The following is a 55545-nucleotide window of genomic DNA, read 5'->3' as shown; positions in this document are numbered from 1 at the left end:
ACTTCGGCGGCGAGGTCGCCGAGGAGGAGCCCGCCCCCGTACCGCAGCAGCCGCAGGGCGACGGCGCGCCCGGCTTCGCCCCGCCCGCGTTCGGCGCGCCTGCCGCCCCGGTGCCCGCACCGGCTCCGGCGCCCTCGCCCGCCGTGCATGCCGCGCCGACCATCGTCGCGCCGCTGAACACCCCGCCCGGCGGCGCCTTCCCGCCCCCGGCCCCGCCCGCACCCGCACCTGGGCCGCAGGGCGGCCCCTTCACCCCGCCCGGCGCCCCGCCGCAGGGTGGGCCTTTCACGCCTCCCGGTGCTGCGCCCCAGGGCGGCCCGTTCACGCCACCGGGTGCCCCCGCGGCCTTCCCGGGACAGGCTCAGCCCTTCGCAGGCGCCACGGCGCTCGCGCCCGTGCCCCCGGAGGCGGGGCTGCGCGTCGTCCTGACGAAGTACTCCGAGGCACCCGTCGGTGACCGTTGGACCGAGCAGAACCCGCAGCTCGTGCGGACGACGCTCACCAAGGGCGCCAACATCCTGGCCAAGCAGGGCAGCATGGTCGCCTACCAGGGCGACATCGACTTCGCCCACAAGGGTTCCGGCCTGCTCGGCAAGTTGACGGGGCAGCTCACCGGCCAGGGCATGGCCCTGATGCGCTGTTCCGGAGACGGCGAGGTGTTCCTGGCCGACGAGGGCAGCCACCTGTTCGTCATCCGCCTGGAGAACGAGCAGCTCTACACCAGCGCGCGCGGTGTCCTCGCCTTCGACGAGGCGCTCGACACCGAGATCCGCCGTATCGAGGGCGCCGGTCTGCCCGGCGGCGGACTGTTCAGCATGCTCTTCTCCGGCACGGGAGCAGTCGTCGTCAAGACGCGCGGCATTCCCGTCGTCCTGCCCGTCGGCCCGGCCACCTACGTCGACGGCAACGCCGTCATCGCCTGGTCCGCCGGCGCGCAGGCCGTCACCACGACCTCGCTGAGGTTGCGCCGCTCGGGGTACGCCCGGCAGACCCAGGAGGCCGTCAACCTCCAGTTCCGCGGTGCCCCCGGCAACTTCGTCGTCGTCCAGCCCTTCGAGGTGTGAGGCAGAGCATGGACCTCCAGACACTCAACGCCCACCGCTCCGCGTCCACCGGCATCCGTATGGGAGTGCACAGCTCTAAGACGCTCAAGGTCACCATGGCCACCGGCCAGGACCTCCTGGCCAAGGCCGGCTCGATGATCGCGTACGACGGCTACGTACAGTTCGACGGGCCGCCCGCCACCCTGCGCCGGAGCGCGGAGGAGATGGTCAGCGGCGAGGGCGGCAAGCTGATGCTCTGCCGGGGCGACGGGGACCTGTACCTCGCCGACTACGGCGGTGACGTCCTGATCCTGCACCTGAACAACGAGGCGCTGTCCGTCAACGGCCCCACCCTGCTGGCCTGCGACGCCTCCCTCCAGCTCACCATCGAGCCGGTCAAGGGCCTCGCCAAGCTCTCCGGCTCCGGCCTGACCAACCTCGTGATCCGCGGCACCGGATGGGTCGCCCTGGTCAGCCGGGGCGTGCCGATCTCCCTCGACTGCGGCGAACGGGAGACCTACGTCGACCCGGACGCGCTGATCGCCTGGACCGACGGCCTCGACATGAAGGCCCGCCGCACCATCAAGGCCGGCGCGCTCATCGGCCGGGGCAGCGGGGAGGCCTTCCAGATCGGGTTCAAGGGGCAGGGCTTCGTGGTCGTCCAGCCGAGCGAGGACACCGGCGACCGTTTCAAGATCCGTGGCTGACCGGGGCTGAGAGGAGAACAGCACACCATGCACAGCACACTCTTCGCGCACATCCCGGTGAATCACACCGAGCGCTACACACTGCAGAATCCGCAGCTGCTCAAGACCGACGTGACCATCGGCAGCAGTCCCGTCCTGGCCCGCCAGGGCGCCATGGTCGCCTTCGAGGGACAGGTCGACTTCGACAGTCAGTACCGCAATCGCAGCTGGCGCAACGCCGAGCGGATGACCGGTGAGCGGCTCGAACTCATGCGCTGCAAGGGCAACGGGATCGTGTATCTCGCCAACTTCGCGCAGTACCTGCACATCATGGAGGTCGGCCGCGGCATCACCGTCGACTCCTCCGCCGTCCTCGCCTTCGACGGCTCGCTGAACGTCGGCATCGTCGCCGTGGACAGCGCCGTCGAGGTGGCCTCGGCAGGGGCGTACAACCTGGAGCTGTCCGGTGGCGGCAAGATCGTCCTGATGACCTCCGGCGAGCCGCTGGCCCTCGAAGTGACCCCCGAGAAGAACATCTGCGTCGACTCGGACGCCGTCATCGCCTGGTCCACCTCGCTGCGTACCCAGCTCCAGGCGCCGACCTCCACCTCCGCCGTGTGGCGCCGCAGGGGCTCCACCGGTGAGGGCTGGGAGATGCACTTCGGGGGCACCGGGCACGTCCTGGTCCAGCCCAGCGAGCTGCTGCCGCCGCAACATCTGCGCACGTCGGGGGTGCTCGGACAGTTCGGCGTGGGCTCCGGCGGGCTGAGCGGCAACTCGCTCGGGGGCAGCCGCAACTGATCACCCGCGTGGGATCAGTTCCGAGCAGGTGTTCCGAGCAGGTGTAAGGGGCGACCGCCATTGCGGTCGCCCCTTACCGCGTCCGTCCCCCCGGCGGGGGCCTCCCCACAGCCCCTCGGCTCCACGCCGATCGAGGGCCGACGCCACACGGAAGAGCGGCTCAGAGCTGTGCCCGTGTGGCCTCCAGCAGCCGTACGACCGACTCGTCGGCCACGGTCGCCACCTCGTCGTACGGGAACCAGCGCAGGTCGAGCGACTCGTCGCTGATGGCCTCCACGGCTCCGGCCGGGGCGAGGGCCGCGTACTGGACGTCCAGATGCCAGGCGCACGGGGTGTGGTGGCGGTCGAGGCGGACCGGACCGCCCCGCAGGAGCGTCAGGCCCGCGATGCCGGACTCCTCCGTCGCCTCGCGCAGGGCCGAGCCCGCGAGGGTCGTGTCCTCGGGCTCGCAGTGACCACCCATCTGGAGCCACATGCGCAACTTTTTATGCAGGGTGAGCAGCACCCGGCCGTGCTCGGGATCGATCACCAGGCCGCTGGCCGTGATGTGCCCGTCGCCGCAGGCCTTCCACATGCCGTCCGGGTGGGCCGCCAGGTGGTCGAGGTACGCCTGGCGCAGCTCGGCCTGGTCCTCGTAGCTCTTCAGTACGAGGACCGCGTCGTCGTGCAGGCTCACTCGGTGTCGTCGTCCTTCTTCTTCAGGTCGGGCTTCTTCGGGTCGGGCTTCTCGGTGGAACCGGACGCGGCCTCGCCGAGCATCTTGTCCAGCTCGGAGAAGTCCAGCTGCTCGCGGTGCACGAAGCCGTCCGGGTCGTCCAGGTCGGAGGCGGTGGGCAGCATGTCCGGGTGGGCCCACAGGGCGTCGCGGCCGTCGACGCCGCGCGCGTCCGTGAGGGACGCCCACAGACGGGAGGCGTCACGCAGGCGGCGCGGGCGCAGCTCCAGGCCGATCAGTGTGGCGAAGGTCTGCTCGGCCGGGCCGCCGGTGGCGCGGCGGCGGCGCAGCGTCTCGCGGAGGGCGTCGGCGGACGACAGCCGCGGCTTCGCGGCGGCGTGCACCACCGCGTCCACCCAGCCCTCGACCAGCGCCAGAGCCGTCTCCAGACGGGCCAGGGCGGCCTTCTGCTCCGGGGTGTCCTCCGGCTGGAACATGCCCTGCTGGAGGGCCTGCTGCAGTTCCTCGGGATTCTGCGGGTCGAACTGGCCGACCACGTCCTCCAGCTTGGCCGTGTCGACCTTGATCCCGCGCGCGTAGCCCTCGACCGCGCCGAACAGGTGCGAGCGCAGCCACGGCACATGGGCGAAGAGCCGCTGGTGGGCGGCCTCGCGCAGCGCCAGGTAGAGCCGCACCTCGTCCTTGCCCACGCCCAGGTCCTTGCCGAACGCCTCCACGTTCAGCGGCAGCAGCGCGGCCTTGCCGGCCGGGCCGAGCGGCAGGCCGACGTCGGTGGAGCCGACGACCTCGCCCGCGAGCACGCCCACGGCCTGCCCGATCTGCTGCCCGAACATGGCGCCGCCCATCGACTTCATCATGCCGATCAGCGGGCCGGCCATGGCCTGCATCTCCTCCGGCAGGATGTCGCCCATGGCGCCGCCGACGCGCTCGGCCACCGGGTCGACGAGCTCCTTCCAGGCGGGCAGGGTCGCCTCCACCCACTCCGCGCGGCTCCACGCCACGGCGCTGCCGGCGCCGGACGGCAGGGACGTCGCGTCGTCCAGCCAGAGGTCGGCCAGGCGGACGGCCTCCTCGACCGCGGTGCGCTCGGCGGGGCCGACACTCGCGTCCTTAGTGCCGTCGGCGGTCCCCTGGGAGACCGTCTGGCGGGCGATCTGCTTGGCCATGTCCCAGTTCACCGGGCCGCCCTCGTACGAGAGCATCTGGCCCAGCTGCTGGAAGGCGGCGCCCAGGTCGGTGGGGTTCATGGAACCGAACATCGCGGCGAACGGATTGTCGGCGCCGGGTCCGCCGGCCCCGGGAAACCCGAAGCCGAACGGGTTGGCCGGTCCCTGACCACCACCGCTCTCCTGGTCCTTCTTCTTGCCCTCGTCGCCGTCGTCCGGCTCCTCCGGCGGAAGGCCGAATCCGAATGGGGTGTCACTCACGGGATTCCTCGGCTGATAGGGCCATCGGTTCTTCCGACGGCACGGCTGCCCGAACACCACCCAGGGTAGACACCGCGGCGCGTTCGGGCCTCGGTGCTCCGCCGACCGATGGCCTGCGGCAGGATGGATGCCACCTGGTACGTACGCGTCACCCGCGTTCGTACTGAAGACAACCGCTGGAGACGCCCGGTGAGTTCCCCAGATCCGCAGGTTCGCGCAGCGCGAAACCAATCAACCAGTCCCGTTGTGCGCGGGCCCGTCGTCGCGGTCACCGGCGCCGCGTCCGGCGTCGGTGCGCTGCTCACCGAGCGACTGGCCGAGTCCGACGAGATCCGGCAGGTCATCGCCATCGACGAGCGGCGTGGCGAGTGCGCGGCCGCCCAGTGGCACATCCTGGACGTACGGGATCCGGCCATCGCGGAGAAGCTCCGCGGGGCGGACGTCGTGGTGCACCTCGCGGTCGACCTCGACCTGGGCACGGACTCGGCGGCCCGCAGCGCGTTCAACGTGCGCGGCACGCAGACCGTGCTCACGGCGGCCGCCGCGGCCGGGGTGCACCGGGTCGTGCTGTGCACCTCGGCGATGGTCTACGGGGCGCTGCCCGACAACGAGCTGCCGCTCTCGGAGGACGCGGAGTTGCGGGCGACCGCCGAGGCGACCGGGGTCGGTGACCTGCTGGAGATCGAGCGGCTCGCGCGCCGGGCGCCGCGCGCCCATCCGGGCCTCAATGTCACCGTCGTCCGACCGGCCACCCTCATCGGGGGTACGGACACGGCGCTGACCAGGTACTTCGAGTCGCCTCGGCTGCTGGTGGTGGCCGGGTCGCGGCCCGCCTGGCAGTTCTGTCACGTCGAGGATCTGTGCAGTGCGCTGGAGTACGCCGTACTGGAGAAGGTCGACGGGGAGCTGGCCGTCGGCTGCGAGGGGTGGCTGGAGCAGGAGGAGGTCGAGGAGCTCAGCGGGATCCGGCGCATGGAGCTGCCGTCCGCGGTAGCCCTGGGCGCCGCCGCCCGGCTGCACCGGATCGGGCTGACGCCGTCGCCGGCCGGGGACCTGGCCTACACGATGTACCCGTGGGTCGTGAGCGGGAGCCGACTGCACGAGGCCGGGTGGCGGCCCCAGTGGACGAACGAGGAGGTCCTCGCGGAGCTCCTGGAGGAGGTCGCCGGGCGGCACACCCTGGCCGGTCGACGGCTTGGCCGCAAGGACGCGACGGCCGCGGGTGCAGCCGGTGCGACGGTCGCGCTGCTGGGTACGGCGGCCTTGGTGCGGCGGGCTCGGAAGGCCCGGCGGCGGCTCTGAGAGCGTCCAGAGGACCGGGTGGGGCACGATGGAGGTATGGCAGTGACTGACGATCACCCCGGGGAGCTGGGGGCCGATGAGCCCATCAAGCTGATCGGTGTCCGGGAGAGCGCGCTCTCCGTCGACGAGGTGTTCCGGGCGGTCGGGGACGACGCGGCCGGGGGGACCGCGCTGTTCGTGGGGACCGTGCGGAATCACGACGGAGGAGCCGATGTCGACGAACTCGGCTATTCGTGTCATCCGACCGCCGAGGCGGAGATGCGGCGGATCGCGGAGAAGGTGGTCGCGGAGTATCCGGTGCGGGCGCTCGCGGCCGTGCACCGGGTGGGGAAGCTGAAGGTCGGAGACCTCGCCGTGGTCGTCGCTGTGTCGTGTCCGCACCGGGGCGAGGCCTTCGAGGCGTGCCGCAGGCTCATCGACGATCTCAAGCACGAAGTGCCCATCTGGAAGCACCAGAAGTTCTCCGACGGTACGGAGGAATGGGTCGGAGCCTGTTGAGACCGTGACCGGAATGCGTCCATACGCGTTCCGGTTGCGTAACCCGCCCCCCGGCGCGAGCGTTGACGGTGCGGGCGGATAATCTGCTGATCAGTCAGTTGCGGTCGCTTCATCGGGGTTGGGAGGTCGGCATGGCGGCTCTCGCCTGGTTGCTGGTTCCGCTTGTGGCTGCGATCGGCGCCGGACTGTGGGGCGGGTGGGCAGGCCGGAACCGCAAGAGCATCGAGGACGGCACCGAACTCGCGGGGTACACGCGTTTCCGTGAGGCCATGGAGAGGTCCCACACCGGCGGCTAGCGGCGGCTCCGCACGGTGGCCCCCACCCCCGCCCCGGACGGACGGCCCCGACAGTGCACTGACAGACCTGTCCCGTACTGTCGTTCCATGCCACGCCGCACTGCGACGATGCTCGCCTCCACCCTGATGCTGATCGCGCTCCTGTGCGCGGGGGTGTTCATTCCCGTGCCTTATGCGGAGATGTCGCCGGGGCCGACGGTAAACACACTGGGGGAGCACGAGGGCGAGCCGGTGCTGCAGATCTCCGGACGCAAGACGTACGCCACGACCGGGCACCTCAACATGACCACGGTCCGCGTCACCAGCGCCGACTACAAGATGAACCTCGTCGAGGCCGTCTATGGCTGGCTGGCACACGACAACAAGGTCGTCCCGCACGACACGCTGTACCCGGACGGCAAGACCGAGGAGCAGTCGACGCAGGAGAACGCCGAGGAGTTCAGCCAGTCCCAGGAGAGCGCCAAGGTCGCGGCCCTGGAGGAGCTGGACATCCCGGTGAAGTCCTGGGTGATCGTCTCCACCGTCCTCAAGGGCACCCCGGCCGAGGGCAAGCTGCACGCCGGTGACGTCATCAAGTCGGTCGACGGTACGACGGTCAAGGCACCCGAGGACGTCGCGAAGCTGGTCACCAAGCACAAGCCGGGCGAGGACGTCGACTTCGTCATCGTGCCCGTCAAGGCGCAGGCGGCCGCCGAGAAGAAGAACAGGACGGCGACCGAGACCGAGAAGGTCACGATCACCACGGCCAAGTCCGACGACTCGGGCGAGGCGCGGGCGATCGTCGGGATCTCCGCCGGCACCGACCACACCTTCCCGTTCACCATCGACATCAAGCTCGCCGACGTCGGCGGCCCGAGCGCCGGGCTGATGTTCTCCCTCGGCATCTACGACAAGCTGACACCGGGCAATCTGACGGGCGGCAAGTTCGTGGCCGGCACCGGCACCATCGACGACGAGGGCAAGGTCGGCCCCATCGGCGGCATCGAGATGAAGACGGTCGGCGCGCGCAGCAAGGGCGCCGAGTACTTCCTGACGCCCAAGGACAACTGTGCGGCGGCCGCCGACGACACCCCCGACGGACTCACCCTCGTCAAGGTCGACACCATCGACGACGCGCTCGGTGCCCTGGCGGACATCCGCTCCGGCGACACCGCCGACCTGCCGAAGTGCACCACCAAGGGCTGACCCGCACAGCCGCGATCGACGTGCACGCGCGCGTGGGCGCGCCCCCGAAGCCCGGGGACGCCCCCACCGCCGTACCGAAGTCCCTGTCGAAGGCCGCTGTCGGAAGGCTCTGCCGATCAGCCCACGAACGTCGCGGACAGGGCATCCGCCAGGCCCGGCACCAGTTCGGGGCCGGTGAGGACCTCGGTCGGGGTGTCCTTCTCGCGCAGGCGCAGGGCCGAGTCCCGTGAACCGTCGCGGAGGACGGCGACGGTCATGCGGACCTCCTGACGGTCAGGGTGGGAGGCGACCCACTTGGTGAGGCGGGCCCCGTCGAGGTTCTCCGGGACGGAGGCCTCGGCGGACGGCGGCAGCATCAGCCGCTCCACGGTCAGCGCGCAGCCGACCACCGAGTCGGGCCAGGCGATGGTGCCGAGGAACTCGTCCAGCGCCTTGCCGGCGGGGATCTCGTCCTGCTCGATGGGGGTGAGACCGGTGGTCTGGGACCCGTCCTGAAGGCCGAGCTGGGCCGCGAGGGCCGGTTCCTGGGTCCGCAGACGCGCGGTATCCACGAGGGCGAAGAGGCGAGCGGGCTGGTCCCAGCCGAGGCCCGAGGCGTACTCGTCGATCTCGAGCACAGCCTGAGTGAGGGGGTTCGCTGCCATGGGAGTGTTGGACATGGTCACAATCCTGCCTCGTTCGTTCCCGGAAGCGGGAACCGAGTAAAGCGTGAGTAAGTTGCATAGGTGAGGCCCCTGCGATCACGGGGCCCGGTGGAGGGTCCGTAGACGCGGGCCTGACGTATCGACAGCGAACTTCGAGGTGCGCACCTTGGCTTTCCAGATGCCGGACCGCGGCGGAGGCCCGACAGGGCCGCGGATCAGAGTGGGCCGACCGTCCCGACGTGTCCGGACGCTGCTCATGACCCTGGGCGTCCTTGCCGTCCTCGGCATGGCGTTCGTCATGTTCGCCGGGTTCTGGACGGACTGGCTCTGGTACCGCTCGGTGAAGTACTCGTCCGTCTTTACCACCACGCTGTGGACGAAGATCGGGCTCTTCTTCGTCTTCGGTCTGCTGATGTCGGCCTCGGTCGGATTCAACATCTGGCTGGCGCACCGGCTGCGCCCGCCGCTGAGCGCCATGTCGATGGAGCAGCAGAGCCTCGACCGGTACCGCATGGGCATCGCGCCCTACAAGAAGTGGCTGCTCCTCGGGATCACCTCCCTGGTGGGCCTCATCGCCGGCGCTTCCGCCTCCGGGCAGTGGCGCACCTGGCTGATGTGGGTCAACGGAGTGTCGTTCGGCCAGAAGGACCCCCAGTTCGACCTGGACGTCGCCTTCTACGCCTTCGACCTGCCCTGGTACCGCTTCCTGCTCGGCTTCGGCTTCGCCGCCGCCGTGCTCTCGGTGCTCGCCGCCGCGCTCACGCACTACCTGTACGGCGGCCTGCGGGTCACCTCCCCGGGTGCCCGTGCCACCGCCGCGGCCACCGGCCACCTGTCGGTGCTCATCGGCATCTTCGTCGCCCTGAAGGCGGTCGCGTACTGGCTCGACCGGTACGGCCTCGCGGTGAAGTCCAGCGACTTCAAGGCGACGGGCAACTGGACGGGCCTGAGGTACGTCGACGCGAACGCGTATCTGCCGGCCAAGACGATCCTGTTCTGCATCGCCGTCATCTGCGCCCTGCTCTTCTTCGCCACCATCTGGCGGCGTACCTGGCAGCTGCCCCTCATCGGCTTCGGCCTGATGGTGCTCTCCGCGATCCTCATCGGCGGGCTGTACCCGGCGATCGTCCAGAAGTTCCAGGTCCAGCCGAACGAGCAGGCCAAGGAAGCGCCGTACGTCGAGAAGAACCTGGAGGCGACCCGTCAGGCCTACGGCATCGACGGGACCGAGGTCGAGGAGTACTCGGGCGTCAGCGACACCACTGACAAGGCCAAGCTCCGTGCGGACGCCGACACCACGGCGAGCATCCGCATGCTCGACCCGAACATCGTCTCGCCGACGTTCCAACAGCTCCAGCAGATGAGGAACTACTACGCGTTCCCCACCAACCTGGACGTCGACCGGTACAGCGGCGAGGACGGCTCGGAGCAGGACACCGTCATCGGTCTGCGCGAGCTGAACCTCGCCGGCATCCCGAAGAACAACTGGATCAACGACCACTTCCGCTACACCCACGGCTACGGTGTGGTCGCCGCCAAGGGCACCGAGGCCACCTCCGGCGGCCGCCCGGTGTTCACGGAGTCCGACCTGCCGTCCAAGGGCGACCTGGGCCAGTACCAGCAGCGGGTCTATTACGGCGAGAAGACCACCCAGTACTCGATCGTCGGCGGTCCCCAGAAGGAGATCGACTACTCCGACGACAGCGGTGAGAAGACCACCAGCTACAAGGGCAAGAGCGGTATCAACCTCGCCAACCCGGTCAACCGGGCCGCGTACGCGGTAGCGTTCAACGAGCCGCAGATCCTCTACTCCGGCGCCATCGGAGAGGGCTCGCGGATCCTGTACAACCGCACGCCCAAGGAGCGCGTCGAGGCGGTCGCCCCCTGGCTGACGATCGACGGCGACGCCTACCCGGCCGTCGTCGACGGAAAGATCCAGTGGATCGTCGACGCGTACACCACCACCAACGGCTACCCGTACGCCTCCCGCACCACCCTGGGCGACACGACGGCCGACTCGCTGACCGCGGACAACAGCCAGCGCGCGGTGGTGGCCCAGCAGAACCAGGTCAACTACATCCGCAACTCGGTGAAGGCAACCGTCGACGCGTACACCGGTCAGGTCAAGCTCTATCAGTGGGACACCCAGGACCCGGTGCTGAAGACCTGGATGAAGGCGTTCCCGGGCACGGTGGAGTCGAAGAACGCCATCTCGGACTCGCTGCTGGCCCATCTGCGGTACCCGCAGGACCTCTTCAAGGTCCAGCGCGAACTGCTGACGCGCTACCACGTGAAGGACGCCGAGACGTTCCTCAGCGGCAGCGAGGTGTGGCAGGTCCCGGACGACCCGACCAACACCTCGGGCAACGCGGTCCCGCCGTACTACCTGAGCATGAAGCTGCCGGGCCAGTCGGGACAGGCGTTCTCGCTGACCACGACGCTCACCCCGAACGGCCGGGACAACCTCAGTGCCTTCGTGTCGGTCAACGCCGAGGCGGGCACCAAGGACTACGGCAAGATCAGAGTCCTCAAACTGCCGACCAGCGAACCCATCGACGGACCCAAACAGGTCCAGAGCCAGTTCAACTCCGAACAGGACATCGCCGAGACCATCAGTCTCCTCAAGAGAGGTGACTCACAGGTCGAGTACGGCAACCTCCTGACGGTCCCGCTCGACGGCGGACTGCTCTACGTCGAACCGGTCTATGTGCGAGGCGGCGGCCTCAAGTACCCGCTGCTGCGCAAGGTCCTGGTCACCTACGGCGGCAACACCGCCTTCGAGGACACCCTCGACGAGGCGCTCAACAAGGTGTTCGAGACCGAGGGTTCGCCCACCGAGCCACCGGTGGACGACGGGGACGAGGACACCGACGAGCCGCCGGCATCCGGCGACCCGACGGTCCAACAGGCCCTGGAGGAGGCCCAGAAGGCGTTCGAGGAGGGCCAGCAGGCCCTCAAGGACGGCGACTGGGAGGCGTACGGCCGGGCCCAACAGGACCTGGAGGACGCGCTGAAGCGGGCCGAGGAGGCACAGTCCAAGGCCGACGGGACCAGCGGCAGTGGCAGTGAGGACAGCGACCAGAGCGCCGACGAAGGCTCCGGAAGCGGCTGATTCAGAGCTCCACCCCGCGCCGTGGTACGGTTGCAACACAACGGCGCGGGGTGGAGCAGCTCGGTAGCTCGCTGGGCTCATAACCCAGAGGTCGCAGGTTCAAATCCTGTCCCCGCTACTGAAGTTGAAGGCCCGGATCCTCTAAAGGATCCGGGCCTTCGACGTGTTGCGGGTGACGGTTGGGAAATCTGTGTTTGACTTATCGCTCTGTGGGCATGTCGACAAAACGCTGTAGTGACCTCAATGGCTGCGGTATACCAGGTGTACCCAGGTTGCGGGTGGTGCGACGATGGACGTTATGGGGGACAAGGCAACTCTGTTGGAGACAGGGCGGTTTGCGCAGCCTGCCGACTTTGCGCTGCCTGTCGATTTTGTGCTGCCCGCCGAGGCCGAGCCGTCGGTCGAGTCCGCGCAGTCGGCGGACCAGGACGAGACGGGCGACGCCGTCGAGGAGGCCCGCCGGCGGCTCGCCGCCGAGGCTGGTGACGCCGAGGCGATGAGCGTCCTCGGCGCCATGCTGCTGCGCCGCGGCGACCTCGACGGAGCCGAGCCCCATCTGCGTGCCGCCACCGCCGCCGGGGACCGTGCGGCGGCCAACAACCTGGGTGTCCTGCTGCACCAGCGCGGCTACGCCGACGATGCCGCCGGATGGTGGCGGATCGCCGCCGTCGCAGGCTCCGCCGCCGCCGCGCACGCCCTCGGCCGCCACCACCGCGAGCGCGGCGACGAACCGGCCGCCGAGTACTGGCTGCGCCAGTCCGCCGAACAGGGCCACGCGCTGGGCGCGTACGCCCTCGCCGACCTGCTGGAGCACCGCAGCGACCCCGCCGCCGAGCGATGGATGAGGGCCGCCGCCGAGCGCGGCCATCGCGAGGCCGCGTACCGGCTTGCGCGGGCGCTGGGCCGGCTCGCCGAGCAGGAGGAACGTGCGGCCGCGCGTGAGGGCCGCAGAATCGCACGCGCGGCGTTCGAGATCGGGGGCGCGAGCCGCGAAGCGGTCCGGGAGGCCGCTAGGGAGGGCCGTCCCGCCGTGCGCGCAGGGGAGCCCGGCGTTGACCACGGTGTCGGGGCGACCCTCGCCGAGGAGGCCGAGCAGTGGTACCGCCAGGCCGCCGCGCGCGGGCACCGGCGGGCCGCGCTGCATCTTGGGTCGATCCTGGAGCGGCGCGGGGAGCTCAAGGAGGCCGGGCGCTGGTACCTGACGTCCGCCAAGGACGGTGAGCCGCGCGCCGCGTGCGCCCTCGGGTTCCTGCTGCGGGACGCCGGTGACACGGAGAGCGCAGCCGTGTGGTGGCTGCGGGCCGCCCAGGACGGCGACGGCAACGCGGCGAACGCGCTGGGCGCGCTGCACGCCGAGCGCGGCGAGACACAGACCGCCGAGCGGTGGTACCGGGCCGCGATGGACGCCGGTGACGTCAACGGCGCGTACAACCTCGGGCTGCTCTGCGCCGAGCAGGGGCGCACCGCGCAGGCCGAGCAGTGGTACCGGCGGGCCGCGTACGCCGGGCACCGGGAGGCCGCGAACGCGCTGGCCATTCTGCTGCTCCAGGTCGGCGACGCCTCCGGGGCCGAGCCGTGGTTCTCCAAGGCCGCCGAGGCGGGCAGCGTGGACGCCGCCTTCAACCTGGGCATCCTCTTCGCCGGGCGGGGCGATGACGCGAAGGCGCTCGTCTGGTACGAGCGGGCGGCCGCCGCCGGGCATACCGAGGCGGCGCTCCAGGTCGCCATCGCGCGGCTGCGGGACGGCGACGAGCGGGCCGCCGAGCGGCATCTGCGGTGCGCCGCCGGCGGGGGCAGCGCGGAGGCCGCGTATCGGCTGGCCGCCGTGCTCGACGCGCGCCGGCCGCCCGCGCCCGCGCACGAGCTGGGGGAGCCCGTGCGGGAGAAGAACGAGTGCGAGGAGTGGTACGAGCGGGCCGCGTCCCAGGGGCACCGGCGGGCGCAGGTGCGGGTCGGGATGCTGGCCGCCGGGCGGGGTGATGTGGTGGAGGCCGCGCGGTGGTACCGGGTCGCGGCCGAGGCCGGGTCTCGGAACGGGGCCTTCAACCTGGGGCTCCTGCTGGCCCGGGAGGGCAGCGAGCCGGAGGCCGCGCTGTGGTGGGCCCGGGCCGCCGACGCGGGGCATGGACGGGCGGCGCTGCGATTGGCCCTCGTCTACGCGCGTCGTGGCGAGCTGGTGGAGGGGAAGCGCTGGGCGGACCGGGCGGTGTCGCTCGGGCCCGCGGAGGTGGCCGAGCGGGCGGCGCGGCTGCGGGACGCGCTGCGGGACGAGCTGTCCGCGTAGCCGGGCCGGCGGGGCCGACGTAAGCGATTTGCGCTGGTCGGCAGCGGTGACGTACTGTTCAGTTCATCGACGCGGGGTGGAGCAGCTCGGTAGCTCGCTGGGCTCATAACCCAGAGGTCGCAGGTTCAAATCCTGTCCCCGCTACTGAAGGCCGGAGGCCCGGAACCGACAAGGTTCCGGGCCTCCGGTGTTTTGCCATGCGGGAAAAGAGAAGTGCCCGGTGCCGCCAGGGCGCCGGGCACTTCTCAAGTGAGGGTCAGGCCGCCGCGCAGTTCGGGCAGACGCCTCGGTAGGTCACCTCTACGTTCGAGACGGTGAAGCCGAAGCGCTCCGAGGAGGGGAGGTCGGCGAGAGGGTTGCCCGTGGGGTGAACGTCGCGGATGGTGCCGCACTGGGCGCAGACCAGGTGGTGATGGGGGCGGTGCGCGTTGGGGTCGTACCGCTTGGCCCGCTTGTCCGTGGCGACCTCCAGCACCTCGCCGAGGGAGACCAGCTCGCCCAGGGTGTTGTAGACGGTCGCCCGGGAGATCTCGGGCAGTTTGGCGACAGCCCGCGTGTGCACCTCGTCGGCCGTCAGATGGACGTGTTCGCCGTCGAGGACCTCGGCCACGACACGCCGCTGCGCGGTCATACGCCATCCGCGTCCGCGCAGCCGCTCCAGAAGGTCACTCATACCGGTCAGACTAACAGCAACGTGAAACAGATCCCGAATAGGTGTGACTTTAGATCTCACCTTGACTTGGATTTTGTCCAATGTAAGATCGGGCAGGCTTCGGCGAGCGCCTGGAGGCCGCCGTCCAGGCCCTGTGCGGCCGACCGGGGTTGGACCGCTTGCCGTTGAGGACGGGCCGGGACCTCGGGAGAGGTGCCGGCCCGTCCGCGCGCGGGTCCGTCTACGCGTGGCCGGGCCGGTCTACGCCGTCACGTGCTGTCGGGCCGGGGACCAGCAGCGGATGATGTCGCGGACCGAGACGATGCCGATGGCGGCGCCCTGGTCGAGGACGATCAGATGGCGGAAGCCGCCGTGGGTCATGGCGCGGGCCGCCTCTTCCAGGGTCCAGGACGGCGCGGCGAAGACGACGTCGGTGGTGGTGTGGTCATGGGCCCGTTCGGTGTCCGGGCTCTCGCCCAGGCCGACGGAGTTGAGGACGTCGCGTTCGGTCAGTATGCCGAGTCCGCCGGCGTCGGGGTCGAGGACCACGGCCGCGCCGATCCGGCGTGCCGACATCAGCGCGGCGGCCTGGCGGAGGGTGTGATCGGGGCCGATGGTGAGGACCACTGTGCTCATGGCGTCGCGGACGAGCATGGAGTTCAGCCACCTCCTAGGGAATCCCGGAGACAGATTGGGCAGGCCCGGCGCCGGCGGCACCCCGTAGGCACTGCACAAGTTCACAAGTGGGGAACTCTCAATGTGGCAGGTAAAGCGGAGGTCAACAAGGGGGCGTGCGTGGTCAGTTCGGGGGCGCCCCGGGATCACTCCGGGGCCCGTGCGCATCGGTCCGTATCTGGAGGCCGGTTCAGTAGCGCTCGTTCAGGTATCCCAGCAGTTCGTCGTGGAGCAGGCCGTTCGAGGCCGCCGCGTTGCCGCTGTGCGGGCCGGGGCGGCCGTCGAGGCCGGTGAAGCTGCCGCCCGCCTCGGTGACGATGATCGCGTTGGCGGCCATGTCCCAGAGGGACAGCTCGGGCTCGGCGCAGATGTCCACCGAGCCTTCGGCGACCATCATGTACGGCCAGAAGTCGCCGTACGCGCGCGTGCGCCACACTTCGCGGGTCAGGTCCAGGAAGCCGTTCAGGTGGCCGCGGTCCTCCCAGCCGCTGAGGGAGGAGTACGCGAAGGAGGCGTCCGACAGCCTGGAGACGCTGGAGACGCTCAGGCGGGAGGCCGAGGTGAGACTGCGGCCGGTGAAGGCGCCGTGGTCCTTCGCCGCCCACCAGCGGCGGCCCAGGGCGGGGGCGGAGACCACGCCGACGACGGGCTGGTAGCCGCCCTCCGACGCCTCCGTCAGGGAGATCAGGGTGGCCCAGACAGGGACGCCCCGGACGTAGTTCTTGGTGCCGTCGATCGGGTCGATGACCCAGCGGCGGGGGCCCGTGCCCTCGACGCCGTACTCCTCGCCGAGGATCGCGTCGCGGGGGCGGGAGCGTTGGAGATGGCCGCGGACCAGTTCCTCGGCGGCCTTGTCGGCCTCGCTCACCGGCGTCATGTCCGGCTTCGTCTCGACCTTCAGGTCGAGGGCCTTGAAGCGGGCCATGGTGGTCGCGTCGGCGGCGTCCGCGAGGACGTGGGCGAAGCGGAGGTCGTCGAGGTGGTCGGCCATGCTGCGAACGCTATCTGCCGAGGTCGGTGCGGGGCTACAGGGGGCCGGGGGTCGGTTGGGCGCGGGGGCGGCCGGTGCCGGGCCGGCCGGTCGGGGCGGTGCGCGGCCCGGCGCTCACCAAGTGCCGCCGGGGCCCATGCGTGCGGCGCACGCCCACTCGCGCCGCCTGCCCACTCCCGCCGCGCACGCCCACTCGCGCCGCACGCCCACTCGTGCCGCCCCCGCTGACCGTGCCGCGCCCCGCCGACCGTGCCGTCCGAGCGGTACGACGGCCCGCGGTACGAGCGGGGCGGGTCGTGAAAGGGGCGGCGGGAGCGTCGCGCAGGTTGGCTGATGCGCGCCCCTTGGCGCTGCCGCGAACCCTTGACAGTGCGTTGCCGCGCGTCAAATGTGAGGGCCAGAATCGCCCGCTCGCCCTCAGGGAGGCGATGATGCCTGCAGCGCGGGAATCCTTGTTGGACGCCGCCTATACGGCGCTGGTGCGCCGGCCGTGGTCCGCCGTGCGCATGGTGGACGTGGCGGCGGTGGCCGGAGTGTCACGGCAGACGCTGTACAACGAGTTCGGCAGCAAGGAGGGGCTCGCCAGGGCTCTGGTGCGGAGGGAGGCGGACGGCTATCTGGCGGGCGTCGAACGGGCGCTGGCCACACCCGCGGATCCCCGGGACCGGCTGGCCGCAACCGCGGAGTGGACCGTGGCGGCCTCCCGGAACAACGCACTCGTACGGGCCATGCTGACCGGCTGCTGGAGCGAGCGCCTGCCCGCGCCGACGCTCTCGGCGGTGCTCTCGGCCTCCGCGGTGCCCGCGCAGCGCCGCGCGGACGGGCCGCTGCCCGCGCCCGCCGACTTCGTGGCGCTCGTCCGGGAGCGGGCCGTCGCCGTGCTGTCCGCGCCCGGCACCCCCAAGTCGGACACGGTGGAGCTGGCCCGCTCCTGCGAATACGCCGTCCGCCTCGCCCTCTCCTGCGTCGCCGCGCCCCCGGGCGAGGGCGGAGTCACGGATCTCGTACGGACCGCGCTGCACCGTCGGCCCCTCGGCTGACCAAGGGCCCGCCGTCGGCCCTGCGCATCGCGGGCAACTACTGTGCCGAACCCGACAGTTGCAGTCCCACGACCCCCACGATCACCAGACTGATCGAGACGATCTTCAGGGTGGACACGATGTCGCCGAGGAAGATCATTCCGTAGATCGCGGTCCCGGCCGCGCCGATGCCCGTCCAGACGGCGTAGGCGGGGCCGACGTCGAGCTTCTTCAGTGACAGGGTCAGCAGGCCGAAGCTGCCGAGCGCGAAGACGCAGAAGGCGACCGTCGGCCAGAGTCTGGTGAATCCGTGCGAGAGCTTGAGACAGACGGCGAAGCCGGTCTCCAGAAGTCCGGCCACGACAACAAGCAGCCACGCCATGTCTCGTCCTCCCGTGTCCCCACGTTCCGTGACCGCTTCGTGTGATCTTCTCTGGCCTGGATCCGACTTGGTGCGATTATGCACTTACCGGGTGGAGAGGGGTGCAAACAACGCGGAGGTCAGTCGCCTTCCCGCCGTTCGCGCGTCGAGAGGAGCCGACGCAGAGAGTAAAGGCGGGCCGGGTCCGCGTGACCGTCGGTCACCCACTGGTCCAGCGCGCAGTCCGGTTCGTCGTGACTGCACGCACGCGGACAACCCTCGGTGCCCGGAATCAGGTCCGGGAAGGCGTTGATGACCCGGGACGGGTCGATGTGGGCGAGACCGAACGAGCGTACGCCCGGCGTGTCCACCACCCAGCCGCCGCCGGAGTCCGCCAGGGGGAGGGCGAGCGCCGAGGTCGTGGTGTGCCGGCCGCGGCCCGTCACCGCGTTCACATGGCCCGTCGAACGGCGTCGGTCCGCCGGGACCAGCGCGTTGACGAGGGTCGTCTTGCCCACGCCCGAGTGGCCGACGAACGCGGTGACCTTGCCGGAGAGATGCTCACGTACGCGGTCGGCGGCGCCGCCCGTCTCCAGCTCCTCGCGGCTCGTCACGACGTACGGGATGTCCAGGTCGCCGTAGAGCTCCAGGAGCTTGTCGGCTGAGGCCAGGTCCGACTTGGTCAGGACGAGGAGGGGCGTGAGGCCGCCGTCGTAGGCCGCGACCAGACAGCGGTCGATGAGGCGGGGGCGGGGCTCGGGGTCGGCGAGGGCGGTGACGACCGCGAGCTGGTCGGCGTTGGCGACGACGACGCGCTCGTACGGGTCGTCGTCATCGGCCGTGCGGCGCAGCACCGACGTACGGCCGGCGATGCGGACGATCCGGGCGAGGGTGTCCTTCGTGCCGGAGAGGTCGCCGACGAGGGCGACGGTGTCGCCGACGACGGCGGCCTTGCGGCCCAGTTCACGGGCCTTCATCGCCATGACCACGCGGTCCTCGACGAGGCAGGTCAGCCGGCCCCGGTCGACGGTGAGGACCATGCCGTCGGCGGCGTCCTCGTGTTTCGGTCGGATGTGTGTACGGGGACGGTTGCCCTTGCGGTTCGGGCGGCTGGGGATGTCGTCCTCGTCGGTGTGTTTGCCGTAACGGCGCATGATCCCGGTCCGCCCGTCAGTTCTTCCCGAGCATCCCGGTCCACAGGTCGGGGAAGTCCGGGAGGGTCTTGGCCGTCGTCGCCACGTTCTCGATCCGCACGCCTTCCACGGCCAGGCCGATGATCGCACCGGCGGTGGCCATGCGGTGGTCGTCGTACGTGTGGAAGACACCGTCGTGCAGGGGCCGCGGGCGGATGTGGAGGCCGTCGGCGGTCTCGGTGACGTCGCCGCCGAGTTCGTTGATCTCCTTGGTGAGCGCGGCCAGCCGGTCCGTCTCGTGCAGCCGCAGATGGGCGACGCCGCGCAGGGTCGAGGGGGAGTCGGCGAGGGCGGCGACCGCCGCGATGCCGGGGGTGAGCTCGCCGACCTCGCCGAGGTCCACGTCGATGCCGTGGATCCCGCCCGAACCGGTGAAGACCAGCCCGTACTCGGTCAGCTCGCAGCTGCCGCCCATCTCCGTGAAGATCTCGCGGAGCTGGTCACCCGGCTGGGTGGTGCGCGCGGGCCAGTCCGGGATGACGACCTTGCCGCCGGTGACCAGGGCGGCCGCCAGGAACGGCTGGGCGTTCGACAGGTCCGGCTCGATCGTCAGGTCGCGGCCGAGCAGCGCGCCCGGCGTGACCCGCCAGACGTTCGGCTCGCCGCCCGACTCCGGGGTGTCCACCTGCGCGCCGACCGACCGCAGCATGTCGACGGTCATCCGGATGTGCGGCATGGACGGGAGCGTCGAACCGGTGTGCCGGACCTCGACGCCCTGGTTGAAGCGCGGGGCGGAGAGCAGGAGCGCCGACACGAACTGCGAGGACGAGGACGCGTCGATCGCCACCGGGCCGCCGTCCAGGCCGCCGCTGCCGTGCACCGTCAGCGGGAGGGCGCCACGGCCGTCGTCGTCGATCCGCGCGCCGAGGACGCGCAGGGCGTCGATCACACCGTGCAGGGGGCGCTCGTACGACCGCGGGTCGCCGTCGAAGCGGATGGGGCCGTCGGCCAGGGCGGCCACCGGGGGGAGGAAGCGCATGACCGTGCCGGCGTTGCCGACGTCGACCGTGGCGGGGCCTTGCAGGCCGGTGGGGAGGACGCGCCAGGCCTCGCCGGAACCACCCGGGGTGCCCGCGCCGGAGGAGCTGGACGACACGGTCTCCTCGATGCCGACGCCCATCGCGCGCAGCGCGCCCGCCATCAGGAGGGTGTCGCGGGAGCGGAGGGGGCGGCGCAGCCAGCCGGGCTCGCTCGCGAGGGCGGCGAGCACGAGGGCGCGGTTGGTGACGGACTTCGACCCCGGCACGTGGACCGTCGCGTCGACGGATCCGCTCGCGAGGGGGGCGGGCCAGAGGGCGGGCTGTGCGTTCAGGGCCATGGGCCCACTTTAGTGGGGTTGGCTCCGCCAGGTTCAGCCGGTTGACGTGGGTCGCTTGTCGGCTGGGGGTCCGTTGTGGCTGGTCGCGCAGTTCCCGCGCCCCTGAACACAGGTCGGCTCTACATACCCAGTAGCCATCGGCCGCCCCCTAGCAATGCGCACACCGACACCACGTGGAACATCAGCAGCCACACCGTCGCCGGTAGGTGGGTCAGGCGGGAGAGTTGGTCCGCGTCGGAGTCGCCGGCTCCGCCTCGGCGGCGCTTGGCCTGGAGCTCGAAGGCCGGGCGTACGCCGCCCAGGAGGAGGAACCAGACGACCGCGTACGCGAAGGCCGCCTGGACCTGGGGGCCGGCGAGCCAGGAGACGATCACGAAGGTGCCGCCGGTGAGGACGACCGTGAGGGCGCCGTAGGCGTTGCGGATCATCACCAGCATGGCGACCAGCAGGATCGTGGCGAGCCAGAGGAGGAGGGTGATGCGCCCGGAGCCGAGGAGGGCGGCGCCGCCCAGGCCGAGGAGCGGGGGAGCGGTGTAGCCCGAGGCGGCGGTGAGGATCATGCCGAGGCCGGTGGGCTTGCCGCGGCTGACCGTGAGGCCGCTCGTGTCGGAGTGCAGGCGGATGCCGGTCAGGGTGCGGCCGGTGAGCAGTGCGAGCAGGCCGTGGCCGCCCTCGTGCGCGATGGTGATGGCGTTGCGCGAGAGCCGCCAGACGCCGTGCGGGACGATCGCCGCGAGCGCCGCGACGGCGGTGGCTATGACGACCCAGATGTCGGGGTCGGGCTGGGTGCCGAAGACCTCGTCCCACAGACTGGCCAGCGAGGTGACTGCGGTGCTTTCCATGGTGAGTGGGGGCTCCTCCGGGTCGTGATCGACAGGGGCTGGCGCGTAGCGCCATCGTTGGGGGGCGGTGGTCGGGTGACGGGTGGGCCTGGCAGTGTGGCACCCATGTGCGGACGGTATGCGTCGAGTCGTAGGCCCGAGGATCTCGCAGGAATCTTTGAGATCGAGAAGTGGGAGCCGGAAGAGACTCTGGAGCCCGACTACAACGTGGCTCCCACCAAGGAGGTCTACGCGGTTCTCGACCGCCCTCTCAAGGACGCCGACGGCAAGAGGCCGGTTCGCCAGCTGCGCAAACTGAAGTGGGGTCTGGTCCCTTCCTGGTCCAAGACCCCCGAGGGCGCCGCCCGGATGATCAACGCGCGGGCGGAGACCGTCCACGAGAAGCCGTCGTACCGCCGTGCCTTCGCCACCCGGCGCTGCATCCTGCCCGCCGACGGCTACTTCGAGTGGGTCACCGGCAAGGGGGAGCGCGACCTGGAGGCCGAGGGAAAGAAGAAACGGCCGCGCAAGCAGCCGTACTTCGTGCTCCCCGCCGACGGGTCTGTCTTCGCGATGGCCGGGCTGTACGAGTTCTGGCGGGACCGCACGCTGCCGGACGACCATCCGCAGGCCTGGTGGGTCACCTGCTCGGTGATCACGACGGAGGCCGAGGCGACCCCGCTGGCCGTGGCCCCGGAGGACGGGCCGCACACATTGGCCGAGATTCACCCCCGGATGCCGCTGATGCTCACGCCCGACCGCTGGGAAAGCTGGCTCGATCCGGCCCGCACGGACCTCGCCGAGCTGCGCGGGCTGCTCGAACCGCCGCCCGCCGGGCTGATGCGCGCCTACCCCGTCTCCACGGCCGTCAGCAACGTCCGCAACAACAGCCCGGAGCTGCTGACGGAGCTGGAGGGGCCCGAGGAGGGCACACTCTTCTGATGTGACCGAGATCGAGGCAGTCAGCGAAGAGGTCGACACCGACGCCGGTACGGCCCGCATCACCTGGTGCGAGGCCCGGAAGGCGGCCGAGTGGGTCCTCGCCGTCAGCCATGGCGCCGGCGGTGGTGTCGAGGCCCGGGACCTGCGGGCCCTCGCCGCCGTCCTGCCGGCGCACGGGGTGACCGTCGCCCTGGTCGAGCAGCCGTGGCGGGTGGCGGGGAAGAAGCTCGCGCCCGCGCCGAGGACGCTGGACACCGGCTGGCGGGGGCTGTGGCCCGCGCTGGCGAAGCCGGGGCTGCCAGTGATCGCGGGCGGGCGGAGCGCCGGGGCCCGGGTCGCCTGTCGTACGGCGACGGAGCTGGGCGCGGCGGCCGTACTCGCGTTGAGCTTTCCGCTGCATCCGCCGGGCAGGCCGGAGAAGTCGCGGGCCGACGAGCTGCTCGCGGCCGGGGTGCCCACGCTCGTCGTGCAGGGCGGGAACGACCCGTTCGGGCGGCCCGAGGAGTTCCCGGCTGGGGCTGACGGGGCGGCGGGCTCGTACCGGCTTGTCGAGGTGCCGTACGGGGATCACGGGTTCGTCGTGCCGAAGCGGGCGCCCCTCGGGCAGGAGGAGGCGCTGAAGGTGATCACCGACGGTGTCGTGGAGTGGATCGCGTCACTCGGATGACGGCTTCGGCACCGGCCGGGGAATGTTGTGCGGCGGGGCTCTGTTGTGCGGATCAGACAGCGCGAGACCGTGCTGACCGCCGTACGAGAGGAAGTCCGCCGCATGGGTTCGACCATCTGCCCGAGCCGCAGCAGCCGTGCTGACCTGGACTGGACGGTGCTGCACGCGGCGAAGAGCGGCCCTGTTCGGGCGGCGGCGGGCACGGATCGTCGTCTATCCTCCGATTCTGGTGGCACCGGTTTCGATGCCGCCCAGACGCTGGAGGAGGTGGGTCCGGTCACTGGGACCGACGCAGGGACCGAGCGCGGCCAGGCGGAGCAGCCCGAGGGCACGGAGACCGCCGCGGACCGCAGCGCCCGTTTCGAGCGGGACGCTCTGGAATTCCTCGACCAGATGTACTCGGCCGCGCTGCGCATGACGCGCAACCCGGCCGATGCCGAGGATCTGGTGCAGGAGACGTACGCGAAGGCGTACGCGTCCTTCCACCAGTTCCGCGAGGGCACCAACCTGAAGGCCTGGCTGTACCGCATCCTCACGAACACCTTCATCAACTCGTACCGCAAGAAGCAGCGCGAACCCCAGCGCAGTGCGGCCGAGGAGATCGAGGACTGGCAGCTGGCGCGCGCCGAGTCGCACATGTCGACCGGGCTGCGCTCCGCCGAGTCGCAGGCGCTCGATCACCTGCCCGACTCGGACGTGAAGGAAGCGCTGCAGGCGATTCCCGAGGAGTTCCGCATCGCCGTCTATCTCGCCGATGTCGAGGGCTTTGCGTACAAGGAGATCGCCGACATCATGGGGACACCCATCGGTACGGTGATGTCCCGGCTGCACCGCGGTCGCCGTCAACTGCGCGGCATGCTTGAGGACTACGCCCGTGACCGTGGACTGGTCCCGGCCGGCGCCGGAGAGTCGAACGAAGTGAAAGGTTCGGGCTCATGAGCTGCGGAGAGCCGCATGAGACGGATTGCAGCGAGATCCTCGATCATCTCTACGAGTTCCTCGACCGGGAGATGCCCGACACCGACTGCACCAAGTTCGAGCACCACTTCGAGGAGTGCTCGCCGTGCCTGGAGAAGTACGGGCTCGAACAGGCCGTCAAGAAGCTGGTCAAGCGGTGCTGTGGGCAGGACGACGTGCCCACCGATCTGCGGGCCAAGGTGATGGGGCGGATCGATCTGATCCGTTCGGGGCAGGCCGTGCCCGAGCACGATGTGACGGCCTCGCCGGTGGCACCGCAGGAGAGCTGAAACTCTGACTGAGCCCGTTTCGGGAATGGCCGTTCGGCCGTTCGGGGAACGGGCTCAGTTCGTGAGTCGGTGGGAACGGGATCGGACCTCAGCCCTCAGCCCTCAGTCGTCAGCCCTCAGCCCTCAGTCCTCAGCCCTCAGTCCTCGGGCCGCAGCCCTCAGTCTTCAGACCTCAAGGCCGTTCTCGATGCGCTTCAGCGCGTGGCGGGCCAGCGCGAGGTTGCTGCGGGAGCGGTCCAGCGCCAGGTAGAGGAAGAGCGATCCCTTGCTGCTGCCCAGCGGGCGGATCAGGTGGTACTGCCGGCCGAGCGTGATCAGGATGTCCTCGATCACGTCGTTCATGTCCAGCGACGACAGCGTGCGCATCTTGGAGCGCACGACCTCGGTGTTCCCGGCCGCCGCGAGTTCCAGATCGAGTTGCTGCCCGCCGCCGAGGGTGCCGAGCGACATACCGCTCTCGTAGTCGACCAGCGCGACACCGATCGCACCGTCCACGGTCATGGCTTCCTTGAGTGCGGTCTCGATGTTCATATTGCTGCCCCAATTCCTCAGTGCTGCTGACCGGTCACTGTCCGGCCAACTACGATCGACACGAGTGACCCACCGGTCACAAACATCAACTTTGTTGCGTGTTACGGAAGTTGGCGTTCAAAGTACTGCGCGGCGCGTGAACGTGGAGGGTGAATGGGGGGACTAGGGGAAAAGCGGCCGGCGCTCCAGGCCTCCCTGGACCGGCTTCTCGACTCTCCGGGCGTCACCGGCGTCGCGCTGATCGACGCCGTCACCGGTCTCACCTACGGCGCGGCGGGAGACGTCGCCCAGGCCGGCACCGGCACGGAGGGCGCCGACCTCGCCACCCTCATCTCCGAGCGGCTCGGCGATGCGGGGGCCGAGGGGGAGTTGGAGAGCGTGGTCATGACCAGCAGGCGACGCCTTCAGGTGCTGCTCTCCGTGCACCGGTCGGCCGGTGACCCGCTGCTGCTGGCCGCCGGTCTCGACCGGGACCGGGCCAACATGGCCCTGGCGCTGCGCACCCTCGGCGACCGGGCCCGCGAGGTGCTGGCGTGAAGACACCCTCGGCGCGCAACGTCCCCGCGCTCCTGCAAGCACTGCACCAAGAGGGCTATACCGGCACAGTCCGGGTCTCCGGCGTTCCAGGTGGCACGATTCACCTGCGCGACGGCCTGATCGGCGCGATCGAGACACCGGGCGCGCCGACCGCGACGTCCGCGCTGCTCGCCTCGGGCCGGATCGAGGACGACGCCTGGCTGGCGGCCCGTGCGGCGGAACCCGACGCGGACCGGCTGGACCTGCATCTGGTGGCCGCCGGGCTGATCGGCGCCGCCGAACTGGAGGTCGTCTGTACGGCGGCGGTGTTCGACGGGGCCTTCGCGATGGCGCTCAGCCCGCCCGGCGGCTGGGAGCTGACCGAACGGGAACCGACCCTCCTCGCCCGTCCCGGTGTCGAGCCGCGGCCGCTGGCCGAGGAGACCACCCGGCGGATGGCGCTGCTGACCCGGCTGTGGGGTCCCGCGGGCGAACTGGCTCGGGTCCGGCCCGAACCGGTCATCGGTGACTCACTCCGGCCCGAGCCGGTTGCCGGCGGCCGGGTTCGGTCCGAACCGGGCATGGGTGATCCGGTCAGGTCGGGTGCGATCGCTGTCGACCGCGTCCGATCTGAACCGGTCATCATCGGCGAAGCGATCGTCGGTACACCGGCTACCGGCCAACCGGCCATCGCCCAACCGGCGACCGGCCGCGGTGCCCCCGAAGCCGACAGCGATACGCCGGCGGCCGACGGCGGCCACCCGAAGCCCGGCCGCCGCGGACTGACCCGACGTCACCAGGACCTCATCGAGAGCGTCAACGGGCGCCGTACCCCCCGCGACCTCGCCTTCGCCCGGGGGCGCGGACTCTACGCGGTGATGCTGGACCTGATCCGGCTGGAGACGCTCCAGGCCGTCCGGTGGGAGACCGGAACCACATTCGACGGTCGGCCCAGCACCGCACCCCGGGTCCTTCAGGGACAGCAGGGGCAACAGGGACAGCAGGCATCCGACGAACCGTCACCGAGAGCCGGTCCCCTGCCCAGACGCAGGCCCGGCGAGGGGTCTCCCTTCGGAGACCTCGGAGCGAAGGGCGGGTAGTGAGCCCCGACAAAGACCCGGCCCGGAAGCGGCGCCGCCGTAGCAAGGCGGCCCGCCTCCGGCGGCGTTCGACCCCGCGAGCAGCGGTGGACGAGCGCCCGGCACCACCTGCAAAAGCCCCACCGTCCACCGAGCCCCAGCGCGAGCCCGAGCCTGAGCCTGAGTCCGATCCCGAGTACGATCCCGGCCCCGCTGCCGTGGCACGGACGACGTTACCCGTGCGGGGCGCGGCCTCCCTTCCCGCGTTACCCGTGCGGGGCGCGGCACCCGTTCCCCCGAACACCTGTGACGACGCGTCGGACACCCCGGCGTCGCCGCCTCCCTTCCCGCCCATCTCCCTGCTGTCGGCCGAGGAACTGATCGCCGACCAACCCTCAGTCGAAATGCTGCGGCGCGTCCGTCGCGGGCTGCGGGAGCTCCCCGAGTCCGACCGGAACCTGTCCGACTGAGCCGCTCGGACCGCACACCCACCGCAGATGTCTGGACCAAGGAGCACGTTCCCATGACCGCACACGCACCGACCGAATCGCTCACCGGCATCCTGGCCTCGCTGCGTGAACGGGTGATGGGCGTCGCCGAGAGCGTCCTGTCCACCGTGGACGGGCTCCTTGTCGTGGCCGACGTCGACACGGTCCACGCCGAGTCCGTCGCCGCGCTCGCGGCCGCCACCCTCGGCGTCGGCCGCCGCATGGCCGACCAGTCCGGCACCGGCGCCCTCCGCGAGGTCGTCATCCGGTGCGCCGCCGGACACGTCATCGTCGTCGCCGTCGGCGAGCGCACCCTCTTGACCGTCATGGGCGACGACGGCCTCGACATCGCCGCCTTCCAGCGCGAGTCCCCGGCGACGGTGGAGCAACTCAACAAGGTGCTCGCGGCCGACGTGGCGCACTGAACGACGGGCCTGGCGGCCGCGCTGACTGCTTCCGTCAGGCTGGCTGCATCGTGGCCCCCTGGATTCAGCCCGTACCCGCCCCTGCCCGGCAGGGCCCGCCCTGGGCTCCGGAGCCCGAGCGCGGGAGGGGTGCGATGGGGGCGGTACCGGCATGGACACGTGTGTACGTCGCCTGTGTGGTCGCCGGTGCCGTGGCCTGTCCCGTACAGCTGCGAGCAGCGGCCGCGAGGGCTGCGCCAGGTCTGGCGGGCGGGCCCAGCTGACCCTCGCGGTGCGGGCCGCCGCCGGGCCGCAGCCGCGGTGCTGGTGTTCTGCGTGGTGCTCACCATGCTCGACGGCGGCATCCTGGCGCTCGGCTGAGCGGGTTGCCCGTACCGGGCGCATCGCACGGCCTCTTCCCGTGCCCGCTCGGGCCCGACACCGTGCACGGGCTCGCCGGGCCGATCACAGCTGTGCTGTGGCACAGCCCGTACGGGCCCCTCGCCGCGCTCCTCGTCCTGCTGCCGATGTATGTCTCCTGCTGGGTGTTCGCGCAGTACCACCGGGAACGGCCCGCGCACCAGGCGACCATCCGCGCGCTCGTCCAGGCCGTCGACATTTCAGCCGGGAGGTGGGGTGGGAGCTGGGGCTCGGCGAACCGGAACCGGCCGTGCTGGAGTACGCGGCGCTGATGCACGACATCGGCCGGCTGAGCCCGGCGGTGGCCCCGTGCCGGTCGGGGCCACCGCCGGGCTCCCGGCCGCTCAGCAGCGCCGGGGTGGATGCCGAGGTCGCCGTGGTGGAGTGGCAGGCGGAATCCGTACCGTGAGCAGCCGGTCGGCGCGGGGATCGTGCGGGGCGTGAACGCATATGAGGAGAAAGCATGGGAAGCAGGGCCCGGAGGGGCGCTGGAGGAACTAGGGCTGGGGACGGCACGGGACTATCAGCCGGAGGTCGTGGAATCGCTCGCCAGGGTGCTGTCGAAGCATCGGGACGGCGCATGGGCGCTCGCCCTCGGCCAGGGTTGTGGCGGGCGACGGGTGGGCGGTCTGACCTTGCCCGTGGTGGGGTAACCCATGGGTAATGAGCGGCCCTCCAGCCGTCCGTGGTTGGATGCGAGGGAGAGGGGTGTACCGGGGGCGACGGCCAGCCCACTCCAATAGAACTGACAGGCGGGAACCGTAACTGGCAGGCGGGAATCGTGAGGATCTTCGGCAAGGGACGGCATCGGCCCTCCGCCTCTTGGCGGCAGGCCACCGATCGTGCGTTCACGCTGATCGGCGACGGTCGGTACGAGGACGCGGGCGCGCTGCTGACACGTGCCGCGGACCTGGAACCGTGGCTGTCCGAGTCCTGGTTCAACCTCGCCCTGCTGCACAAGTTCCGGCACGACTGGGAGCAGGCACGGGCGGCCGGTCTGCGGGCGGTCGCGCTGCTCGACCGGGAGACCGGGGCGCCCGACTGGTGGAACGTGGGCATCGCCGCGACCGCCCTGCAGGACTGGCCGCTGGCCCGCCGGGCCTGGCAGGCGTACGGGCTGCGGGTGCCCGGGGGCGCGGCCCGGCCGAGGTCCGGGGGCGCCGGGGAATCCGGTGAGCCGGTGGGCATGAACCTGGGCAGCGCGGCCGTACGGCTCTCGCCGGAGGGCGAGGCCGAGGTCGTGTGGGGGCGGCGGCTCGACCCCGCCCGCATCGAGGTGCTCTCCATCCCGCTGCCGTCCTCCGGGCGGCGCTGGGGCGAGGTCGTCCTGCACGACGGGGTGCCGCACGGGGAGCGGACCACGGCCGCCGGTCACGCGTACCCCGTGTTCGACGAGATCGAGCTGTGGGCGCCGTCGCCGGTGCCCACCTGGGTGGTGCTGCTGGAGGCCGCGACGGAGGCCGACCGCAACGCGCTGGAGCGGCTCGCGGCCGACGCCGGGTTCGCCGCGGAGGACTGGTCGTCCTCGGTGCGGTTGCTGTGCCGGCTGTGTTCGGAGTCCCGGATGCCCTCGGACGAGGGCGACGGGGACCATCTCGATCCCCACGACCACAGCGAGCCGGGGCATCCCGGGCCGCTCGGGCACGTCACGGACGGGCAGTTGTGGGCGCCCGAACGGGAGTGCGGGATTGCCGCGCCGGCCTCGCTGGTCCGGGGGCTGCTGGACGGGTGGGTCGCGGACAGCCCGGATTCTCGTGACTGGCGGGATCTGGAAGAGGTCTGTTAGCGGCGCGCACGGTCGATTTCCGGCCGCGGGCTCGTCGTGCCCGTTCGCGTGGTTCCCCGTGCCCCTGGAGGGGCGCCGTTCGCCCCGTACCCTGTATCAGCAACTTCACCCCCTGTTTTTCTGAGGAAGGCGTACGTCTGTCATGGCCCAGCAGGACACCGATCAGCAGCACGTGGGCGTGCTCCCCGTCGATGACGAGGGGTTCGTCGTCGACACGGAGGACTGCGAGGAGCGCGAGCAGGCCTACCGGGAGCGTGGCACGTCGCGGCCGATCACGGTCGTCGGGAACCCCGTGCTGCACAAGGAGTGCAAGGACATCACGGAGTTCGGCGACGAACTGGCGAAGCTGGTGGACGACATGTTCGCCAGCCAGCACGCGGCCGAGGGCGTGGGCCTGGCCGCCAACCAGATCGGCGTCGATCTGAAGGTGTTCGTGTACGACTGCCCGGACGACGAGGGCAACCGGCACGTCGGCGTGGTCTGCAACCCGAAGCTCGTCGAACTTCCCGCCGAGCAGCGCCGGTTGGACGACAGCAACGAGGGCTGCCTGTCGGTGCCGACCGCGTACATGCCGCTCGCCCGCCCCGACTACGCCGAGGTCACCGGGCAGGACGAGAAGGGCAACCCGATCAAGGTGCGCGGCACCGGCTACTTCGCGCGCTGCCTGCAGCACGAGACCGACCACCTGTACGGCTACCTGTACGTCGACCGGCTCTCCAAGCGCGACCGCAAGGACGCGCTGCGGCAGATGGCCGAGAACGAGCCCCGGTACGCCGTCGTCGCGAACGACTGAGCCGGGGAGCGACGGCCGGGGCTCGAGCCCCGCGAGGCTTCCGGTCACCTGTCACGCGCGCCGGGTCCACCCCTCAGGCCGCCTCCGGACCACGGAACGTCCGGCGGTACGCCTGAGGGGTTGTGCCCAGTGACCGTACGAAGTGATGGCGCAGAGCGGCGGCGGTGCCGAAGCCGGTGCGCCACGCGATCGCATCCACCGTCTCGTCCGTCGCCTCCAGCAACCGCTGGGCCAGCAGCACCCGTTGGCGCAGGATCCAGCGGTACGGGGTGGTCCCGGTCTCCTGCTGGAAGCGGCGGGCGAACGTGCGCGGGGACATATGGGCGCGGGCGGCGAGCTGTTCGACGGTGACCTCCTCGTCGAGGTGGCGCTCCATCCAGGCCAGCACCTCCCCGACCGTGTCGCACCGCGAACGCGGCAGTGGCCGCTCGATGTACTGGGCCTGACCGCCGTCCCGGTGCGGCGGCACGATCATCCGCCGGGCGATCTTGTTGGCGACCTCCGGACCCTGCTCCTTGCGGACGATGTGCAGACAGGCGTCGATGCCGGCCGCCGTGCCCGCCGAGGTGATCACCGGGTCCGCGTCCACGTACAGCACGTCCGGCTCGACCACCGCACGCGGATACTGCCGGGACAGCTCCTCGGCGTGCCGCCAGTGCACCGCGCAGGGCCGCCCGTCCAGCAGCCCCGCCGCGCCGAGCACGAACACACCCGAGCACACGCTCAGCACCCGGGCGCCCCGGTCGGCGGCCCGGCGCAGCGCGTCCAGTAGCTCGGCCGGGTAGATCCGCCGTACAAAACTCTCGCCCGCCGGTACGACGACGAGGTCGGCTTCGTCGAGCCGGTCCAGGCCGTACGAGGTGGAGATCGTGAACCCGGCGTGCGTCCGCAGGGTCGGGCCCTCCGCCGACGCGACCGCGAAGTCGTACACCGGCAGGCCCTCGTCGCTGCGGTCGAGGCCGAAGACCTCGCAGACGACACCCAGTTCGAAAGGATGCACACCGTCCAGGAGGACGGCGGCCACGTTCTTCAGCATGCTGCCAGTGTGCCTCGGAAGTGGCAGTGATTCGAGGGGGTGCGGCAGTCCTGCCACTATTTGTAAGGAGTGTTCGGCACGACAGTGGTGTCCATGGAAACGACACAGCTGCAGGCACTCATCGGAACACTGACCGTCCTCGGCATGCTGGCCCTGGTCGTGCTGCCCTCGATCATCGGCGTCATGCGCGACCGGCGCATCGACCGGCAGCTCAGGGCGGCGGAGCGGCGCGCCGCGGCCGTCGACGGGTCCGGGCCGGGGCGGCACCCGCACGCAGGCGCCCGGGGAGCCGCCTCCCCTGCGCACCGCACCGCTCGCGCCGCCTGATCGCATATCTGTACGACAGCAGCAGCTCTCCTGTGTAGCCTCTCCTCGACCCAAGGGGAGGATCATGAGACACAGAACGCGCCCCGCGCACGGCCGGACCCTGGCCGTGGCGGGCGGGGCGGCGGCCCTGGTGCTGCTGGCGGCGACGGGGGCCCACGCGGAGGGCAAGGGCGACGTCCGCGTCACGAAGGCGGTCGTCAAGGGCGGCAAGAACGTCATCGTGGGGACGTCGAAGACGATCACGTTCCCGGTCGCCATCACGGTCAGGGACAACTCGGGCGTGAAGGGGCTCACCCGCGTCAGCACCTTCAACGCCGACAACGCGGGCAGCTTCTTCGACTGGACCGGCACCAAGTGCGTCAAGAAGAGCAGGACCACCTCGGTGTGCACGGCCACCATGACGGTCGATCCCGAGTGGATCCCGCAGAGCACCGAGGGCGACACCAACGCCGCGGCCGGCGTCTGGCAGGTCAACGCCACCGTCAAGGCGAACGACGGCGACTACTGGATCTCCGACAACATCGCCCGCTACAAGGTCAAGCGTGCCTCGACCCTCACCACGGTCGTCAAGCCGGCGAAGGTCGCCAAGGGCGCGAAGGTCACTGTCACCGGCAGCCTGACCCGGGCCAACTGGGAGACCCTGAAGTACGGCGGGTTCACCGGGCAGCCGGTCCAGCTCCAGTTCAAGAAGAAGGGCGCCACCCGCTACACCCCGGTCAAGACGGTGAAGACGGGCGGCGCCGGCAAGCTCAGCACCAAGGTGACCGCCACGTCGGCGGGCAGCTGGCGCTGGTACTTCCCCGGCACGACGACGACGGCACGGGTCACGTCGGCCGGGGACGCGGTCACACTCAAGTGACCTCGGCGGTCTAGAAGTCCTCGTCCAGGTCGACGGTGCCCTCCACCGCGACCTGGTACGCGGACGGGCGCCGCTCGAAGAAGTTGGTCAGCTCCTGCACGCCCTGCAGCTCCATGAAGGAGAACGGGTTCTCGGAGCCGTAGACCGGCGCGAAGCCGAGGCGCGTCAGGCGCTGGTCGGCGACGCACTCCAGGTACTGCCGCATCGACTCGGTGTTCATGCCCGGCAGGCCGTCACCGCACAGGTCGCGCCCGAACTGCAGCTCGGCCTCGACGGCCTCCCGCAGCATGTCGGTCACCTGCTGCTGAAGCTGGTCGTCGAAGAGCTCCGGCTCCTCCTTGCGGACGGTGTCGACCACCTCGAAGGCGAAGCTCATGTGCATCGTCTCGTCGCGGAACACCCAGTTGGTGCCGGTCGCCAGGCCGTGCAGCAGGCCCCGGCTGCGGAACCAGTAGACGTACGCGAAGGCGCCGTAGAAGAACAGGCCCTCGATGCACGCGGCGAAGCAGATCAGGTTGAGCAGGAAGCGGCGGCGGTCGGCCTTCGTCTCCAGGCGGTCCAGCTTCTCGACCTCGTTGATCCACTTGAAGCAGAACTCTGCCTTCTCGCGGATGGAGGGGATGCTCTCGACGGCGTCGAAAGCCGCCGCCCTGTCCTGCGGGTCGGGCAGATAGGTGTCGAGCAGCGTCAAGTAGAACTGGACGTGCACCGCCTCCTCGAAGAGCTGCCTGCTCAGATACAGGCGCGCCTCGGGGGAGTTGATGTGCTTGTAGAGGGTCAGCACCAGGTTGTTCGCGACGATCGAGTCGCCCGTCGCGAAGAAGGCGACCAGCCGGCCGATCATGTGCTGCTCGCCCTCGGACAGCTTCGCGAGGTCGGTGACGTCCGAGTGGAGGTCGACCTCCTCCACGGTCCAGGTGTTCTTGATGGCGTCCCGGTAGCGCTCGTAGAAGTCCGGGTAGCGCATCGGGCGGAGAGTCAGCTCGAAGCCCGGGTCGAGGAGGTTCTTCTCGGTGGAGCTCATTACTGGCAGGCCTCGCAGGACTCGGGGTTCTCAAGGGAGCAGGCGAGGGCCTCTTCTGAGGTCACCTGCTGGAGGGGGACGGTCTTCTCGGGCCGCGCCTGCGTCTGGGCCGGTGCCTGGCCCTGGGCGGCGCGGGCGATACGGGTCGCCGGACGCGAGCGCAGGTAGTACGTGGTCTTCAGCCCCGACTTCCAGGCGTACGCGTACATCGAGGAGAGCTTGCCGATGGTCGGCGTCTCCAGGAACAGGTTCAGCGACTGCGCCTGGTCCAGGTACGGCGTGCGGTCGGCGGCCATGTCGATCAGGCCGCGCTGCGGGATCTCCCACGCCGTGCGGTACAGCGCCCTTACGTCGGCCGGGATCCACGCGAAGTCCTGCACCGAGCCGCCCGAGTCGCGCAGCGCCTCACGGGTGCGGGCGTCCCAGACGCCCAGCTCCTTCAGCTCCTTCACCAGGTACGAGTTGACCTGGAGGAACTCGCCGGACAGGGTCTCGCGCTTGAACAGGTTGGAGACCTGCGGCTCGATGCACTCGTAGACCCCGGCGATCGAGGCGATGGTGGCCGTCGGCGCGATGGCGAGCAGCAGCGAGTTGCGCATGCCCGTCGTGGCGATCCGCTCGCGCAGGGCCGCCCAGCGCTCCGGCCAGGTGAACTCGACGCCGTAGTGGTCGGGGTGCAGCACACCACGGGCCGTACGCGTCTTCTCCCAGGCCGGCAGCGGGCCGTCGCGCTCGGCGAGGTCGGCCGAGGCCTCGTACGCGGCGAGCATGATGCGCTCGGCGATACGGGTGGACAGGGCCTTCGCCTCCGGGGAGTCGAAGGGCAGACGGAGCTTGAAGAAGACGTCCTGGAGGCCCATCGCGCCGAGGCCGACCGGGCGCCACCTGGCGTTGGAACGGCCCGCCTGCTCGGTCGGGTAGAAGTTGATGTCGACCACGCGGTCGAGGAAGGTGACGGCGGTGCGGACGGTCTCGTCCAGCCGCTCCCAGTCCATTTCCCCGCCGGTGACGAACGCGCCCAGGTTCACCGAACCCAGGTTGCAGACCGCCGTCTCCCCGTCGTCCGTGACCTCCAGGATCTCCGTGCAGAGGTTGGAGGAGTGGACGACATGGCCCGGCTCGGCCGTCTGGTTGGCCGTGCGGTTGGCCGCGTCCTTGAAGGTCATCCAGCCGTTGCCGGTCTGTGCGAGGGTGCGCATCATGCGGCCGTAGAGGTCACGGGCCGGGATGGTCTTCTTCGCCAGGCCGTTCGTCTCCGCCTCGCGGTACGCCGCCTCGAACTCCTCGCCCCACAGGTCGACCAGCTCGGGCACGTCCGCCGGGGAGAACAGGGACCACTGCTGGTCGGCGTTGACGCGGCGCATGAACTCGTCCGGGATCCAGTGCGCCAGGTTCAGGTTGTGCGTACGCCGGGCGTCCTCACCGGTGTTGTCGCGCAGCTCGAGGAACTCCTCGATGTCGGAGTGCCAGGTCTCCAGGTAGACCGCGGCCGCGCCCTTGCGTCGGCCGCCCTGGTTCACCGCGGCCACCGAGGCGTCCAGGGTCTTCAGGAACGGCACGATGCCGTTGGAGTGCCCGTTGGTGCCCCGGATCAGCGAACCGCGGGAGCGGATGCGGGAGTACGACAGGCCGATGCCGCCGGCGTGCTTCGAGAGGCGGGCCACCTGGTGGTAGCGGTCGTAGATGGAGTCCAGCTCGTCCAGGGGGGAATCGAGCAGGTAGCAGGACGACATCTGGGGGTGTCGCGTACCGGAGTTGAAGAGCGTGGGGGAGGAGGGCAGGTAGTCGAGGCGGCTCATGAGCCCGTAGAGCGCGGCCACTTCGTCGACGGCGCGCGCGGTCTCGTCCTCGGCGAGGCCGGCGGCGACACGCAGCATGAAGTGCTGGGGCGTCTCGATGACCTTGCGGGTGATGGGGTGCCGGAGCAGGTAACGGCTGTGCAGGGTGCGCAGACCGAAGTAGCCGAAGCGGTCGTCGCCGGCGGCGTCGACGAGGGCGTCGAGGCGCCCGGCGTGCAGCCGGGTGAACTCCGCGGTGCGGTCGGCGACGAGGCCTTCCCGGTGGCCCACGGCGATGGACTCGGTGAACGTCGTGACGCCCTGGGAGGCGGCCTCGGCACGGATGCCGATGGCCAGCAGCCGGGCGGCCAGCTTCGAGTAGGCGGGGTCCTCGGAGATGAGGCCGGCGGCCGCCTCCGTGGCCAGCTCGCGCAGCTCCGTCTCGTCGGCCCGGGCGGACCGGCCACGCAGCGCGGCGGCGGCGACCCGGCCGGGGTCGGCGTCGGGGAGGTCGACGGTCAGCTCGGTCAGGGTCCGCAGCAACGCGGTACGGGGACCGTCGGTCTCCGTCGCCGGGGTGGCTGAAGCCAGGTCGGCTGAAACCGGTTCGGCTGGCGCGATGGTCACGTGGGGGCTCTCCCTCGCTCGGCAAGGGGCCTTGCGGAAGGCAGGCGGCAGCACACGAGCGCACGGGGCGTCGCGTCCACCGGCCCATTCCGCGAGGCCCGGACGTCAGGACACCCGGACCGGGACGGCCGGGCGCACTGTCGGCAGGTCCTCGGACTCAGCAGGCGTGCGAACGCACGCAAGTACACCGTTGCGGGACAGTTCCGGATTTGCACCGGATTCCCCTGCGGCGACAGCGAGCATGAGCATACATCTTGTGTCGGGCTGCGGGGACACCACCAGATGTTGTGTCTCGTCGACTTCGGAGCGTGTCAGAGCGTCAACTCGTAGGTGAGGTGCGTGAGGTCGTCGAGGCACGGAACGGGGTTTTTGGTCGTGCTCCGGTGTGCGGGTGAAGCGCAGGCGTTCGTGGTCCATGGCCGCAGTCTGCGTCAGGGGCCGGGAGGCGTGACGGCGGTTTTCCACAGGGGCGACGGCTTGTCAGATGATCGGCCCGGCCGGCGTGGCTCGTGTGCGGCCGCGCGTGCCCAGGCGGCGGTCGCCAGGCCTCGGCAAGGCTCCGGCAAGGCTCCGGCCGGGCCCCGGCAGCGCCCCCGCTCAGCCCACCGCCGCCCAGCGCGGCAGCGTCGCCACGAAGTCCTTGCTGAAGTCCCGCGTGCCCGGGCCCAGGGACACGCGGCCGGTGGCGCGGAGGCGGGCGGTCAGGGCGGGGGACTCGGAGTAGTAGACGCGTCGGGCGCCGGCCGGCACGAACACGGTCTGGCCCCGGGTGAGTTCGCTCGCGCACTCCACGACGACGGCACCCTCGGCGGCCTCGACGAACGCCTCGTCCCCGCAGACCCCCACGGCCAGCGGATCGTGCAACGGGCAGGTGCCGTCGCCGCCGTGGCGGGTGTACGCGTCCATGTACGTGCGCATCAGCCGGGCGGCGAGGGCCGTGCCCGGGCCCGCGGCCTCCAGCGCCGCGAGGTCGGCCGGGCGGAACAGCCAGCGGTGCGAGGCGTCCAGATCGACCATGGTGAACGGGATGCCGGAGGAGAGGACCACCTCGGCGGCGTCCGGGTCGGCCCAGAGGTTGAACTCGGCGACCGGCGTGAAGTTCCCCGGCACCTGTGCGGCGCCGCCCATGAACACGAACTTCTTCACGCGGCGGGCGAAGTGCGGGTCCTCCAGCACCGCGATGGCCACGTTCGTGAGCGGGCCCGTGGCGCACACCGTCAGCTCGCCCTCGTACACACGGGAGAGGCGGAGCAGTGCCTGCGCTGAGGACTCCGTCGGGTGCGGGGCCGTCGAGTCGGGCAGTGTCTCGTCACCGAGGCCTGCCGGGCCGTGGAAGGCGGATGCCTCACGGTAGGGGAGGCGGGACAGGGGGCGGACCGCGCCTCGGTGCACCGGGATGTCGGCGTCGATGCGCAGGGCGCGGGCGAGGGCGCGGGCGTTGGCGTAGGTCGCGTCGGCTGGAAGGTTGCCGCCGGTCGATGTGTACGCCTTGAGGTCCCACAGCCCTGTTCCCAGCAGGTACTGGAGGGCCACGGCGTCGTCGATGCCGGGGTCGCTGTCGAGGACGATCGGTGCACGGGCGGTCACACGGCCAGCGTAGCCCGGGTGGGGGGTGAGAGCTCGGGGTGCCGGGTTCCTGGTTCTGTGGCGGGTCCGGGTGATCCGTGGTTGCGCGCGTGGTTCCCCGCGCCCCTTCAGGGCGCGGGGAACCACGACACCTAGTGGCTCGTACCCGCCGTGGCCGGCGGCAGTTCGACCTGGACGCCCGCGTCTCCCGCGTCCGCCGTGTAGTCCTCCGGCCTGGTCTCGTCGATGCCGTCGGGGGCCTTGGCCGCCCGCAGGACGAACGTCAGGACGACTGTGATCACCACGTTCAGGACGAAGGCGGTGAGGCCGATGTAGCCGATCTCGCCGATGCCGGGGATCTCCGCCGAGGAGCCGCCGAAGTGCTTCTGCGTGGGGGAGGCCACGCCGTACGCGGCCATCGTGCCGTAGAGCATGCCGACCGCCCAGCCGGCGAGGAGGGCCCAGCGGTGGAACCAGCGGGTGAAGAGGCCGCCGACCAGGGCCGGGAAGGTCTGGAGGATCCAGATGCCGCCCAGGAGCTGGAAGTTGATGGCGACTGTCTTGTCCATCGTCAGGACGAAGACCAGGGCTCCTACCTTCACCAGCAGCGACACCAGCTTGGAGACCTTGGTCTCCTGCGCGGGCGTGGCGTCCGGCCGGATGAAGTCCTTGTAGATGTTGCGGGTGAAGAGGTTCGCGGCCGCGATGGACATGATCGCCGCCGGGACGAGCGCGCCGATGCCGATGGCCGCGAAGGCGACACCCGCGAACCAGTCCGGGAACATCGTCTCGAAGAGCTGCGGAATGGCGAGCTGCCCGTTCTGCACCTTGATCCCGGCCGCGATCGCCATGAAGCCGAGCAGGGCGAGCAGGCCCAGCATCAGGGAGTACAGGGGGAGGATCGTGGTGTTGCGGCGGATCACCTCACGGCTCTTCGAGGACAGCGTCGCCGTGATCGAGTGCGGGTACATGAAGAGCGCGAGGGCCGAGCCGAGGGCCAGGGTCGCGTACGTCCACTGGTTGGCCTCGCCCGGGACGAGGGCACCGCGCGGTGCGCCCGTCGCCGGGTTGGTCTGCCCGTACGCCTCGCTGGCCTTGGCGAAGATCTCGTCGAAGCCGCCGAGCTTGATCGGGATGTAGATGATCGCCACCGCGATGACGATGTAGATCAGGGTGTCCTTCACGAACGCGATCAGCGCCGGGGCACGCAGACCCGACGAGTACGTGTACGCGGCCAGCACACCGAACGCGATCAGCAGCGGCAGGTCCTTGATGAACCAGTTGGTGTCCTCGCCGCCGCCGACGCCCATCACGTCGAGAACCGCCTGGATACCGACGAGCTGGAGCGCGATGTACGGCATGGTCGCCAGGATGCCGGTCAGGGCCACCGCCAGCGACAGGCCTTTGGAGCCGAAGCGGCCGCGCACGAAGTCCGAGGTCGTCACATAGCCGTGCTTGTGCGAGACCGACCACAGGCGGGGCAGGAACGTGAAGATCAGCGGGTAGATCAGGATCGTGTAGGGCACCGCGAAGAAGCCGGCCGCGCCCGCCGCGTAGATCGCCGCGGGTACGGCGACGAAGGTGTACGCCGTGTAGAGGTCGCCGCCGAGCAGGAACCAGGTGACCCAGGTGCCGAACGACCGTCCGCCCAGGCCCCATTCGTCGAGGCTGTCGTTCTCGGCCTTGCGCCAGCGCGCGGCCAGGAAGCCCATGACCGTGACGGCCAGGAAGAAGAAGATGAAGACGGCGAGTGCCACGCCGTTCACGCCGTCCTTCACTTCGCCGCACCCCCAGCCTGCTGCCGCGCCTTGCGGGTCCGCTGGTCACGCTGCCACAGCACGTACGCCGTGCAGGTGAGCGCCGTGGAGATGAGCACCCAGGCCATCTGGTACCAGTAGAAGAACGGGATGCCGATGAACGCCGGGTCCGTCTTGGCGTACGAGCCGACCCAGAGCATCGCCACGAACGGGGCGAACAGGCATAGGGCGATGACCACCCTGACAGGTGTCACCACCGTTGGTCTCACTTCAGGCGCTTCTGACATGTCCTGGCTCCGTCCCCTCACTGATCACCTGCTCAACGCGCAGGAAATGTAAGGGACGGTTCCGTCGTATGGAACCCCCTGTCCGGATAACGGATGCGGAGGTTGTGTGTTCAGCAGCGGCGGAACCCCTGCCGGGGGTCCGCCTCCTGCCGATCCGTCCGCATCCGCTCGGACTCTCGACGGGACGGCACCGGCGCGTCCGGGGCGTGGGTGCGCGGATGTTCCGCGTAACGGCGTTCTGCACGGTGTCCCCGATGACCCCGGCGGGCGCGTTCATCGCGAAGTACAGACCCCGGTCGATGATCGAGGCCGCGATCAGCGCCCTCACGGCCACGGACGAAACCCGTACGTCACCAGCCAGATGACGAGGGTGGAGGGCGCGAGGGTGAAGGTGTCCGCCCATGAGGACTCCGCGACCCAGCGGCCCGCGACCAGGGCGAGCAGCGGCAGGCCGACGCCGATCAGCGACACCTCGGCGACCCGCCCGGGCCTCAGGACCCGCAGACAGACGCCCATCAGCAGGGCGATCGGGACGGTCATCGCGATGGAGGAGGTGCCCCACGGCGACTGCGCGAGGGCGCTGACGACGACCAGCGCCGGCACGCCCAGCAGGATGATCATGATGGCGAAGGCTGCGAGCAGCGGCGGCCCCGCCGAACGGGCCGATCTCCTCCCGGGCCATCTGCCCCAGCCACCTGCCGTCCCGGCAGGTGGAGAAGAACAGCACCACCATGTCCTGGACCGCGCCCGCGATCGTCGCGAACTGGTGGCCGAGCAGCACCCGGCGGTCGGTGGGATGGAAGTCGATGCCGTTGTCGAGGCGTTCGGCCGGCGTGGCCCGGCTGTCGTCGACCTTGAGGACCTGGTACGCGATGAACCTGGCATAGAAGCGATAGGCGATCGCGTACGAGCCCAGCGCGGCGGCGACCTTCCCCAGCTCTCAACTACGTTCGAGCCGGGGAGACCCCACTGGCCGCCGACACGTGCTCGCTCCGGGCCGGCGCGAGCACGGTCCGGCCGGCCCTCGCGACCAGGGCGACGACGGTCCAGACGGCGATGGTTCGGACGTTCGCGGTACGCACGGCGGGGGCTCCCGTGTCCATGCGGCGACGCAAGGACCGTGGAGCAGGAGCGGGGAGGGGGTTGCGCTACACCGCGTGCACCACCTGTGACTCGCCTCGGGGAAGACCCAAGTGGCTCAGTCCTGCGGCCGCTTGAGCCGCGCCACGAACTTGTACCGGTCGCCCCGGTACACCGACCGCACCCACTCCACCGGCTGCCCGTCCTTGTCCAGCGAGTGCCGGGAGAGCATCAGCATCGGCAGGCCCACGTCCGTGCCCAGCAGGCCGGCCTCGCGCGGAGTGGCCAGCGAGGTCTCGATGGTCTCCTCGGCCTCGGCGAGACGGACGTCGTACACCTCGGCGAGCGCGGTGTAGAGGGAGGTGTACTTGACGAGCGACCTGCGCAGCGCGGGGAAGCGCTTCGCGGACAGGTGGGTCGTCTCGATCGCCATCGGCTCGCCGTTCGCCATCCGCAGGCGCTCGATCCGCAGGACCCGGCCGCCCGCCGTGATGTCGAGCAGGCCGGCGAGGGTGTCGTCGGCGGTGATGTAGCCGATGTCCAGCAGCTGCGAGGTGGGTTCGAGGCCCTGGGCCCGCATGTCCTCGGTGTACGAGGTGAGTTGCAGTGCCTGGGAGACCTTCGGCTTGGCGACGAACGTGCCCTTGCCCTGGATGCGCTCAAGGCGCCCCTCGACGACCAGCTCCTGCAGCGCCTGGCGCACGGTCGTGCGCGAGGTGTCGAACTCGGCGGCGAGCGTGCGCTCGGGCGGTACCGGAGTGCCGGGCGGCAGTGTCTCGGTCATGTCGAGCAGATGCTTCTTCAGACGGTAGTACTTGGGCACGCGTGCGGTACGGACTGTCGCCCCGTTCTCGTTCTCCGCACTGCTGACATCGGTGCTCATGCTCCGCCTTCCCGGCTCCTCGTGGCGTGATTCCTCTGTATACCTTCGCAGGCCCCGCTGGTCTAGTCCACGGCGAGGTCTTCGCTGGTCCACTCCAGGAGGCGCCAGTGGTCTACCCGAAGAGTGTGGCTCACTCGCTCGGTTTTCGCGGCCTTCTTACATAAAGGTTCTTGCATATATAGGTCGCATAACGGCTGGTCGGAGCGGGCTCTCGCGCCCTTGACACGGCAAATGGTCTGAGCCAAGCTCCGGCCTACTGGTCTACACCATTGGTCCAGGTCCCGGCCCCATGGGCGGTACGTCTGTCACCGCGGGGAGCAGGGGGGTTTGTGGCATCCCTGAGGTATGCATCCCTGAGGAGGGTGGCGTGAAGAGGAAGCTGGCGACCGCGATCGGTATCGCGGGCATGATGGTCTCCATCGCGGCGTGCGGGGGCGGCGAGAGCGGAAGCTCGGACACCGGTGCGGACACCAAGGAGCTGACGGTCTGGCTCACGGTCGACGCCCAGAACAACTGGCCGGAGCTGGTCAAGGCCGCCGACGCGGCGGTCACCAAGAAGCACCCCGGCATCAAGATCAAGCACGAGTACTACGGCTGGCCCGACAAGAACGCCAAGCTCGACGCCGTCCTCGCCACGGACAAGACCCCCGACGTGGTCGAGATGGGCAACACCGAGATGCTCGCCTACATGGTCAAGGGTGCCTTCGCCCCCGTCGACCCGGCGAAGTTCGACAACTCCGACGCCTGGCTGGACGGCCTCAAGGCCTCCGTCACCTACGACGGCAAGACCTACGGCGTCCCCTACTACGCCGGTGGCCGCGTCGCCAACTGGCGCAAGGACCTCTTCGCCGCGGCGGGCGTCAAGTCCGTCCCGAAGACGTACACCGAACTCACCGCCGCCCTCGACAAGGTGCAGAAGAAGCAGGGCGACAAGTTCAGCGCCTGGTACCAGCCCACCCGCGACTGGTACGCGGCCATGTCCTTCGTCTACGACGCCGGCGGCTCCATAGCGGTCGAGTCCGGCGGCGAGTGGAAGGCCAACCTCTCCTCCCCGGAGTCCATCGAGGGTCTGACCGCGTTCAAGAACGTCGTCGACAAGTACATGCACGGCGACAAGACCAAGGACGAGTCCGACCGTTACATCGTCTACGGCCAGGGCAAGTCCGGCATGATCTTCGCTCCCGCCTGGGAGGGCGCGACCGCCGCGGCCAAGGAGAACGACAAGACCGGCAAGCTCGAAGGCAACGTCGAGAACTTCGTGATGCCCGGCCCGTCCGGCAAGAACCTCCCCGTCTTCCTCGGCGGCTCCGACCTCGCCGTCCCGGTGAAGTCCGACGCGCAGGCCGTCGCCGCCGAGTGGATCAACGCCTTCGCCGGCTCCTCCGGCCAGAAGGGCCTGATCGAGAAGGGCAACCTGCCCAACAACAAGACCGACCTCGCGACCCTCAAGGACGACCCGGCCACGGCGGTCCCCGCCACCGCGGCCGAGTCCAACTGGTTCGTCCCGATGGCCCCCGGCTGGGGCCAGGTCGAGAAGGCCCAGATCCTGCAGACCATGCTGCAGTCCATCGGCACCGGCAAGCAGTCGGTCGAGGAGGCCGCGAAGGAAGCGGACGCCGAGATCGACAAGGTCATCAACACCGAGTGACCACCGGTGGGGCCCCGCCGCTCGATGGCGGGGCCCCACTTCTCGTACGACCGTTCGGGGCTTACCCGTTGTGCGGCCGTCCGGGGCCTCGCCCTCGTACGGCTGTCAGGGCCTCGCCTCCGTGCGGCCCGTGCGGGCTTCGCCTTCGTACGACCTGAGGGACCGCTGAGGAGCGCGCGATGAGTGCCGCAGACACCACCACCCCCGCCAAGTTGCCGCCCGCGCGGTCGGCGCCCCCGCCACCGCTGGTGGCCCCACAACCGCCGGGCAGAAAGCGGACCCTGAGCGGATCCGCCGTGCCCTGGGCGCTCCTCGCGCCCTGCCTGCTGATCCTCGCGCTCGTCCTCGGCTATCCGCTGGTCCGGCTGGTCGTCCTGTCCTTCCAGAAGTTCGGCCAGTCCCAGCTGTGGGGCTTCCAGCCGGCGGAGTCGGTCGGCCTCGACAACTTCACCGAGGTGCTCGGTGACAGCGAGTTCTGGGCCGTCGTCGTCCGGACCATCGTCTTCGCCGTTACCTGCGTGGTCTTCACGATGGTCATCGGCATGCTGATCGCCCTGCTGCTCCAGCGGGTCTCCGGCTGGGTGAAGACGCTCATCAACATCGCGCTCGTGGCGAGTTGGGGCATGCCGATCATCGTGGCCACCACCGTCTTCAAGTGGCTCTTCGACTCCGACTACGGCATCTTCAACGCGCTCCTCAGCAGAATCCCCGGCGTCGACATGATCGGCCACAACTGGTTCGCCAGCGGGCCCGAGGGCCTCGCCGTCATCACCCTCCTCGTGGTGTGGGGCGCGGTGCCGTTCGTCGTCATCACCCTCAGCGCCGGACTCACCCAGGTCCCCAAGGAGCTGGAGGAGGCCGCCCGGCTGGACGGCGCCGGCGCGTGGAAGGTGTTCCGCTTCGTCACGCTCCCCATCCTCAAGCCGATCATCGTGATGCTCACGACGCTCTCGGTCATCTGGGACATGGGCGTCTTCCCGCAGGTCTTCGTGATGCGGGGCGGACACCCGGAGGCCGAGTTCCAGCTGCTCACCACGTACTCGTACGACAAGGCGTTCGTGGTCAACGACTACGCGCAGGGCTCGGCGATCGCCCTGCTGACCGTGCTGTTGCTGCTCGGCGTGATCGGGGTCTACATGCGTCAGATGCTGAAGATCGGAGACGTCGAATGAGCGGCATGAGCAGCATGAGCGGCACGAGTACCGCCGCCACGGGTGGTCACCGGAAGTCGAAGGTCGGCTGGAACCTGCTCGGCCTGTTCGTCTTCGTCACCGCGGGCTTCCCCGTCTACTGGATGCTGAACACCGCGTTCAAGCCGGCGAAGGACGCGATCGACCCCGACCCCAGCCTGCTGCCGACCGGTCTGACCCTCTCCAACTTCAGCCGGGCGCTGAACATCGCCGACTTCTGGGGCCCGGTCGGCCGCAGCCTCGTCGTCTCCCTCACCGTCGTCGTGATCGGCATCTTCGTCGGCATGCTGGCCGCCCTCGCCATCTCCCGCTTCGCCTTCCGGGGCCGGAAAGTCGTCATCGTCGGCATCCTGGCGGTGCAGATGGTCCCGCTGGTCGCGATGATCATCCCGGTCTTCCTGCTGCTGAACGACCTCGGCCAGTACGACCGCCTCACCGGTCTGATCATCACCTACCTGACCTTCATCCTCCCGTTCACCGTGTGGACCCTGCGCGGCTTCATCGTCAACATCCCGCGCGAACTGGAGGAGGCGGCCATGGTCGACGGCTGCTCCCGCACCACCGCCTTCCTCCGCGTGGTCTTCCCGCTGCTCGCGCCCGGCATGGTGGCGACCTCCGTCTACGGCTTCATCCAGGCGTGGAACGAGTACCTCTACGCCCTGATGCTGATGAGCCAGCAGAACCAGACCGCGACCGTCTGGCTCGGCAACTTCACCACCAAGCACGGCACCGAATACGCCCCGATGATGGCCGGCTCCACCCTGATGGCCGTGCCGATCGTCGTCCTCTTCCTCCTCGTCCAGCGCAAGATGGCCGCGGGTCTCACCGCGGGCGCCGTGAAGGGATAACCCCCACCGATGACGACATTCGCCACTGGCGCGGACACGCTCACGCGGGACGCGCTCACGGTCCTCCAGCCCGGTTTCACGGGCACCACCGCCCCCGACTGGCTGCTGCGCCGCTTGGGTGAGGGCCTCGCCTCCGTCGGTCTCTTCGGCCGCAACATCGCCTCCCCCGAACAGCTGACCGCCCTCACCGCCCAGTTGCGTGCCGAGCACGAGGACGTCCTGGTCGCGATAGACGAGGAGGGCGGCGACGTCACCCGCCTGGAGGTCCGCACCGGCTCCTCCTTCCCCGGCAACCACGCCCTGGGCGCGGTCGACGACGTGGACCTGACCCGAGAGGTCGCCTTCGCGCTCGGGCGCCGCCTGGCGGACTGCGGCGTCGACTTCAACTGGGCCCCCTCGGCCGACGTCAACTCCAATCCGGGGAACCCTGTCATCGGCGTACGCTCCTTCGGCGCCGACCCCGACCTGGTCGCCCGCCACACGGCGGCCTACGTCACCGGCCTCCAGGCCGCGGGAGTCGCCGCCTGCACCAAGCACTTCCCGGGCCACGGCGACACCGCGGTCGACTCCCACCTCGCCCTGCCCCGGATCGACGCGGAGCGCTCGCTGGTGGAGTCCCGCGAACTGGCCCCCTTCCGGGCCGCCATCGCCGCCGGTTCGCGCGGGATCATGAGCGCCCACATCCTCGTCCCCGCCCTGGACTGCGACCTTCCGGCAACGTTGTCCCGCCCCATTCTCACGGACCTCCTCCGCCGCGAACTCGGCTACGACGGCCTCATCGTCACCGACGGCATGGAGATGCGAGCCATCGCCGGCACCTACGGGATCGAACACGGCAGCGTCCTCGCTCTCGCCGCCGGGGCGGACGCCATCTGTGTCGGCGGCGGCCTCGCCGACGACGAGACCGTCCGCCGTCTGCGCGACGCCCTCGTGGCCGCCGTACGCTCCGGCGAGCTGCCGGAAGAACGCCTCGCGGACGCGGCGAACCGGGTCCGGGCCCTGGCGAGGTGGACGCGGTCGGCCGCCGGGGCGGTGCGCGGCGGTGCCGATGGGCCGGTGAGCGAGGACATCGGCCTGGTCGCGGCCCGGCGCGCCCTCACCGTCACCCGCTCCGAGCCCTACACACCGCCCACCCTGCCCCTGTACGTCGCCGCCTTCACCCCGGTGGCGAACATCGCTGTGGGCGACGAGACCCCCTGGGGCGTGGGCGCGGAACTGGCCCGTCTGCTCCCCGGCACCGAGACGGGCACCTTCGCGGGCGACAGCGCCGGCGCCTCGGCCCTGGCCGTCGCCGGCACTCGCCGTATCGTCGCCGTCGTCCGCGACGAACACCGTCACCCCTGGATGACGACCGCCCTCGACACCCTCCTCACCACCCGCCCCGACACGATCGTCGTGGAGATGGGCATCCCGCAGTCCCTGCCCCGCGCCTGCTTCCACGTCGCGACACACGGGGCGGCGCGGGTCTGCGGGAGGGCGGCGGCCGAAGTGATCGCGGGGGTGCGCTAGCGCTGTCGGGGGGAGACGGGGGTTCTCCCCGAAACGCATCGGCGCCACGGTCCTCACAACGGGCCGTGGCGCCGACGCGTATCACCAGCGCCCTGAAACGGGTGTCCGGACATCCATCCGGACACCGACCCCAGTCGGGTGTCCGGACAGGCGCCCCCGTGCCCTAAATCCCCTGCCAGGCAGGCTTGTTGCTGTACGTGTGCCGGAAGTAGTCCGCCAGCTTCAGCTTCGAGGCGGCCCCCTCGTCCACCACCACGGTCGCGTGCGGATGGAGCTGCAACGCCGAGGCCGGACACACGGCGGCCACCGGCCCCTCCACGGTCGCCGCGACGGCGTCCGCCTTCCCCTCGCCCGTGGCCAGCAGCACCAGGTGCCGTGCCTCCAGGATCGTGCCGATGCCCTGGGTGATGACGTGGTGGGGCACCTGCCCGATGTCGCCGTCGAAGAACCGTGCGTTGTCGATCCGGGTCTGCTCGGTCAGCGTCTTGATCCGCGTCCGCGAGGCGAGCGACGAGCACGGCTCGTTGAACCCGATGTGCCCGTCGGTCCCGATGCCGAGCAACTGCAGTTCCACACCCCCGGCCCCGGCCAGCGCCCTGTCGTACGCCTCGCACGCCCCCGCCACGTCCTCAGCGGTCCCGTCGGGCCCCATGAACGCGTCCATGCCGAGCCCCAACGGCTCCAGCACCTCTCGCCGCAGCACCGAGCGGTACGACTCGGGATGCTCGGCCGGCAGCCCCACATACTCGTCGAGCTGCGCGACCCGCGCCCCCGAGGCGTCCACGGCACCGGAGCGCACCTTCGATGCCAGCGCCGTGTAGATGGGCAGCGGGGTCGACCCCGTGGCCACCCCGAGCAGCGCGGCGGGCTTGCGCCGGAGCAACCCCGCCATCGCCTCGGCTATGAGTTCGCCACCCGCCTTGGCATCCGGAACGATGACAACTTCCACGCTGGCCTGCCGATCTGGAAAGGGGACGTAAGGGGTAGGGCCAAGCACACCCCTCATGTGGTTTAGACCAATCTACCAGGGCGGTCCACGCCTCCACAGGGGTCGGAGCATGCCCGCCGGCACCGCCGCCGCCACCGTGCCGCGGCATTCCGGCCCGGCCCCGGGTCGAAGCGGGCTACTCTGCGGTGAGCCGTCGGCGAATGTCGGACAATGGAACAACAACAAACATCCGCCAACGCATGGACACAAGCAGTGGTCTAGTCAACAATGCGTGGTAGGGCAAGTGATCGATCAGCGGCCCCGGCCGCGGATGGGCACACACGAACGACAACAAGCCTCCGCTTTCCCCGCACAGGAAGGCGGACCGAGGAACCGGCGCTCTCTGCCCTGACTGCTCCGGATCCTCATCCTTCGGCCGACTGGGACCGCACACCCCACGGCCGATGTTGCTCCGGGCTGCGGTGCCGGGAGGGCTGAGGGTCCCTCTCAGGCGCCGCGGCCCGCGGGTGTTTTCAGGCCCTGTCCGTACCGCCAGGTACGCTCGCACCCGTGCCCTCCATGAACGAACTGGTCCGCCAGCACACCGCTCTCAGCGACTCCGACCTGGAGTGGCTGCATCTGCTGGTGTCGGAGTGGCAGCTTCTCTCCGACCTCTCCTTCGCCGACCTCGTCCTCTGGGTCCCCACCCGCGACGGCACCCGCTATGTGTCGGTGGCCCAGATGCGCCCCAACACGGGCCCCACCTCGTACCAGGACGACATGGTCGGCCACCTGGTCCCGCGCGGCCGACGCCCGCTCCTCGACGTCGCCCTCGACGAGGGCCGCATCGTCCGCGAGGGCGACCCCGAGTGGCGTGAGGAGGTGCCCGTACGGGTCGAGTCCATCCCTGTACGGAGAGAGGGGCGCGTCCTCGGTGTCATCGCGCGCAACACCAATCTGCTGACCGTGCGCACCCCGAGCCGGCTGGAGCTCACCTACCTCCAGAGCGCCTCCGACCTGGCCCAGATGATCGCCGCGGGCGCGTTCCCGTTCCCCGACCAGCAGGTCGACATGGACGCCTCGCCGCGCGTCGGCGACGGCCTGATCAGGCTCGATGCCGACGGAGTCGTCCAGTACGCCTCCCCGAACGCCCTCTCCGCGTACCACCGCCTCGGCCTCGCCGCCGACCTCGTCGGCTGCCACCTGGGCCTGACGACCGCCGAACTCGCCCCCTCCCGAGGGCCGGTGGACGAGGCGCTGGCCAAGGTGGCCAGCGGGTGGGCGCCGCGCGAGTTCGAGATCGAGTCCGACGACGGGGTGATCCAGTTCCGCGCGATCCCCCTCAAGCCCAAGGGCCCGCGCATCGGTTCGCTCGTACTGCTGCGGGACGTGACGGAACTGCGTCGCCGCGAGCGCGAGTTGATCACCAAGGACGCGACCATCCGGGAGATCCACCACCGGGTGAAGAACAACCTCCAGACGGTCGCCGCGCTGCTGCGCCTCCAAGCCCGGCGCATCGATTCCGAGCGTGGCCGCGAGGCACTCGAAGAAGCGGTACGGCGGGTCGGGTCGATCGCGATCGTGCATGAGACGCTGTCTCAGAATCTGGACGAACGGGTGGAGTTCGACGAGATCGCCGACCGGGTGCTCGCCATGGTCGCCGAGATCTCACCCGGCAAGGTCACCGCCCGGCGCACCGGACGCTTCGGCATCCTGGACGCGGAGGTCGCGACCCCGCTCTCCATGGTCCTCACCGAGATCCTGCAGAACGCCCTCGAACACGGCTTCGGCGAGGGTGAGACCGGCACCGTCGAGGTCTCGGCCGTGCGCGGCGGCCCCACCAAGGAGAGCCGCCTCCTCGTCACCGTTCAGGACAACGGCGTGGGCCTGCCCGAGGGTTTCGACCCGCACCGCTCGGGCAACCTCGGCCTGCAGATCGTACGGACGCTGGTGGAGGGCGAGTTGAGCGGCACCTTCGACATGGTCCCGGCCCCCGAGCGCGGCACCCAGGTGATCCTCGATCTCCCGGTGCGCACCCAGAAGTAGCGGCGGAACATGACGGCGGCACCCCTGGCGGGGCCGCAAGTGCCGTACCAGGAACAGCATCGAGCCCCGGACCATCGTGTGGTCCGGGGCTCGGGCTCGTGGCTTATTAAGCGCACCGGGGGCACTGCGCGCTGCGGCTCGGGGGCGGGAGAAGCGTACTCGCTGTACGCGCCGCCAAGCTCAGGCTGTTGCTGGGTGGGCTATCAGGCGGATGCCTGACGGGCTCGGTTGCGGGCGGCGCGGCGCTTCATGGCGCGGCGCTCGTCCTCGCTGAGACCACCCCAGACGCCGGAGTCCTGGCCGGACTCAAGCGCCCACTGCAGACACTGCTCGATAACCGGGCAGCGACGGCAGACAGCCTTGGCTTCCTCGATCTGCAGCAGCGCAGGACCGGTGTTGCCGATGGGGAAGAAGAGCTCGGGGTCTTCCTCGCGGCAAACGGCGTTGTGACGCCAGTCCATGGCTGCTACCTCTCCTTGGTATTACATGCACGTTGCTTGTGAATGTGAACGCTTTCACGAATCCCTCAACAAGTGAAGGGCCGATCACCAGACGGACTGGTGTGGTCCTGTGATTTGAGGAGGGGTTCCGGCGCTCTCGTGGAGCCGATGTTGCGGGCTGTCCTGAGCGCCACGTAGAGACTCGCAAACCTCAGCGGCGGATACAACCCCTACCGGAAAGTTTTTTTTGATTCCTCGGTGTCGACTGTGTCACAGCCGTACTTCCATGGGGTGGACCCTGGCCTAAACGTTCGAGTGGAAGGACTTTTGCCCGTTCCGCTCACACAATCACACGCAGTGCACGGCGTACGCCTGTGAACGTCACGCTCGTACGCAGTCCGAGGTGGTCGCCGTCCATCTGGAGGGGGAGGGGGACCTTCGAATGCAAGGTGAAGTCGGTCAAGTCGTGCAGGGCGGTGGCGTGCTTGCCGCGGGGTCCGCGCTCGGGGGACGAAGTGAGCAACTGTGTGCCATAACGGGCGAGCGCGGGCGTCGACATACGGCTGAGACCGAGTACGTCGAGGCCTTTATCGAACGAGGCCTTAGGCGACGCGTACACCGGGCGATTGCCCAGAAACGTCCACGGGGACGTGTTGCAGACTATGGACAGCACAAGATCGGAAATCGGATCCGCGCCCGCCTGTTCCAAAGTGATCGTGCCGAGTCTGCGGTGGGGCTCTTCCAGAAACTGCCGGAATGCCTGACGCAGGTAAAGGGCGTGTGTGGATTTCCGTCCGCGTTCCCGTTGTTGCTCGACCCGGCCGATCACACCCGCGTCGAATCCGAGGCCGGCGCAGAAGGTGAACCAGCGCGACGGCACCGCCTCGTCCTCCGTGCCAGGGGTGCCCGAGGCCATACCCAGGCCGATCGTGCGTTCGCGTTCCTCGCGCAGGGCGTCCAGCAGGGCGCCGGTGGCCTCCACGGCGTCGTTGGGCAGACCCAGGGCGCGGGCGAAGACATTGGTGGAGCCGCCGGGGACCACGGCGAGGCGGGGGAGGCGGACGGGATCGGGGCCGTGGTGCAGCAGGCCGTTGACGACCTCGTTGACCGTGCCGTCGCCGCCGAGCGCGACGACCAGTTCGATGTCGCCCTTGCCCTCCGCGGCCCGGCGGGCGAGGTCCCTGGCGTGGCCGCGGTACTCGGTGGTGACCGCTTCCAGCTTCATCTCGCTCGCGAGCGCGTGGATCAGCACATCGCGCGTACGTGCGCTTGTGGTGGTTGCCGCCGGATTGACCACGAGAAGTGCACGCATGGGTTGCAGGGTACCTACTGGGTGGTACTCGGCCCACATCCAGGTGCGGATCAAGGGGGAGATCGTGTAGTGACGATGAGCACGTGGGGGTGCGCGGGGGTGGCTCCCGCTCGGCGCGTGTGCCCGGTACGGGGGGCGGGATGCGCCGGGGGGCGAAGGCTACCCTTCAGGGGTGAGCCCTGAGCAGAACCCCACGCCGGACACCTCCGACGCCGAGCCCCGCCCCGGGCGGCTGACCGCTGCGGCGGCGCTGGCCGCGCTGGAGGGGGTGGCCCTGCTCGTGGGGGGCGGCGCCATGCTCGTCTTGGGCTTCACCGGCGACTCGGACGAGCTCGGCACCGGCGTCACCGGGGGCATCACCCTCATCGCGCTGGCCCTGCTGCCGCTGATCGCCGCCCGCGGGCTGCTGCTGCGGCGGAGCTGGAGCCGGGGGCCCGCCGTCATCACGCAGATCATGGCGCTGCCGGTGGCCTACAACCTGCTGCGGGCCGACAGCGTGGCGATTCCGGCTGGGATCGTGCTGGCCGTGATCGCGGTCGCCACGCTGGTCCTGCTGATCAATCCCGCTACGACCCAGGCCCTCGGTATCCAAGGGCCGGGTCGGGCGGAGGAGACGAAGCCGTAGCCGCGCCGGAGCGGCTACTCCTCCACGAGCAGCTTCTCCCGCAGCTGGGCCAGGGTCCGCGCCAGCAGCCGCGACACGTGCATCTGCGAGATGCCGACCTCCTGCGCGATCTGCGACTGGGTCATGTTGCCGAAGAACCGCAGGAGCAGGATGCGCTTCTCGCGGGGCGGGAGGTCCTCGAGGAGCGGTTTGAGGGACTCGCGGTACTCGACGCCCTCCAGGGCCTCGTCCTCGGCGCCGAGGGTGTCCGCGACGGCCGGCGACTCGTCGTCGGTGTCGGGGACGTCCAGGGACAGCGTGGAGTACGCGTTGGCCGACTCCAGGCCCTCCAGGACCTCTTCCTCCGAGATGGCCAGCTTCTCGGCCAGCTCGTGCACGGTCGGGGAGCGGCCGTGCTGCTGCGACAGCTCGGCGGTGGCCGTGGTCAGCGCCAGCCGCAGCTCCTGGAGCCGGCGCGGCACCCGCACCGCCCAGCCCTTGTCACGGAAGTGCCGCTTGATCTCGCCGACGACCGTCGGGGTCGCGTACGTGGAGAACTCCACGCCGCGGTCCGGGTCGAAGCGGTCGACCGACTTGATCAGGCCGATGGTGGCGACCTGGGTCAGGTCGTCCAGCGGCTCGCCCCGATTGCGAAACCGGCGCGCGAGATGCTCGACGAGCGGCAGATGCATCCGGACCAGCCGATTGCGCAGCTCCGCGTACTCGGCACTGCCCTCGTCCAGGGCGCGCAGCTCTACGAACAGGGCGCGTGCCCCACTGCGGTCCTGAGGGTTGTGCTGTGTGCTCCGCACGCTCCGCGCGCCCGTCGGGCCCGCCTCGTCGTGCCGCTCGTGCTCGCTCATAGTCCCGCCCGCCGTCACCGTTCCCCCAGCTCTCGACTGTGCTAGAGCGGGAGAGGCCCCAGTCCGTCCTCGTGAGGACGTGGTGCTCCGTACGGCGCCCTCCGGATCCGGTTGCCCGTCGGAGGGCGTCTCGCGCTCCTCGCCTTCGGCCGGCTCCGCCCACCGAGACGCTCCGGCCACCGCCGAGGAGTCGTCCTCCGGGTGCGGCCGGGCCTGTTCGGGGATGCCGTCGACGCCGTCCGCCAGATGCGCCGGCCCGCCCGGACCTTCGGCATCGTCCGCGGGAAGTTCCCGTGTGCCGCGTTCTTCGTCCCGCACCGGACCGTCCCCGTTCCTCACGCCGGCCCGGGTCCCGCGCCGCGCTGTTTGTAGAGGCTGATCGAAACGGTTTTGTCGTCGGCGACGGCCGAGGACACCTTGCCCGCCAGGGCCGACAGCACGGTCCAGGCGAAGGTGTCACGTGCCGGGGCGTGGCCGTCCGTGGTGGGGGCCGAGACCGTGACCTCCAGCGAATCGTCGATGAGGCGGAAGACACAGCTGAGCACCGAGCCGGGCACGGCCTGCTGAAGCAGGATCGCGCAGGCCTCGTCGACCGCGATGCGCAAATCCTCGATCTCGTCGAGGGTGAAGTCCAAACGGGCCGCGAGGCCGGCCGTCGCCGTACGCAGCACCGACAGGTAGGCACCCGCGGCCGGCAGCCGGACTTCCACGAAGTCCTGGGTCCCGGGCTCGCCTGCGATCTGGGACACCCTCACCTCCAAGGTGGTACAAGCTCTTTCAGGGGCCGAGGGTCGCCCCCCGGGGGTAACGCGCTACTGGTTCAGCGGTGACGCTATCGCGCTCCCAAGTGCCGTGTCCTCGGGGTCCTGGGGACCCCACCCCATGCTGTCACTCATAGTAAGCCTATGAATACGCTCGGTGGCTAGAGGTCTGCGGGCCTCAAATAGGAAGAGCGCGCGCCGGATTGACGTACCCAGGCGTCCGCCTGCCGAACCTTGTCACACGAGTACGTCGACGTGTCACACGGTGACATGGTTCCGTCGTACGAGGTCGTGGACATGTTCGTCATGGACGTGTTCGTCATGGACGTGTTCGTCATGGACGTGTTCGTCATGGACGTGTTCGTGGTCGTGTTCGTGTCCGATCGGCTCCGGGCGGTCATACGAGTACGTGGTCGACGAAGCACCAGCGCCAGGATTCGCCCGCTTCGAAGGTGCGCATGATGGGATGGCCGCTCTCCTTGTGGTGCTCGGTCGCGTGCCGCATCGGCGAGGAGTCGCAGCAGCCCACGTGCCCGCACTCCAGGCACATCCGCAACTGCACCGGATGGCTCCCGGCGGCCAGGCACTCCGGGCAGGTCTCGCTGATGGCGACGGGCTCGGGGTGCGGCAGCGCGTCCGCGTGCGTGCACTGTTTCATGATTGCCAGGTTACGACGGGTGCGCGGAACCTCGCGCGGAAACGAAGGCGCGGGAAGCGATGCACTTTTTGCCCCTGCTGTTGCTGGTCGCCGGGAGCGTGATAGTCGCGGGGGCCGCCCGGCGTACGCCGGTGCCCGCCCCGCTGCTCCTGGTCGCCGTGGGGCTCGTGGTGTCGTACCTGCCCGGAGTGCCGCACTACGAGCTGGACCCCGAGATCGTCCTGCCGCTGATACTGCCCCCGCTGCTGTACACGGCCGCCGGCGACAGCTCGTACCTCGATCTGCGGGCCCAACTGCGGCCCGTGGCGCTGCTGTCGGTCGGCTACGTGCTCTTCGCCACCCTCGCCGTCGGCTGGGCCGCGTACCTGATCGTGCCGGGGCTGCCGCTGCCCGCCGCGCTGGTGCTCGGCGCGGTGGTGGCGCCGCCGGACGCGGTCGCCGCGACGGCGGTGGCCCGGCGGGTCGGGCTGCCGTCGCGGATCACCACGATCCTGCAGGGCGAGTCCCTGGTGAACGACGCGACCGCGATCACCGCCTACCGGGTGGCCCTCGCCGCCACCATCGGCGAGGGCGCGAGCTGGACCGGCGCGATCGTCGAGTTCCTGGTGGCGGCGGTCGGCGGAGTCGCCGTGGGGCTGCTGCTGATGGTGCCCATCCACTGGCTGCGCACCCACCTCGAGGAAGCGCTGCTCAAGAACACCCTCTCCCTGCTGATCCCCTTCGTGGCCTACGGCCTCGCCGAGTGGGTGCACGCCTCCGGGGTGCTCGCCGTGGTCGTGGTCGGCCTGTACCTCGGCCACCGCAACTGGCAGGTCGACTTCGCCACCCGTCTCCAGGAGGAGGCCGTGTGGAAGATGGTCGCCTTCCTGCTGGAATCCGCGGTCTTCGCCCTCATCGGACTCCAGCTGCCGGTCGTCCTCGAAGGCCTTGGCGAGTACGAGGGGCTGCGCGCCGGCTGGTACGCCGTGGCGGTCTTCCTCGTCGTGGTCGCGTCCCGGTTCGTGTGGGTGTACCCGGCGACCTTCCTGCCACGGCTGCTGTCCGAACGTATCCGCGGACGGGAGGACAACCCCACCTGGAAGGGGCCGTTCGTCGTCGCCTGGGCCGGGATGCGCGGCGTCGTCTCGCTGGCCATCGCCTTCTCGATCCCGCTCACCGTGAACGACGGGGACGATTTCCCCGAGCGGAACCTGATCCTCTTCCTGACCTTCACGACCGTCATCGGGACGCTCGTCATCCAGGGGCTCACCCTGCCGCCGCTGATCCGGCTGCTGAAGCTGCCGGGACGTGATCAGCGGGCCGAGACCCTCGCCGAGGCCAACGCCCAGGCCCAGGCCTCCCGGGCCGCCGAGGCGCGCCTGGACGAACTTCTCGCGAACGAACGCAACGAGTTGCCGCCGCCGCTCGTCGACCGTCTCCACACGGTCCTGGAACGGCGCCGCAACGCCGTCTGGGAGCGGCTCGGCGCGGTGAACCCGGTGACCGGGGAGAGCGTCGACGACACCTACAGCCGACTCTCGCGGGAGATGATCGGCGCCGAACGCCACGTCTTCGTGAAGCTGCGCGACGGGCGGTACATCGACGACGAGATGCTGCGCACGCTGCTGCGGAGGCTGGACCTGGAGGAGGCGGCGGTCTACCGGGAGGCGTCCTAGGG

Annotated in this window: 53 protein-coding genes, 2 tRNA genes, 3 pseudogenes and 1 riboswitch (1 of these 59 only partly in view); of the genes and pseudogenes, 32 read left to right on the top strand and 26 right to left on the bottom strand. The window is 70.2% G+C overall.

Features of this window, described 5'->3' with window-relative positions:
- The 3 genes in view from I8N67_RS22695 to I8N67_RS22685 are tightly spaced (at most 27 nt apart) and all read left to right on the top strand, a layout consistent with a single transcriptional unit that may run on beyond the window.
- Nucleotides 1-1064, top strand: the 3' portion of a protein-coding gene (locus I8N67_RS22695; protein ID WP_200305011.1) for a TerD family protein. It extends 505 nt beyond the left edge of the window; the window shows 1064 of its 1569 coding nt (coding positions 506-1569); the start codon falls outside the window, past its left edge; its stop codon occupies nucleotides 1062-1064.
- 8 nt (nucleotides 1065-1072) lie between these two features.
- Nucleotides 1073-1750, top strand: coding sequence for an AIM24 family protein (locus tag I8N67_RS22690; RefSeq protein WP_200305010.1), 678 nt, complete (start codon nucleotides 1073-1075; stop codon nucleotides 1748-1750).
- A 27-nt stretch (nucleotides 1751-1777) separates the two neighbouring features.
- Entirely contained in the window at nucleotides 1778-2530 is a 753-nt protein-coding gene (locus I8N67_RS22685; protein ID WP_200305009.1) for an AIM24 family protein, read from the top strand.
- A gap of 160 nt (nucleotides 2531-2690) precedes the next feature.
- On the opposite strand, the gene I8N67_RS22680 is transcribed toward I8N67_RS22685, so the two are convergent.
- A complete protein-coding gene (locus I8N67_RS22680) occupies nucleotides 2691-3206 on the bottom strand; it encodes an NUDIX hydrolase (protein ID WP_200305008.1) in 516 nt (171 codons plus the stop codon).
- The gene (locus tag I8N67_RS22675; protein ID WP_200305007.1) at nucleotides 3203-4633 is read right to left on the bottom strand and encodes a zinc-dependent metalloprotease; all 1431 of its coding nucleotides are present in this window, start codon (nucleotides 4631-4633) and stop codon (nucleotides 3203-3205) included. Before I8N67_RS22675 ends, I8N67_RS22680 begins: the two co-directional genes overlap by 4 nt.
- Before the next feature lie 189 nt (nucleotides 4634-4822).
- On the opposite strand from I8N67_RS22675, the gene I8N67_RS22670 reads away from it, so the two are divergent.
- The 4 genes from I8N67_RS22670 to I8N67_RS22655 all read left to right on the top strand — a co-directional run bounded on the left by I8N67_RS22670 (nucleotide 4823) and on the right by I8N67_RS22655 (nucleotide 7914).
- Entirely contained in the window at nucleotides 4823-5935 is a 1113-nt protein-coding gene (locus I8N67_RS22670; RefSeq protein ID WP_200305006.1) for an SDR family oxidoreductase, read from the top strand.
- 36 nt (nucleotides 5936-5971) lie between these two features.
- A complete protein-coding gene (locus tag I8N67_RS22665; protein WP_200305005.1) occupies nucleotides 5972-6433 on the top strand; it encodes a molybdenum cofactor biosynthesis protein MoaE in 462 nt (153 codons plus the stop codon).
- 131 nt (nucleotides 6434-6564) lie between these two features.
- Nucleotides 6565-6729 carry a hypothetical protein gene (locus I8N67_RS22660; protein ID WP_200305004.1) on the top strand — a complete coding sequence of 55 codons (165 nt, stop codon included), beginning with the start codon at nucleotides 6565-6567 and terminating at the stop codon, nucleotides 6727-6729.
- Nucleotides 6730-6816: 87 nt separating this feature from the next.
- Entirely contained in the window at nucleotides 6817-7914 is a 1098-nt protein-coding gene (locus tag I8N67_RS22655; RefSeq protein ID WP_200305003.1) for a YlbL family protein, read from the top strand.
- 116 nt (nucleotides 7915-8030) lie between these two features.
- On the opposite strand, the gene I8N67_RS22650 is transcribed toward I8N67_RS22655, so the two are convergent.
- Nucleotides 8031-8573, bottom strand: a complete 543-nt coding sequence (locus tag I8N67_RS22650) for a PPA1309 family protein (RefSeq protein ID WP_234046109.1) — start codon at nucleotides 8571-8573, stop codon at nucleotides 8031-8033.
- Nucleotides 8574-8736: 163 nt separating this feature from the next.
- Here I8N67_RS22650 and I8N67_RS22645 point away from each other — a divergent pair, with 163 nt between their 5' ends.
- The 4 genes from I8N67_RS22645 (at nucleotide 8737) to I8N67_RS22630 (ending at nucleotide 14098) form a co-directional block, all read left to right on the top strand.
- On the top strand, nucleotides 8737-11670 hold the full coding sequence (locus I8N67_RS22645; protein ID WP_200305030.1) for a UPF0182 family membrane protein: 2934 nt from the start codon (nucleotides 8737-8739) through the stop codon (nucleotides 11668-11670).
- A gap of 44 nt (nucleotides 11671-11714) precedes the next feature.
- Nucleotides 11715-11788: transfer RNA gene (locus I8N67_RS22640), tRNA-Met, on the top strand.
- 255 nt (nucleotides 11789-12043) lie between these two features.
- On the top strand, nucleotides 12044-13954 hold the full coding sequence (locus I8N67_RS22635; protein WP_372443781.1) for a tetratricopeptide repeat protein: 1911 nt from the start codon (nucleotides 12044-12046) through the stop codon (nucleotides 13952-13954).
- Between the two features lie 70 nt (nucleotides 13955-14024).
- A tRNA-Met gene (locus I8N67_RS22630) sits at nucleotides 14025-14098 on the top strand.
- 112 nt (nucleotides 14099-14210) lie between these two features.
- On the opposite strand, the gene I8N67_RS22625 is transcribed toward I8N67_RS22630, so the two are convergent.
- The 3 genes from I8N67_RS22625 to hisN form a co-directional block, all read right to left on the bottom strand.
- Complete coding sequence (locus tag I8N67_RS22625) at nucleotides 14211-14627, bottom strand: Fur family transcriptional regulator (RefSeq protein ID WP_200305000.1); 417 nt, start codon at nucleotides 14625-14627, stop codon at nucleotides 14211-14213.
- Between the two features lie 240 nt (nucleotides 14628-14867).
- A complete protein-coding gene (locus tag I8N67_RS22620) occupies nucleotides 14868-15260 on the bottom strand; it encodes a CBS domain-containing protein (protein ID WP_200304999.1) in 393 nt (130 codons plus the stop codon).
- 211 nt (nucleotides 15261-15471) lie between these two features.
- Nucleotides 15472-16272, bottom strand: coding sequence for a histidinol-phosphatase (hisN, locus tag I8N67_RS22615; protein ID WP_200304998.1), 801 nt, complete (start codon nucleotides 16270-16272; stop codon nucleotides 15472-15474).
- A 431-nt stretch (nucleotides 16273-16703) separates the two neighbouring features.
- On the opposite strand from hisN, the gene I8N67_RS22610 reads away from it, so the two are divergent.
- Nucleotides 16704-17312, top strand: a complete 609-nt coding sequence (locus tag I8N67_RS22610; protein WP_200304997.1) for a TetR/AcrR family transcriptional regulator — start codon at nucleotides 16704-16706, stop codon at nucleotides 17310-17312.
- A gap of 37 nt (nucleotides 17313-17349) precedes the next feature.
- Here I8N67_RS22610 and I8N67_RS22605 read toward each other — a convergent pair whose 3' ends face one another.
- From I8N67_RS22605 to I8N67_RS22590, 4 genes are all read right to left on the bottom strand, one after another.
- The gene (locus I8N67_RS22605) at nucleotides 17350-17673 is read right to left on the bottom strand and encodes a DMT family transporter (protein ID WP_200304996.1); all 324 of its coding nucleotides are present in this window, start codon (nucleotides 17671-17673) and stop codon (nucleotides 17350-17352) included.
- A gap of 119 nt (nucleotides 17674-17792) precedes the next feature.
- Nucleotides 17793-18806, bottom strand: coding sequence for a ribosome small subunit-dependent GTPase A (gene rsgA / locus I8N67_RS22600; RefSeq protein ID WP_200304995.1), 1014 nt, complete (start codon nucleotides 18804-18806; stop codon nucleotides 17793-17795).
- A 16-nt stretch (nucleotides 18807-18822) separates the two neighbouring features.
- Nucleotides 18823-20163, bottom strand: coding sequence for a 3-phosphoshikimate 1-carboxyvinyltransferase (aroA, locus tag I8N67_RS22595; protein WP_200304994.1), 1341 nt, complete (start codon nucleotides 20161-20163; stop codon nucleotides 18823-18825).
- A gap of 119 nt (nucleotides 20164-20282) precedes the next feature.
- The gene (locus I8N67_RS22590) at nucleotides 20283-21005 is read right to left on the bottom strand and encodes a M50 family metallopeptidase (RefSeq protein WP_200304993.1); all 723 of its coding nucleotides are present in this window, start codon (nucleotides 21003-21005) and stop codon (nucleotides 20283-20285) included.
- A 105-nt stretch (nucleotides 21006-21110) separates the two neighbouring features.
- Here I8N67_RS22590 and I8N67_RS22585 point away from each other — a divergent pair, with 105 nt between their 5' ends.
- From I8N67_RS22585 to rsrA, 4 genes are all read left to right on the top strand, one after another.
- Nucleotides 21111-21926, top strand: a complete 816-nt coding sequence (locus I8N67_RS22585; RefSeq protein WP_200304992.1) for an SOS response-associated peptidase — start codon at nucleotides 21111-21113, stop codon at nucleotides 21924-21926.
- Between the two features lies 1 nt (nucleotide 21927).
- Nucleotides 21928-22593, top strand: coding sequence for an alpha/beta hydrolase family protein (locus tag I8N67_RS22580; RefSeq protein ID WP_200304991.1), 666 nt, complete (start codon nucleotides 21928-21930; stop codon nucleotides 22591-22593).
- A 267-nt stretch (nucleotides 22594-22860) separates the two neighbouring features.
- Complete coding sequence (sigR, locus tag I8N67_RS22575) at nucleotides 22861-23532, top strand: RNA polymerase sigma factor SigR (RefSeq protein ID WP_200305029.1); 672 nt, start codon at nucleotides 22861-22863, stop codon at nucleotides 23530-23532.
- Nucleotides 23529-23840: a mycothiol system anti-sigma-R factor gene (rsrA, locus tag I8N67_RS22570; RefSeq protein WP_200304990.1), complete on the top strand. Its 312-nt coding sequence runs from the start codon at nucleotides 23529-23531 to the stop codon at nucleotides 23838-23840. Before sigR ends, rsrA begins: the two co-directional genes overlap by 4 nt.
- Nucleotides 23841-24005: 165 nt before the next feature.
- Here the strand turns inward: rsrA and I8N67_RS22565 are convergent, their stop codons facing one another.
- Nucleotides 24006-24371, bottom strand: a complete 366-nt coding sequence (locus I8N67_RS22565; RefSeq protein ID WP_200304989.1) for a hypothetical protein — start codon at nucleotides 24369-24371, stop codon at nucleotides 24006-24008.
- A 195-nt stretch (nucleotides 24372-24566) separates the two neighbouring features.
- On the opposite strand from I8N67_RS22565, the gene I8N67_RS22560 reads away from it, so the two are divergent.
- From I8N67_RS22560 to def, 7 genes and pseudogenes are all read left to right on the top strand, one after another.
- Nucleotides 24567-24908: a hypothetical protein gene (locus I8N67_RS22560; protein WP_200305028.1), complete on the top strand. Its 342-nt coding sequence runs from the start codon at nucleotides 24567-24569 to the stop codon at nucleotides 24906-24908.
- On the top strand, nucleotides 24905-25987 hold the full coding sequence (locus I8N67_RS42825) for a hypothetical protein (RefSeq protein WP_307835321.1): 1083 nt from the start codon (nucleotides 24905-24907) through the stop codon (nucleotides 25985-25987). Before I8N67_RS22560 ends, I8N67_RS42825 begins: the two co-directional genes overlap by 4 nt.
- Before the next feature lie 502 nt (nucleotides 25988-26489).
- Entirely contained in the window at nucleotides 26490-26879 is a 390-nt protein-coding gene (locus I8N67_RS22545) for a roadblock/LC7 domain-containing protein (protein ID WP_200304988.1), read from the top strand.
- Nucleotides 26880-27065: 186 nt separating this feature from the next.
- On the top strand, nucleotides 27066-27239 hold the full coding sequence (locus tag I8N67_RS22540; protein WP_200304987.1) for a hypothetical protein: 174 nt from the start codon (nucleotides 27066-27068) through the stop codon (nucleotides 27237-27239).
- A gap of 241 nt (nucleotides 27240-27480) precedes the next feature.
- Nucleotides 27481-27931 (top strand): annotated as a pseudogene (locus I8N67_RS22535) (hypothetical protein); the annotation flags it as partial.
- 128 nt (nucleotides 27932-28059) lie between these two features.
- Entirely contained in the window at nucleotides 28060-29064 is a 1005-nt protein-coding gene (locus I8N67_RS22530) for a tetratricopeptide repeat protein (protein ID WP_200304986.1), read from the top strand.
- Between the two features lie 142 nt (nucleotides 29065-29206).
- Nucleotides 29207-29857 (top strand): peptide deformylase, encoded by a 651-nt coding sequence (def, locus tag I8N67_RS22525; protein WP_200304985.1) that lies wholly within the window; start codon nucleotides 29207-29209, stop codon nucleotides 29855-29857.
- Nucleotides 29858-29930: 73 nt separating this feature from the next.
- Here the strand turns inward: def and I8N67_RS22520 are convergent, their stop codons facing one another.
- The gene (locus I8N67_RS22520) at nucleotides 29931-30893 is read right to left on the bottom strand and encodes a GlxA family transcriptional regulator (RefSeq protein WP_200304984.1); all 963 of its coding nucleotides are present in this window, start codon (nucleotides 30891-30893) and stop codon (nucleotides 29931-29933) included.
- 93 nt (nucleotides 30894-30986) lie between these two features.
- Between I8N67_RS22520 and I8N67_RS22515 the strand changes: the two genes are divergently transcribed.
- Both I8N67_RS22515 and I8N67_RS22510 read left to right on the top strand, forming a co-directional pair.
- Complete coding sequence (locus I8N67_RS22515) at nucleotides 30987-31220, top strand: hypothetical protein (RefSeq protein WP_200304983.1); 234 nt, start codon at nucleotides 30987-30989, stop codon at nucleotides 31218-31220.
- 64 nt (nucleotides 31221-31284) lie between these two features.
- Nucleotides 31285-32079 (top strand): hypothetical protein, encoded by a 795-nt coding sequence (locus I8N67_RS22510; protein WP_200304982.1) that lies wholly within the window; start codon nucleotides 31285-31287, stop codon nucleotides 32077-32079.
- 10 nt (nucleotides 32080-32089) lie between these two features.
- On the opposite strand, the gene I8N67_RS22505 is transcribed toward I8N67_RS22510, so the two are convergent.
- The 8 genes and pseudogenes from I8N67_RS22505 to I8N67_RS22470 form a co-directional block, all read right to left on the bottom strand.
- A complete protein-coding gene (locus I8N67_RS22505; protein WP_200304981.1) occupies nucleotides 32090-33103 on the bottom strand; it encodes a ribonucleotide-diphosphate reductase subunit beta in 1014 nt (337 codons plus the stop codon).
- Nucleotides 33103-35508, bottom strand: coding sequence for a ribonucleoside-diphosphate reductase subunit alpha (locus I8N67_RS22500; RefSeq protein ID WP_200304980.1), 2406 nt, complete (start codon nucleotides 35506-35508; stop codon nucleotides 33103-33105). The genes I8N67_RS22505 and I8N67_RS22500 overlap by 1 nt, the downstream gene beginning before the upstream one ends.
- Before the next feature lie 125 nt (nucleotides 35509-35633).
- Nucleotides 35634-35757, bottom strand: a riboswitch (cobalamin riboswitch).
- A gap of 348 nt (nucleotides 35758-36105) precedes the next feature.
- A complete protein-coding gene (locus tag I8N67_RS22495) occupies nucleotides 36106-37095 on the bottom strand; it encodes a nucleoside hydrolase (protein WP_200304979.1) in 990 nt (329 codons plus the stop codon).
- 131 nt (nucleotides 37096-37226) lie between these two features.
- Nucleotides 37227-38852, bottom strand: a complete 1626-nt coding sequence (mctP, locus tag I8N67_RS22490) for a monocarboxylate uptake permease MctP (protein ID WP_200304978.1) — start codon at nucleotides 38850-38852, stop codon at nucleotides 37227-37229.
- Entirely contained in the window at nucleotides 38849-39118 is a 270-nt protein-coding gene (locus I8N67_RS22485) for a DUF3311 domain-containing protein (protein WP_200304977.1), read from the bottom strand. The genes mctP and I8N67_RS22485 overlap by 4 nt, the downstream gene beginning before the upstream one ends.
- A gap of 110 nt (nucleotides 39119-39228) precedes the next feature.
- Nucleotides 39229-39351: pseudogene (locus tag I8N67_RS22480) on the bottom strand (CstA-like transporter-associated (seleno)protein); the annotation flags it as partial.
- A gap of 106 nt (nucleotides 39352-39457) precedes the next feature.
- Nucleotides 39458-40221: pseudogene (locus I8N67_RS22475) on the bottom strand (carbon starvation CstA family protein); the annotation flags it as partial.
- 95 nt (nucleotides 40222-40316) lie between these two features.
- Nucleotides 40317-41081, bottom strand: a complete 765-nt coding sequence (locus I8N67_RS22470) for a GntR family transcriptional regulator (RefSeq protein WP_200304976.1) — start codon at nucleotides 41079-41081, stop codon at nucleotides 40317-40319.
- 367 nt (nucleotides 41082-41448) lie between these two features.
- Here I8N67_RS22470 and I8N67_RS22465 point away from each other — a divergent pair, with 367 nt between their 5' ends.
- The 4 genes from I8N67_RS22465 (at nucleotide 41449) to I8N67_RS22450 (ending at nucleotide 46276) form a co-directional block, all read left to right on the top strand.
- Nucleotides 41449-42729: an extracellular solute-binding protein gene (locus I8N67_RS22465; protein ID WP_200304975.1), complete on the top strand. Its 1281-nt coding sequence runs from the start codon at nucleotides 41449-41451 to the stop codon at nucleotides 42727-42729.
- Between the two features lie 179 nt (nucleotides 42730-42908).
- Nucleotides 42909-43901: a carbohydrate ABC transporter permease gene (locus I8N67_RS22460; protein ID WP_200304974.1), complete on the top strand. Its 993-nt coding sequence runs from the start codon at nucleotides 42909-42911 to the stop codon at nucleotides 43899-43901.
- A 14-nt stretch (nucleotides 43902-43915) separates the two neighbouring features.
- Nucleotides 43916-44767, top strand: coding sequence for a carbohydrate ABC transporter permease (locus I8N67_RS22455; protein WP_200305027.1), 852 nt, complete (start codon nucleotides 43916-43918; stop codon nucleotides 44765-44767).
- A 9-nt stretch (nucleotides 44768-44776) separates the two neighbouring features.
- Nucleotides 44777-46276, top strand: a complete 1500-nt coding sequence (locus I8N67_RS22450; protein ID WP_200304973.1) for a glycoside hydrolase family 3 protein — start codon at nucleotides 44777-44779, stop codon at nucleotides 46274-46276.
- Between the two features lie 163 nt (nucleotides 46277-46439).
- On the opposite strand, the gene nagB is transcribed toward I8N67_RS22450, so the two are convergent.
- The gene (gene nagB / locus I8N67_RS22445) at nucleotides 46440-47225 is read right to left on the bottom strand and encodes a glucosamine-6-phosphate deaminase (protein ID WP_200304972.1); all 786 of its coding nucleotides are present in this window, start codon (nucleotides 47223-47225) and stop codon (nucleotides 46440-46442) included.
- A gap of 558 nt (nucleotides 47226-47783) precedes the next feature.
- Here nagB and I8N67_RS22440 point away from each other — a divergent pair.
- Nucleotides 47784-49250, top strand: coding sequence for a sensor histidine kinase (locus I8N67_RS22440; protein ID WP_200305026.1), 1467 nt, complete (start codon nucleotides 47784-47786; stop codon nucleotides 49248-49250).
- A gap of 203 nt (nucleotides 49251-49453) precedes the next feature.
- Here I8N67_RS22440 and I8N67_RS22435 read toward each other — a convergent pair whose 3' ends face one another.
- Together I8N67_RS22435 and I8N67_RS22430 are read right to left on the bottom strand one after the other, a co-directional pair.
- A complete protein-coding gene (locus tag I8N67_RS22435) occupies nucleotides 49454-49711 on the bottom strand; it encodes a WhiB family transcriptional regulator (protein ID WP_003992873.1) in 258 nt (85 codons plus the stop codon).
- Between the two features lie 319 nt (nucleotides 49712-50030).
- Nucleotides 50031-51002, bottom strand: coding sequence for a diacylglycerol/lipid kinase family protein (locus I8N67_RS22430; RefSeq protein ID WP_200304971.1), 972 nt, complete (start codon nucleotides 51000-51002; stop codon nucleotides 50031-50033).
- 172 nt (nucleotides 51003-51174) lie between these two features.
- Here I8N67_RS22430 and I8N67_RS22425 point away from each other — a divergent pair, with 172 nt between their 5' ends.
- Nucleotides 51175-51627 carry a hypothetical protein gene (locus I8N67_RS22425; RefSeq protein ID WP_200304970.1) on the top strand — a complete coding sequence of 151 codons (453 nt, stop codon included), beginning with the start codon at nucleotides 51175-51177 and terminating at the stop codon, nucleotides 51625-51627.
- 14 nt (nucleotides 51628-51641) lie between these two features.
- Here I8N67_RS22425 and I8N67_RS22420 read toward each other — a convergent pair whose 3' ends face one another.
- The 3 genes from I8N67_RS22420 to I8N67_RS22410 all read right to left on the bottom strand — a co-directional run bounded on the left by I8N67_RS22420 (nucleotide 51642) and on the right by I8N67_RS22410 (nucleotide 53888).
- A complete protein-coding gene (locus tag I8N67_RS22420; protein WP_200304969.1) occupies nucleotides 51642-52808 on the bottom strand; it encodes a SigB/SigF/SigG family RNA polymerase sigma factor in 1167 nt (388 codons plus the stop codon).
- The gene (locus I8N67_RS22415) at nucleotides 52805-53218 is read right to left on the bottom strand and encodes an ATP-binding protein (protein ID WP_200304968.1); all 414 of its coding nucleotides are present in this window, start codon (nucleotides 53216-53218) and stop codon (nucleotides 52805-52807) included. The genes I8N67_RS22420 and I8N67_RS22415 overlap by 4 nt, the downstream gene beginning before the upstream one ends.
- Before the next feature lie 409 nt (nucleotides 53219-53627).
- The gene (locus tag I8N67_RS22410; protein WP_200304967.1) at nucleotides 53628-53888 is read right to left on the bottom strand and encodes a UBP-type zinc finger domain-containing protein; all 261 of its coding nucleotides are present in this window, start codon (nucleotides 53886-53888) and stop codon (nucleotides 53628-53630) included.
- A gap of 59 nt (nucleotides 53889-53947) precedes the next feature.
- Here I8N67_RS22410 and I8N67_RS22405 point away from each other — a divergent pair, with 59 nt between their 5' ends.
- Nucleotides 53948-55543, top strand: a complete 1596-nt coding sequence (locus I8N67_RS22405) for a Na+/H+ antiporter (protein ID WP_200304966.1) — start codon at nucleotides 53948-53950, stop codon at nucleotides 55541-55543.
- Nucleotides 55544-55545 lie beyond the last annotated feature (2 nt).

It is taken from the genome of Streptomyces adelaidensis, from assembly GCF_016598475.1.
Taxonomy (GTDB): domain Bacteria; phylum Actinomycetota; class Actinomycetes; order Streptomycetales; family Streptomycetaceae; genus Streptomyces; species Streptomyces adelaidensis.
The sequence above is the reverse complement of the archived record's forward strand: the minus strand, read 5'-3'. Positions and strand labels throughout refer to the sequence as shown.

Bases quoted from the DNA above. Each gene is read 5' to 3' on its own strand.
- I8N67_RS22690 (WP_200305010.1), top strand. From the start codon at position 1,073: ATGGACCTCCAGACACTCAACGCCCACCGCTCCGCGTCCACCGGCATC.
- I8N67_RS22440 (WP_200305026.1), top strand. From the start codon at position 47,784: ATGAACGAACTGGTCCGCCAGCACACCGCTCTCAGCGACTCCGACCTG.
- I8N67_RS22605 (WP_200304996.1), bottom strand. From the start codon at position 17,673: ATGGCGTGGCTGCTTGTTGTCGTGGCCGGACTTCTGGAGACCGGCTTC.
- def (WP_200304985.1), top strand. From the start codon at position 29,207: ATGGCCCAGCAGGACACCGATCAGCAGCACGTGGGCGTGCTCCCCGTC.
- hisN (WP_200304998.1), bottom strand. From the start codon at position 16,272: ATGGCCGACCACCTCGACGACCTCCGCTTCGCCCACGTCCTCGCGGAC.
- I8N67_RS22515 (WP_200304983.1), top strand. From the start codon at position 30,987: ATGGAAACGACACAGCTGCAGGCACTCATCGGAACACTGACCGTCCTC.
- I8N67_RS22520 (WP_200304984.1), bottom strand. From the start codon at position 30,893: ATGCTGAAGAACGTGGCCGCCGTCCTCCTGGACGGTGTGCATCCTTTC.
- I8N67_RS22455 (WP_200305027.1), top strand. From the start codon at position 43,916: ATGAGCGGCACGAGTACCGCCGCCACGGGTGGTCACCGGAAGTCGAAG.
- I8N67_RS22450 (WP_200304973.1), top strand. From the start codon at position 44,777: ATGACGACATTCGCCACTGGCGCGGACACGCTCACGCGGGACGCGCTC.
- rsgA (WP_200304995.1), bottom strand. From the start codon at position 18,806: ATGCGCCGTTACGGCAAACACACCGACGAGGACGACATCCCCAGCCGC.
- I8N67_RS22650 (WP_234046109.1), bottom strand. From the start codon at position 8,573: ATGTCCAACACTCCCATGGCAGCGAACCCCCTCACTCAGGCTGTGCTC.
- rsrA (WP_200304990.1), top strand. From the start codon at position 23,529: ATGAGCTGCGGAGAGCCGCATGAGACGGATTGCAGCGAGATCCTCGAT.
- I8N67_RS22505 (WP_200304981.1), bottom strand. From the start codon at position 33,103: ATGAGCTCCACCGAGAAGAACCTCCTCGACCCGGGCTTCGAGCTGACT.
- I8N67_RS22430 (WP_200304971.1), bottom strand. From the start codon at position 51,002: ATGCGTGCACTTCTCGTGGTCAATCCGGCGGCAACCACCACAAGCGCA.
- I8N67_RS22585 (WP_200304992.1), top strand. From the start codon at position 21,111: ATGTGCGGACGGTATGCGTCGAGTCGTAGGCCCGAGGATCTCGCAGGA.
- I8N67_RS22620 (WP_200304999.1), bottom strand. From the start codon at position 15,260: ATGCTCGTCCGCGACGCCATGAGCACAGTGGTCCTCACCATCGGCCCC.
- I8N67_RS22470 (WP_200304976.1), bottom strand. From the start codon at position 41,081: ATGAGCACCGATGTCAGCAGTGCGGAGAACGAGAACGGGGCGACAGTC.
- I8N67_RS22460 (WP_200304974.1), top strand. From the start codon at position 42,909: ATGAGTGCCGCAGACACCACCACCCCCGCCAAGTTGCCGCCCGCGCGG.
- I8N67_RS22645 (WP_200305030.1), top strand. From the start codon at position 8,737: ATGCCGGACCGCGGCGGAGGCCCGACAGGGCCGCGGATCAGAGTGGGC.
- I8N67_RS22655 (WP_200305003.1), top strand. From the start codon at position 6,817: ATGCCACGCCGCACTGCGACGATGCTCGCCTCCACCCTGATGCTGATC.
- I8N67_RS22665 (WP_200305005.1), top strand. From the start codon at position 5,972: ATGGCAGTGACTGACGATCACCCCGGGGAGCTGGGGGCCGATGAGCCC.
- I8N67_RS22510 (WP_200304982.1), top strand. From the start codon at position 31,285: ATGAGACACAGAACGCGCCCCGCGCACGGCCGGACCCTGGCCGTGGCG.
- I8N67_RS22625 (WP_200305000.1), bottom strand. From the start codon at position 14,627: ATGAGTGACCTTCTGGAGCGGCTGCGCGGACGCGGATGGCGTATGACC.
- I8N67_RS22405 (WP_200304966.1), top strand. From the start codon at position 53,948: ATGCACTTTTTGCCCCTGCTGTTGCTGGTCGCCGGGAGCGTGATAGTC.
- I8N67_RS22485 (WP_200304977.1), bottom strand. From the start codon at position 39,118: ATGTCAGAAGCGCCTGAAGTGAGACCAACGGTGGTGACACCTGTCAGG.
- I8N67_RS22545 (WP_200304988.1), top strand. From the start codon at position 26,490: ATGACCGCACACGCACCGACCGAATCGCTCACCGGCATCCTGGCCTCG.
- aroA (WP_200304994.1), bottom strand. From the start codon at position 20,163: ATGGCCCTGAACGCACAGCCCGCCCTCTGGCCCGCCCCCCTCGCGAGC.
- I8N67_RS22610 (WP_200304997.1), top strand. From the start codon at position 16,704: ATGCCTGCAGCGCGGGAATCCTTGTTGGACGCCGCCTATACGGCGCTG.
- I8N67_RS22565 (WP_200304989.1), bottom strand. From the start codon at position 24,371: ATGAACATCGAGACCGCACTCAAGGAAGCCATGACCGTGGACGGTGCG.
- I8N67_RS22435 (WP_003992873.1), bottom strand. From the start codon at position 49,711: ATGGACTGGCGTCACAACGCCGTTTGCCGCGAGGAAGACCCCGAGCTC.
- I8N67_RS22685 (WP_200305009.1), top strand. From the start codon at position 1,778: ATGCACAGCACACTCTTCGCGCACATCCCGGTGAATCACACCGAGCGC.
- I8N67_RS22660 (WP_200305004.1), top strand. From the start codon at position 6,565: ATGGCGGCTCTCGCCTGGTTGCTGGTTCCGCTTGTGGCTGCGATCGGC.
- I8N67_RS22410 (WP_200304967.1), bottom strand. From the start codon at position 53,888: ATGAAACAGTGCACGCACGCGGACGCGCTGCCGCACCCCGAGCCCGTC.
- I8N67_RS22590 (WP_200304993.1), bottom strand. From the start codon at position 21,005: ATGGAAAGCACCGCAGTCACCTCGCTGGCCAGTCTGTGGGACGAGGTC.